The 57,204-nt window shown below is 49.6% G+C and carries 55 protein-coding genes and 2 tRNA genes (2 of these 57 running past the window's edge); 27 read left to right on the forward strand and 30 right to left on the reverse strand.

What is annotated here, in order from left to right; translation table 11 throughout:
• Positions 1-1,133, reverse strand: partial view of a cytochrome P450 gene (locus AC1S52_RS28225; RefSeq protein ID WP_482032379.1) — the 5' portion only. Its footprint begins 202 nt before the window's first position; 1,133 of the gene's 1,335 nt are visible here — the first part of the coding sequence; the start codon lies at positions 1,131-1,133; its stop codon lies off the left edge, out of view.
• 187 nt (positions 1,134-1,320) lie between these two features.
• Between AC1S52_RS28225 and AC1S52_RS28230 the strand changes: the two genes are divergently transcribed.
• Positions 1,321-2,652: a tetratricopeptide repeat protein gene (locus tag AC1S52_RS28230; RefSeq protein WP_482032380.1), complete on the forward strand. Its 1,332-nt coding sequence runs from the start codon at positions 1,321-1,323 to the stop codon at positions 2,650-2,652.
• A gap of 59 nt (positions 2,653-2,711) precedes the next feature.
• Positions 2,712-2,906, forward strand: a complete 195-nt coding sequence (locus tag AC1S52_RS28235; RefSeq protein ID WP_482032381.1) for a hypothetical protein — start codon at positions 2,712-2,714, stop codon at positions 2,904-2,906.
• Positions 2,907-3,146: 240 nt separating this feature from the next.
• On the opposite strand, the gene AC1S52_RS28240 is transcribed toward AC1S52_RS28235, so the two are convergent.
• Together AC1S52_RS28240 and AC1S52_RS28245 are read right to left on the reverse strand one after the other, a co-directional pair.
• Positions 3,147-5,099 (reverse strand): hypothetical protein, encoded by a 1,953-nt coding sequence (locus AC1S52_RS28240; RefSeq protein ID WP_482032382.1) that lies wholly within the window; start codon positions 5,097-5,099, stop codon positions 3,147-3,149.
• A 14-nt stretch (positions 5,100-5,113) separates the two neighbouring features.
• A complete protein-coding gene (locus AC1S52_RS28245) occupies positions 5,114-8,665 on the reverse strand; it encodes a hypothetical protein (protein ID WP_482032383.1) in 3,552 nt (1,183 codons plus the stop codon).
• A 625-nt stretch (positions 8,666-9,290) separates the two neighbouring features.
• Between AC1S52_RS28245 and AC1S52_RS28250 the strand changes: the two genes are divergently transcribed.
• The 3 genes from AC1S52_RS28250 (at position 9,291) to AC1S52_RS28260 (ending at position 10,932) form a co-directional block, all read left to right on the forward strand.
• Positions 9,291-10,229, forward strand: coding sequence for a branched-chain amino acid ABC transporter permease (locus tag AC1S52_RS28250; RefSeq protein ID WP_482032384.1), 939 nt, complete (start codon positions 9,291-9,293; stop codon positions 10,227-10,229).
• Between the two features lie 335 nt (positions 10,230-10,564).
• On the forward strand, positions 10,565-10,774 hold the full coding sequence (locus tag AC1S52_RS28255) for a hypothetical protein (RefSeq protein WP_482032385.1): 210 nt from the start codon (positions 10,565-10,567) through the stop codon (positions 10,772-10,774).
• Positions 10,771-10,932, forward strand: coding sequence for a hypothetical protein (locus tag AC1S52_RS28260; protein WP_482032386.1), 162 nt, complete (start codon positions 10,771-10,773; stop codon positions 10,930-10,932). Before AC1S52_RS28255 ends, AC1S52_RS28260 begins: the two co-directional genes overlap by 4 nt.
• Before the next feature lie 106 nt (positions 10,933-11,038).
• On the opposite strand, the gene AC1S52_RS28265 is transcribed toward AC1S52_RS28260, so the two are convergent.
• Positions 11,039-11,539, reverse strand: a complete 501-nt coding sequence (locus AC1S52_RS28265) for a hypothetical protein (RefSeq protein ID WP_482032387.1) — start codon at positions 11,537-11,539, stop codon at positions 11,039-11,041.
• 514 nt (positions 11,540-12,053) lie between these two features.
• On the opposite strand from AC1S52_RS28265, the gene AC1S52_RS28270 reads away from it, so the two are divergent.
• The 9 genes from AC1S52_RS28270 to AC1S52_RS28310 all read left to right on the forward strand — a co-directional run bounded on the left by AC1S52_RS28270 (position 12,054) and on the right by AC1S52_RS28310 (position 21,008).
• Positions 12,054-12,338 (forward strand): YiaA/YiaB family inner membrane protein, encoded by a 285-nt coding sequence (locus AC1S52_RS28270; protein ID WP_482032388.1) that lies wholly within the window; start codon positions 12,054-12,056, stop codon positions 12,336-12,338.
• Positions 12,339-12,372: 34 nt separating this feature from the next.
• A complete protein-coding gene (locus AC1S52_RS28275) occupies positions 12,373-13,833 on the forward strand; it encodes a DUF2157 domain-containing protein (RefSeq protein ID WP_482032389.1) in 1,461 nt (486 codons plus the stop codon).
• A complete protein-coding gene (locus AC1S52_RS28280; RefSeq protein ID WP_482032390.1) occupies positions 13,830-14,585 on the forward strand; it encodes a GDYXXLXY domain-containing protein in 756 nt (251 codons plus the stop codon). Before AC1S52_RS28275 ends, AC1S52_RS28280 begins: the two co-directional genes overlap by 4 nt.
• A gap of 281 nt (positions 14,586-14,866) precedes the next feature.
• Positions 14,867-16,804: a StlD/DarB family beta-ketosynthase gene (locus AC1S52_RS28285; RefSeq protein WP_482032391.1), complete on the forward strand. Its 1,938-nt coding sequence runs from the start codon at positions 14,867-14,869 to the stop codon at positions 16,802-16,804.
• A 3-nt stretch (positions 16,805-16,807) separates the two neighbouring features.
• Complete coding sequence (locus tag AC1S52_RS28290) at positions 16,808-17,440, forward strand: CDP-alcohol phosphatidyltransferase family protein (protein ID WP_482032392.1); 633 nt, start codon at positions 16,808-16,810, stop codon at positions 17,438-17,440.
• Positions 17,415-18,377, forward strand: a complete 963-nt coding sequence (locus AC1S52_RS28295; RefSeq protein ID WP_482032393.1) for a phosphatidate cytidylyltransferase — start codon at positions 17,415-17,417, stop codon at positions 18,375-18,377. The genes AC1S52_RS28290 and AC1S52_RS28295 overlap by 26 nt, the downstream gene beginning before the upstream one ends.
• Positions 18,374-19,015: a lysophospholipid acyltransferase family protein gene (locus AC1S52_RS28300; protein WP_482032394.1), complete on the forward strand. Its 642-nt coding sequence runs from the start codon at positions 18,374-18,376 to the stop codon at positions 19,013-19,015. The genes AC1S52_RS28295 and AC1S52_RS28300 overlap by 4 nt, the downstream gene beginning before the upstream one ends.
• A gap of 102 nt (positions 19,016-19,117) precedes the next feature.
• Entirely contained in the window at positions 19,118-19,975 is an 858-nt protein-coding gene (locus AC1S52_RS28305; protein ID WP_482032395.1) for a class I SAM-dependent methyltransferase family protein, read from the forward strand.
• Between the two features lie 67 nt (positions 19,976-20,042).
• Positions 20,043-21,008 carry a DUF6999 family protein gene (locus AC1S52_RS28310; RefSeq protein WP_482032396.1) on the forward strand — a complete coding sequence of 322 codons (966 nt, stop codon included), beginning with the start codon at positions 20,043-20,045 and terminating at the stop codon, positions 21,006-21,008.
• 184 nt (positions 21,009-21,192) lie between these two features.
• Here the strand turns inward: AC1S52_RS28310 and AC1S52_RS28315 are convergent.
• The 5 genes from AC1S52_RS28315 to AC1S52_RS28335 all read right to left on the reverse strand — a co-directional run bounded on the left by AC1S52_RS28315 (position 21,193) and on the right by AC1S52_RS28335 (position 23,885).
• Positions 21,193-21,281 (reverse strand) — tRNA-Ser (locus AC1S52_RS28315).
• A gap of 67 nt (positions 21,282-21,348) precedes the next feature.
• The gene (locus AC1S52_RS28320; protein ID WP_482032397.1) at positions 21,349-22,140 is read right to left on the reverse strand and encodes an MOSC domain-containing protein; all 792 of its coding nucleotides are present in this window, start codon (positions 22,138-22,140) and stop codon (positions 21,349-21,351) included.
• An 83-nt stretch (positions 22,141-22,223) separates the two neighbouring features.
• On the reverse strand, positions 22,224-22,517 hold the full coding sequence (locus tag AC1S52_RS28325; protein ID WP_482032398.1) for a TMEM165/GDT1 family protein: 294 nt from the start codon (positions 22,515-22,517) through the stop codon (positions 22,224-22,226).
• Positions 22,518-22,577: 60 nt separating this feature from the next.
• The gene (locus AC1S52_RS28330; protein ID WP_482032399.1) at positions 22,578-22,934 is read right to left on the reverse strand and encodes a TMEM165/GDT1 family protein; all 357 of its coding nucleotides are present in this window, start codon (positions 22,932-22,934) and stop codon (positions 22,578-22,580) included.
• A 297-nt stretch (positions 22,935-23,231) separates the two neighbouring features.
• Positions 23,232-23,885 carry an LON peptidase substrate-binding domain-containing protein gene (locus AC1S52_RS28335; protein ID WP_482032400.1) on the reverse strand — a complete coding sequence of 218 codons (654 nt, stop codon included), beginning with the start codon at positions 23,883-23,885 and terminating at the stop codon, positions 23,232-23,234.
• Between the two features lie 250 nt (positions 23,886-24,135).
• On the opposite strand from AC1S52_RS28335, the gene AC1S52_RS28340 reads away from it, so the two are divergent.
• The 3 genes from AC1S52_RS28340 to AC1S52_RS28350 all read left to right on the forward strand — a co-directional run bounded on the left by AC1S52_RS28340 (position 24,136) and on the right by AC1S52_RS28350 (position 26,809).
• A tRNA-Leu gene (locus tag AC1S52_RS28340) sits at positions 24,136-24,216 on the forward strand.
• Positions 24,217-24,313: 97 nt separating this feature from the next.
• Positions 24,314-25,897, forward strand: coding sequence for a glucose-6-phosphate isomerase (locus tag AC1S52_RS28345; RefSeq protein ID WP_482032401.1), 1,584 nt, complete (start codon positions 24,314-24,316; stop codon positions 25,895-25,897).
• 195 nt (positions 25,898-26,092) lie between these two features.
• Positions 26,093-26,809 (forward strand): response regulator transcription factor, encoded by a 717-nt coding sequence (locus AC1S52_RS28350; RefSeq protein WP_482032402.1) that lies wholly within the window; start codon positions 26,093-26,095, stop codon positions 26,807-26,809.
• A gap of 24 nt (positions 26,810-26,833) precedes the next feature.
• Here the strand turns inward: AC1S52_RS28350 and AC1S52_RS28355 are convergent, their stop codons facing one another.
• The 4 genes from AC1S52_RS28355 to murC all read right to left on the reverse strand — a co-directional run bounded on the left by AC1S52_RS28355 (position 26,834) and on the right by murC (position 30,412).
• Entirely contained in the window at positions 26,834-27,316 is a 483-nt protein-coding gene (locus AC1S52_RS28355) for a low molecular weight protein-tyrosine-phosphatase (RefSeq protein ID WP_482032403.1), read from the reverse strand.
• Positions 27,317-27,330: 14 nt separating this feature from the next.
• Entirely contained in the window at positions 27,331-27,675 is a 345-nt protein-coding gene (locus tag AC1S52_RS28360; RefSeq protein ID WP_482032404.1) for a YbaB/EbfC family nucleoid-associated protein, read from the reverse strand.
• A gap of 60 nt (positions 27,676-27,735) precedes the next feature.
• Positions 27,736-28,740, reverse strand: coding sequence for a UDP-N-acetylmuramate dehydrogenase (gene murB / locus AC1S52_RS28365; RefSeq protein ID WP_482032405.1), 1,005 nt, complete (start codon positions 28,738-28,740; stop codon positions 27,736-27,738).
• 76 nt (positions 28,741-28,816) lie between these two features.
• Positions 28,817-30,412 (reverse strand): UDP-N-acetylmuramate--L-alanine ligase, encoded by a 1,596-nt coding sequence (gene murC, locus AC1S52_RS28370; protein WP_482032406.1) that lies wholly within the window; start codon positions 30,410-30,412, stop codon positions 28,817-28,819.
• Positions 30,413-31,075: 663 nt separating this feature from the next.
• Between murC and nadD the strand changes: the two genes are divergently transcribed.
• Positions 31,076-31,687, forward strand: a complete 612-nt coding sequence (gene nadD / locus AC1S52_RS28375) for a nicotinate (nicotinamide) nucleotide adenylyltransferase (protein ID WP_482032407.1) — start codon at positions 31,076-31,078, stop codon at positions 31,685-31,687.
• Positions 31,688-31,917: 230 nt separating this feature from the next.
• A complete protein-coding gene (locus AC1S52_RS28380) occupies positions 31,918-32,931 on the forward strand; it encodes a type I glyceraldehyde-3-phosphate dehydrogenase (protein ID WP_482032408.1) in 1,014 nt (337 codons plus the stop codon).
• Between the two features lie 266 nt (positions 32,932-33,197).
• Here the strand turns inward: AC1S52_RS28380 and AC1S52_RS28385 are convergent, their stop codons facing one another.
• The 3 genes from AC1S52_RS28385 to AC1S52_RS28395 all read right to left on the reverse strand — a co-directional run bounded on the left by AC1S52_RS28385 (position 33,198) and on the right by AC1S52_RS28395 (position 36,334).
• A complete protein-coding gene (locus tag AC1S52_RS28385) occupies positions 33,198-34,199 on the reverse strand; it encodes a hypothetical protein (RefSeq protein ID WP_482032409.1) in 1,002 nt (333 codons plus the stop codon).
• A gap of 252 nt (positions 34,200-34,451) precedes the next feature.
• Complete coding sequence (locus tag AC1S52_RS28390; protein ID WP_482032410.1) at positions 34,452-35,843, reverse strand: amidohydrolase family protein; 1,392 nt, start codon at positions 35,841-35,843, stop codon at positions 34,452-34,454.
• Between the two features lie 299 nt (positions 35,844-36,142).
• Complete coding sequence (locus AC1S52_RS28395; protein WP_482032411.1) at positions 36,143-36,334, reverse strand: ChaB family protein; 192 nt, start codon at positions 36,332-36,334, stop codon at positions 36,143-36,145.
• Positions 36,335-36,455: 121 nt separating this feature from the next.
• Here AC1S52_RS28395 and hemL point away from each other — a divergent pair, with 121 nt between their 5' ends.
• The gene (gene hemL / locus AC1S52_RS28400) at positions 36,456-37,754 is read left to right on the forward strand and encodes a glutamate-1-semialdehyde 2,1-aminomutase (protein ID WP_482032412.1); all 1,299 of its coding nucleotides are present in this window, start codon (positions 36,456-36,458) and stop codon (positions 37,752-37,754) included.
• A gap of 70 nt (positions 37,755-37,824) precedes the next feature.
• Here hemL and AC1S52_RS28405 read toward each other — a convergent pair whose 3' ends face one another.
• From AC1S52_RS28405 to AC1S52_RS28425, 5 genes are all read right to left on the reverse strand, one after another.
• Entirely contained in the window at positions 37,825-38,169 is a 345-nt protein-coding gene (locus tag AC1S52_RS28405) for a type II toxin-antitoxin system PemK/MazF family toxin (protein ID WP_482032413.1), read from the reverse strand.
• Positions 38,162-38,392, reverse strand: a complete 231-nt coding sequence (locus AC1S52_RS28410; RefSeq protein ID WP_482032414.1) for a hypothetical protein — start codon at positions 38,390-38,392, stop codon at positions 38,162-38,164. The genes AC1S52_RS28405 and AC1S52_RS28410 overlap by 8 nt, the downstream gene beginning before the upstream one ends.
• A gap of 125 nt (positions 38,393-38,517) precedes the next feature.
• Positions 38,518-39,654, reverse strand: coding sequence for an AAA family ATPase (locus tag AC1S52_RS28415; RefSeq protein WP_482032415.1), 1,137 nt, complete (start codon positions 39,652-39,654; stop codon positions 38,518-38,520).
• 383 nt (positions 39,655-40,037) lie between these two features.
• The gene (locus AC1S52_RS28420) at positions 40,038-41,087 is read right to left on the reverse strand and encodes a bifunctional heptose 7-phosphate kinase/heptose 1-phosphate adenyltransferase (protein WP_482032416.1); all 1,050 of its coding nucleotides are present in this window, start codon (positions 41,085-41,087) and stop codon (positions 40,038-40,040) included.
• A 24-nt stretch (positions 41,088-41,111) separates the two neighbouring features.
• Positions 41,112-42,596: a GTP-binding protein gene (locus tag AC1S52_RS28425; RefSeq protein ID WP_482032417.1), complete on the reverse strand. Its 1,485-nt coding sequence runs from the start codon at positions 42,594-42,596 to the stop codon at positions 41,112-41,114.
• A 206-nt stretch (positions 42,597-42,802) separates the two neighbouring features.
• Here AC1S52_RS28425 and AC1S52_RS28430 point away from each other — a divergent pair, with 206 nt between their 5' ends.
• The 3 genes from AC1S52_RS28430 (at position 42,803) to AC1S52_RS28440 (ending at position 46,237) form a co-directional block, all read left to right on the forward strand.
• Entirely contained in the window at positions 42,803-44,014 is a 1,212-nt protein-coding gene (locus AC1S52_RS28430; protein WP_482032418.1) for a glutathione S-transferase family protein, read from the forward strand.
• A gap of 121 nt (positions 44,015-44,135) precedes the next feature.
• Positions 44,136-44,537: a hypothetical protein gene (locus AC1S52_RS28435; RefSeq protein WP_482032419.1), complete on the forward strand. Its 402-nt coding sequence runs from the start codon at positions 44,136-44,138 to the stop codon at positions 44,535-44,537.
• Complete coding sequence (locus tag AC1S52_RS28440) at positions 44,537-46,237, forward strand: caspase, EACC1-associated type (protein WP_482032420.1); 1,701 nt, start codon at positions 44,537-44,539, stop codon at positions 46,235-46,237. The genes AC1S52_RS28435 and AC1S52_RS28440 overlap by 1 nt, the downstream gene beginning before the upstream one ends.
• A gap of 240 nt (positions 46,238-46,477) precedes the next feature.
• Here the strand turns inward: AC1S52_RS28440 and AC1S52_RS28445 are convergent, their stop codons facing one another.
• The 7 genes from AC1S52_RS28445 to AC1S52_RS28475 form a co-directional block, all read right to left on the reverse strand.
• Positions 46,478-47,071 (reverse strand): transposase, encoded by a 594-nt coding sequence (locus AC1S52_RS28445; RefSeq protein ID WP_482032421.1) that lies wholly within the window; start codon positions 47,069-47,071, stop codon positions 46,478-46,480.
• Between the two features lie 118 nt (positions 47,072-47,189).
• Entirely contained in the window at positions 47,190-47,393 is a 204-nt protein-coding gene (locus tag AC1S52_RS28450) for a DUF4351 domain-containing protein (protein ID WP_482032422.1), read from the reverse strand.
• A gap of 27 nt (positions 47,394-47,420) precedes the next feature.
• The gene (locus AC1S52_RS28455; protein ID WP_482032423.1) at positions 47,421-47,570 is read right to left on the reverse strand and encodes a hypothetical protein; all 150 of its coding nucleotides are present in this window, start codon (positions 47,568-47,570) and stop codon (positions 47,421-47,423) included.
• A gap of 13 nt (positions 47,571-47,583) precedes the next feature.
• A complete protein-coding gene (locus tag AC1S52_RS28460; protein ID WP_482032424.1) occupies positions 47,584-48,225 on the reverse strand; it encodes a hypothetical protein in 642 nt (213 codons plus the stop codon).
• A 48-nt stretch (positions 48,226-48,273) separates the two neighbouring features.
• Entirely contained in the window at positions 48,274-48,627 is a 354-nt protein-coding gene (locus AC1S52_RS28465; protein ID WP_482032425.1) for a YtxH domain-containing protein, read from the reverse strand.
• 43 nt (positions 48,628-48,670) lie between these two features.
• Positions 48,671-48,805: a hypothetical protein gene (locus tag AC1S52_RS28470; RefSeq protein ID WP_482032426.1), complete on the reverse strand. Its 135-nt coding sequence runs from the start codon at positions 48,803-48,805 to the stop codon at positions 48,671-48,673.
• Entirely contained in the window at positions 48,802-49,143 is a 342-nt protein-coding gene (locus tag AC1S52_RS28475; protein WP_482032427.1) for a hypothetical protein, read from the reverse strand. The genes AC1S52_RS28470 and AC1S52_RS28475 overlap by 4 nt, the downstream gene beginning before the upstream one ends.
• A 380-nt stretch (positions 49,144-49,523) precedes the next feature.
• Here AC1S52_RS28475 and AC1S52_RS28480 point away from each other — a divergent pair, with 380 nt between their 5' ends.
• The 3 genes from AC1S52_RS28480 to AC1S52_RS28490 all read left to right on the forward strand — a co-directional run bounded on the left by AC1S52_RS28480 (position 49,524) and on the right by AC1S52_RS28490 (position 55,080).
• The gene (locus tag AC1S52_RS28480; RefSeq protein WP_482032428.1) at positions 49,524-51,659 is read left to right on the forward strand and encodes a DUF1565 domain-containing protein; all 2,136 of its coding nucleotides are present in this window, start codon (positions 49,524-49,526) and stop codon (positions 51,657-51,659) included.
• A gap of 813 nt (positions 51,660-52,472) precedes the next feature.
• Entirely contained in the window at positions 52,473-53,933 is a 1,461-nt protein-coding gene (locus AC1S52_RS28485; RefSeq protein ID WP_482032429.1) for an MBOAT family O-acyltransferase, read from the forward strand.
• Positions 53,934-53,946: 13 nt separating this feature from the next.
• Entirely contained in the window at positions 53,947-55,080 is a 1,134-nt protein-coding gene (locus AC1S52_RS28490; RefSeq protein ID WP_482032430.1) for a hypothetical protein, read from the forward strand.
• Between the two features lie 277 nt (positions 55,081-55,357).
• Here AC1S52_RS28490 and AC1S52_RS28495 read toward each other — a convergent pair whose 3' ends face one another.
• Complete coding sequence (locus tag AC1S52_RS28495; protein WP_482032431.1) at positions 55,358-55,855, reverse strand: TIGR00725 family protein; 498 nt, start codon at positions 55,853-55,855, stop codon at positions 55,358-55,360.
• A 278-nt stretch (positions 55,856-56,133) separates the two neighbouring features.
• On the opposite strand from AC1S52_RS28495, the gene AC1S52_RS28500 reads away from it, so the two are divergent.
• A complete protein-coding gene (locus AC1S52_RS28500) occupies positions 56,134-56,832 on the forward strand; it encodes a hypothetical protein (RefSeq protein ID WP_482032432.1) in 699 nt (232 codons plus the stop codon).
• A gap of 118 nt (positions 56,833-56,950) precedes the next feature.
• On the opposite strand, the gene AC1S52_RS28505 is transcribed toward AC1S52_RS28500, so the two are convergent.
• On the reverse strand, positions 56,951-57,204 hold the 3' end of the coding sequence (locus AC1S52_RS28505) for a C39 family peptidase (RefSeq protein WP_482032433.1). Its footprint extends 784 nt past the window's final position; the window shows 254 of its 1,038 coding nt (coding positions 785-1,038); its start codon lies off the right edge, out of view; its stop codon occupies positions 56,951-56,953.

A 57,204-nucleotide genomic window follows, 5' to 3' on the forward strand; every position in this document is an offset into this window, starting at 1 on the left:
GGCTTTTGTTTTGCCTCCTGCCGTTCTGGGCTGAAGCGATCGGGGTCGAACTGCTCCGGGTTTGTGTAGACTTCTGGCGATCGCTGAGTTTGCAAAATCGAGTATTGCACCAGCCAGCCAGCAGGCACCTGATAGCCCTGAAACTCAAATGGTTTAACTACCCCTCGAAACCCACCGGCTACGGGAGGATGAAGCCGCTCTATTTCATTCAAAACCTGCTCCAGATAGGGCATATTGCCAAACTGCTCCAGGGTAAGGGTAGGGGGAGGCAGGGAAGGGGAGAGGGGGTGCTGAGGGACAGAGGCAGTAGACAGGTCTAGAAGGCGGAACTGCTCAGTGCGAGCACGTTTCAGTATGTCAGGGTGGCGGGCAAGTTCCAGACAGGTCCAGGTCAGCATGGCAGTGGTGGTTTCGTGTCCGGCAAACAGGAGCAGCATCGCCTGAGCGCGGATTTCCTCAAGCGAGAGAGAATCGCCATTTTCGTCCCGTGCCTGAATTAGCAGACTGAGAGCATCATCCGTGGGGTTTTGCTGCCGATTCTGAATCACCTGGGTCAGGTAATCGAGGAGTTCGTTACGGGCAGCGATCGCCTTTTTTAACCCGGTGCCAAACAAGCCATTCGTCAGGGTCGTGAATAACTGGCTCAAGCGTGCCGTATCTTCCCCAGGGTCACTGCCCAGAAAAATGCGGCTGGCGATGTCAAAGGTCAATTGCTTGAACTCGTTGTACCAGATCAACTCCTGTTTGGCTTCCCACCGTTGCAGGTAGGTCTGGGTGATGGATGCGATCGCGGTCATGTAGCGCGCCAGAGCCGCACCATGAAAGGCAGGCATCATTAACTTCCGATTACGCCGATGTTCTTCTCCTTCCTGAACAAAAAGGGACTGCCCCAACAGAATCTTGAAACTTTGGGGCCACCCATCTCGCCAGGTAAAACAGTCCATCTGGCTGGAAAGGATTAATTCGGCGGCTTCTGGTCCTGCCATGAACACTGCCTGCCTGCCCAAAATGCGCGTTTTGAAAATCGAACCATACTTCTGGAAACGTTTGATCGCAAAGTCCGGATCAAGCAGCAGTTGTAAAGTCTCACCAACGAAGGGTAGACCGAAATTTCCGGGCGGAAGCGAAGCCATAGACAGACCACCAATCAAATAGGGTGCTTCCAAAATTATGAACAAAAGTTAAGCTTTTCTGCCACCGTTCAGTTGCCTGTTTCATGCGGAAGAAACCTGACAGGCGGTGTATTAACGGCTAGGGCGATCGCCATTAAAACATCCTCTGAGCGGGGAACACTCAGTTAAGTAACCTGAATTCTGAATTATGTTCCGACTGAACAAGCAGGCATTTGACATCCTAAAAGCTGAAGTTCTGAAATATGGCAAAGACGACTTTGCCGTTCAGGTGCAGCGGGAAATCGCGCTGAAACGCTGGGAGCGGCTACGAACGCAACCGGGGACTCCCCTCTCCTTTGAAGAACTGTGCGATACCGTAGACGATTTGTTTCCTGACTTCAACAAAAAAGTGTTGAAAGCCGCCGCCCGTGCCAATTGCCCACCCTCCCCCACCTGGAACCTGATCAAAGGGGGAACGATCGCCCTCGTTAGTACGGTGGGTGCAGTCTGGTTCTTGAATCTGCCCTACCCCATGATCCGCTATCCGGTCGCACGAACGATTCCTTTTGTGCTTTTACCCAGCTACATCAGTATGGATCACCACTATCGACAGGCAATTTCTCTGACTGAGCAAGCAGATCAGCTGATCAATCAGGCAACCAGTCCGGTTGATTTAGACCTGGGGGCAACCAAGCTGAAAGGAGCACAGAAAAGCCTGGATGCCTTACCTGTCTGGTTTTTGGGTTACTACCCCAGCTTGTACTGTAGCTGGTTCCGCTGTGGCTGGAGGTTTACGTTAGATGAGTTCCAGGGTGCCCGTAAGCAGGTTGGACGCATGGAAGCCCGACTGTTCCAGGAGCAAAATGCTCAAACTCAGCTAAGTCAAGCAGATCAAGCGGCGGCGAATGCAAAACAGCAGTATCAGCAGACGGCTGGGGATGCAGCCAAGCGAGGGGCTGCGATCGCCCAATGGCAACAGGCTGTAGACCAGATGCAGCAGATTCCCCCTGAAACCCTGGCAGGACGAATGGTGCAACCCAAGCTGGCAGCTTACGAACGAGATTTTCAAACCGCGTCTGGGCTGGCAACAGGAACTGCCCGCACGGGAAACCTGATCGAAGCATCCAAAGAATTTGCCAAAACCGCTCAGCAGGCGGAGACAGGATCTATCCCCAGTGCCGCCGAGTGGGAGGAAATTCAGAACCTCTGGAGAAAAGCCATTGACCGTCTCCAGCAGGTGCGCGAACAGGATCCCAACTATCTGGAAGCCCAAAAGCTGCTGGCAACTTACGAAAGAAGTTTAGGGAACGCCCGCATTCGTCAAAAAACTGAACAGTCCTCAGTTCAGGCGTATGAAGAAGCACTCAGCCGACGAGAGAGCTTATATGCATCGATTCCCGATCGGGCAACCTCACTCACGCCCTCCCAAGTGGGGCAACTCCAGCGAATTGTGGTTGTGCTAAAAAAAGTGCGACCGGGCACAACCGTCTATTCTGAGGCACAGACCATGCTCAAGTCCGCTGAATCAAGATTGAAGTAATCTTTGCCAAAGTTGTAAATTATTAGTTAGACCGCTGGGTTTATTTGTTGGATTGAGCGATGTGGCAGGATGAAATTTTAGATGAAATTCATAAGATCCGTGAAGAACACGCCAAATCCTTTAACTACGATTTGGATGCGATGTTCGCAGATTGGCGGAGAAAGCAAGCAGAAGGAGGAAGAGAAGTTGTCAGCTTATCTCCAAAGCACGGTTTAACAATTCAAACGCAGCGGACGGACGAAAGCCGCCAGTGAGGTGGCAAAGCTTTCTGCCGCCGCTGATTTGAGGCGTTAACTGGCTTCGTTCTTTGCTGTGGCGGTACAGCTTGACGGAGTTTAATATCAAGTTCTTGAATCAGGGCATCCATGTCAAGTTTTCGCGACAATACTACTTTTTAGTCTAATCTCCATAGATAGGGCGCTCGTCCTCCCATAACGGCATTGGTGCGGACGGAACAAAGTTTGTCGCACCGAGCCATTGTTTCACATTCATCCTCAAATTACAGCCTCAATCCCTAACTCAAGCGCCAGTGGCTCTTCCAAGGTTTGGTGGGTTTCATCCAGAATCATGGATAGATATTGCCAGAGAGCGTCGCCCAGGTCAGGATTGAGACGATATACCTGGTTCCTTTCCTGAAAAAAAGCAGGCGCAGCCATCAGCATCTGATACTTTGCATTCCGCTTGGAATCTGGAGTTAGTAACGCAGAGTCTGGTTTGGCAGGGACCAAACCGGTTGGAAGCTGCCCCTCTAAAAGTTTGAGAATCGCTGTCTGTGTGGTTTGAGTATTGATCCCCTGAGTTTCAAGCAGTTGGAGGATGCGTCCCAGCGGTAGCGGATCATCGGGTAACGTTCGCAGGAGTTCTCTTAAGAGGAAGTAGTCGTCATACTGGTGGCGGGTCGCGTCCAGCAGTTGGGGATAGAGGGGCAGTTTTGCCAGCCCTGTTGCAATGCGGCGGCTGGCTGCCTTTGAGTGACTGGCATCTTGCAGGAACTTAGCATTTGGAAACTTCTGCTTCAGCCAGTGGGCGATCGCCGGATTAGATGCTGTCCCCCCTGTGCAGAGAACCTGCTGGACTGATTGCACCGTAATGCCAGTCTCGGCTAACAGGGTATTAATCTCCCGATTAATAATTTGGATGTAGGGAGCCATCACCCGACTATAAAAGTCTTGCTGGGTTACGCTCCACTGGCGATCGCTAAGGTTGAAAGTAGCAGTGTCTTCGCGCTGCAAGGCGAGCTTTAGCTGTTTAGCAATTCTGACCAGACTTTGCCCCAACTCGTTGCTGCGTAACCGTTGCTGGAATAGGTGACGGGTGGGCAGATCTGGTTCACCGGGCAGAGGCAAATCCAGGCTGGGCGATCCCAGGTTTCGCCAACCCCAGGCAGAGGGATAGAGAAGCTGGCAAATAATGTCCTGATCAATCCCATTCCCCCCATAGGCGAGACTACGGAGGAAAAAGTCTTCCCGGTTCAGCGTCTGTGGATCGGGGGGCAGGTCTACCAGCAATAGTTCTGTAAAGGCTGCCCCAGCATTTAAAACGAAGAGATTGCCCTGAAGAGAAACTGGTTGTCTTTGACCAGAGGTGGGTTCGTTGTTGGCCGGCAGGTTGTAGAGGAGGGCGGAGATCGCATCTTCGATAAAGAAGATCTGTGCCGGGTTTGCCACCAACCCAGCCGATAACACTGCCTCCCGGAGATTAAATCGATAAGTATCAGACCAGCCTGTAGGACAACCCAGAATCACACCTGCCAGTTCAGCCAGGGCTGTTTGAAGTTGATCGGATGATAATCCCTCGGCAGTTACAGGGGATGGGCGATCGGGCGCGTTCGCTCGGAGTGTTGCCAATAGCGCCGTGACTGACTGCTGCACCCATATCAGGGGAATGGACTGAGTATCAGACCACTGCAAAACAGGTTCCCAAACTGGTTTCTGAGCAGATCGGTAGGGCACTGTAATGGTCAGGGAATGGCGCAGGTGACTGAGCAATAGTCCAGCACTGGGGTAGTCTGCCATCGCCGTTTTCGCTTTGAGGGCAAGATCACCGATCGCCATCGGTGGCTCCGGTGCCTGGTTCAGTTGGTCGGCAGAGAGATAGGCGATCGCGGGCAACCGCAGTAGGGGCATGGATGATCCATCCGGTTCCACCCCCTGCCACAAAATTTCGTGCAGTTGGCATGTGTCACTATCTAGCAAAGTAGCGGCAATCCCGACTGTCCCAAAATCAATTCCCAGGTACCAGCGCCTACGCCTGTGGGTAAGCCTGGGTGGAAGGGCAGGAATCTGCTCTTTTTCAAGTTCGCTGGTTTCAGAGGCGGGTAGTTCCGAGGAGACTATAGTTTCAGCCGTTGGATCAAAATCAAGAATTGTTTCCCCCTGGCTTTCTGGGCGATCTTCTTGAGGAACTGCCGGTTGAAGATCCGCCGGAGGATGAACCGAAGCCCCCACCGGAAGACTTTCGACTAGATCGTCTTCTTTTTTTTTTCGGGCACCTGGGGAGGAATCCCCGTAGGTGCCGCAGCCGAAGGCGCTGAAGGTGCCGCAGGAGAGTTTTCCGACAGAGGCACCTCCAGGAAAAGATCACCCACTTGCTCAAGGCTAAAGGCTTCAGGGGTCTCTACGATCGCATCAGCCATGAAAGATTCCGATGAAGCTGGAATTTCCATGAACAGGTCACCGACCTGCTCCAGACTAAAAGCGGCAGGGGATTCAATCTCAGCCACTGGGGCAGAAACGGGCGGTTCTGAAGCAGGAGGAGCGCTTTCTAGAGGGACTTCGACAAAAACATCACCCATTTGCTCCAGCGTAAAGCTGGTGGGCTGATTGGTTGGCATCGGGGGGGCGATCGCGGGTTCAGCCAGTCCGCCCGGGGGCACCTCCGTAAACACATCCCCCATCTGTTCCAGGGTAAAACTGGTCGGCTGATCGGAGGGAATCCCGGATGGGGTTGGTTCCGGAACAGCGGCAAACCCCACTGGCAGAGCATCTGTGAACAAATCGTCCATTCCTTCCAGGGTCAAGGCATCTAGGCGATCTGGAATAACCGTGGCGGCAGGAGCAGGCGACTCTGTGGCAGGCGATTCTGCGGCAGGCGTATCGGCAAATAGATCGTTCAATCCCTCCAGGGTGAAGGGGACTGGCTGATTCAGCCCAGTGGGAAGATCTAGAATTTCAGATCCAGCAGCAGGTATCGACCCAGGATCTACCACAGCGGGCACATCCTCAAACAAGTCATCCATTCCTTCTAGCGTGAAGGTAGCGGGCGCTTCAATGGGTGCTGAAACCTGCAATCGAGAGGGGGTTGCCATTGACAGTAAATCATCTATCAACAGCGATTCTGACTCAGAAGAGTCAGGCATTACCAACGCATCAACTTGAGGTGTAGAACCAGGTGGTGATACCGGATTGACGGTTGGTTCAGTGGATGTATCGGCAAACAAATCCCCCAATCCTTCCAGGGTAAACGAACCAGCTTCGTCAATCGAAAGTAAGGCTGGTGGGGGAACAGGCGTGACCGATGGAACCGGGGGCAAATCTCCAAACAGATCATCCATCCCTTCCAGGGTCGGTACGCTTGCGATCCGTTCAGACCGTGGGAAAGACTCCTCGGAATCAATCTCTAGAGTAGGAGTTTCCCCTGTCAGGGAGGCTACCAGATCTTGCAGAGAAATCTCCTCACCTGGGGTCTGAGCTGCTTCCATGCTCCAGTCAGCCAGACTTGGCTCGTCTACCGCAGAAATTCGCTCAACTTCTGGCAAAGGAGTAAACTGCCCCACTCCCTCTTCAAAACTGGAAAGGTCTTCGCTTAAGCCGCTTAAGGTAAGATCGTCGAGCCATAGTCCAACGTTGGACTGACCAGAAGACTCGTCCAGCCCTAATAAATCTTCATCAGGAGAGGCTGGTGGATAGGAATCTTCCGTTTCATGTAATTCCCCCTGGTCAAGCCCCAGGTTAAGGTCTAGCTGAGGATCCCCAATCCCTGGTATTTGACCTTCGACTAAAGCCGTACTGTCTAAACCAGCCACCTGTCCTGACTCTGGCAGCAAGCCTTCACTAGAGGTGACATCTTCAAACAAATCGGTCAGCCGACTGATCTGATCTCTACCCGCAGGCGGCGATAGGGTTTCCTCTGCTTCAAAGGCAGGGGTTGGTTCAGTCCAACCTTCGATCGCCCCCCTCTCCTCAAGTGCGATCGCTTCAGAGTAGTCTTCAGTACTGGCAGACGGGTCATCGGTAGATAGATCACTGAGAGATGAGTCATCAGGAAACAGATCCCAGCCCAGGGTAGGGTCTGGAGCTGCATCCGCCAAAGGCTCTTGGGTTTCTAATTGGGCGGGTGTTTGGGCGATCGCCAATTCATCCACTACGGGGGATTGATCCAATCCTGCCTCTGGACCAAACAAGCTTTCGTAGAATTCATCCAGTTCATCACGGGCATCGTCGGGAATTCTTTCAGAATCGATGGCATAGGCTGCATCTCCCCCCACTTCACCAGTAGCCGATGGGCTGTTTAGCATCCGGTCAATCTCAGCGTCTGCATCTTCTAGAGAGAGCACGGCTGAGTCATCTTGCAGTTCGGAGCTTAACTGTTCCAGGAGTTTGAGGGCAGCATCAATATCTTCAGTGCTTGCCTCCACATCCGGTGACGGTTCACTGAGCGGAAAGGTTTCAGCCAACGGCTCTGCTTCTGCTGCGAAATATCCGGTGTCTGAGCCAGTGTCCGTTTCCAGAAGGGCTTCAAGATCCTGGGTCTCAATTTGGTTTAGATCGATTTGATTCAGATCTAGTTCGGTCAAGTTCAAACCGGGCAAATTCGGATCCGAGGTGTCCTGGTCTTCCAGGCTAATGCCACTCGCAGCGTTGGCAGATTTTAACCAGGCATCGATCGCCGCATCGACAGACATCGTCGAGGGCGGTTCCAGGTCAAACTCAACCGGAACCGCCGCCTCAGAGGCTTCCGATCGAGGAATTTCTGCCCCTGGATAGGGCAACATGAAATTCTCGATCGCATCTTCTGAAACCGGCGGAGATACCCCCCGATCATGGTCTGCTAAGTCAGCAGGCGCAGGGGTTTGGATATTTTGACTGGGTGTACTCGCTGGCTGTCGGGTTGTGGCGTCCTGTCCAGTAGGGGATGCCGCATCCAACTCAACAAACTGTTTAGAAGACTGCAAGTAAGAAGAGGCTTCTCGCCCCAACTGCTGTGCCAGATGATTAATCAGTGCCGTAAACATCATCTCGCCCTGCTGCCCCAGCCCATGCATCCGATCTAATCCCTGAGTCAGAGATTCCTGGTATGCCTGCACATTCCGCTCTAGGGACTCAAAAATCAATTTCAGGGTCGAGTCCAGATTGAGGATGAGGCGATCGGTTGTTGGTTGAGTGGATTGCCCCTCTTGAGGTGGAAAGGAACCTGCCAGAGATGGATTCGCGTTATAGGGCAGGGATGGATTAGCCGCCCCTGCTAGAGCCTGGGCGATTTGTTGCGGTAGGGTTTCCTGAAGCCGCCCCATCAATGTCTGCAAAAAATCATTAATCGCTTGCTGTTGGTTGACCTGGGGTTGCAGCACGGCATACCCCTGCCGCTGTGCTTCTAGCTGCTGAATTTCCTGGACCAGAGACTCTCGCTGTTGCCGCAGCTTATCTAGATCGGACTGGAGCGGCTGCATCAAGTTCGTTCGCAGGTAGCTCATCTCCTGCACCACCGTTTGCAACATTTGCTGTGCCGTTACCGCAGGCTCTACATCCTGAGCCACCCCCCCTTGCGTCGGCTGGGCAGATTGATAGGAGATATCATGGGCAAGCAGATCGGCTCTAGCTTCTGGCTGCCCATAGTTATCTTGGATTGCCATCCGTCGCTGGAGGGCAACCAGATAGTTACGAACACGCTCTAACGTCTGGCGCTGTTGGGTGACCTCACCCGACATCACCCAGGGTAGACGGGGAGTTGTCTTTTGGAGAACTCCATCAATGTCTGCAATCAGTCCTTGAATCTGGTCCTTCTGAGAAGTCACAGCGTAACCTCTGACTAGTGCTTGGCGGAGGTGGGCTTAAACGGAGCCACTAATCCATCTTAATTAGAAGCGACTAACCCATCCTATATAAATCAGGTTTCCCAGGAAATAGCGCCCCCATCACTCAGAAAGCAAATCTAAAATCGTTTTGGTTCTTAAGCTTTAGCGATTTGGTTTTGCGGATAGGCTTTTAAGTGAAACAAACCCAAACGATTCAGGCTGGAACAAGCCTTACCTGAAGTTTTGGGATTTGGAAAAGCTGATGATTTTAATCTCAGAAATTTCCAGGGCACTCCATGATATCCTGTTGCACAAAGTTTACGTCAGGAATGTAAAAAAGTAACAAACTCTCCGAAGGAAGCTAGTTTTGTCGATCTTGTTTACAAGTTTTTACAAAACTATTACATTTTGCATCATCTTAATAATCTGGCGATGGGCAAAATTTCTCGTAGTCGTGTCTCGGTCGTCTCCCACATCTGCCATAAGTGCTGTGTAGATTTGCCAGCGCACCCCTCGCAGAGAAAGTTTCTATTGTAGGGGTGAAAATCCGGTGGTTCTGTTTGACGAGACTTCGACAAGCAAAAACAGGGTAATGTCTAAATAATCTACGTTGAGAACGGTTAGAGTGGCTGATTTTCTAAACACCTACGGGTTCCTGTTCGTCTCAATGTTGCTGGGGGCAATTCTGGGGTTGTCATTGTATTTGCCATTAATGGCAGGACAGCTTTCCCTGGCGAGTCCAGGTTTTTACGCGCTAGGCGGTTACATTGCGGCAATTCTTTCGACTCAGGTGTTCAAGATTCCAGCAGGTGATTTATTTCCGGTTCCTCTGGTTTTGCTAGAGATGTTAATTGCTGGAGTGCTTTCAGGGTTGTTAGGAATCGCGGTGGGTGTTCCAGCGCTGAGGTTACGGGGGATTTACCTGGCGATCGCTACCATTGCTTTCGTTGAAATTCTACGGATTCTGGCACTCAACCTGGAGATTACCGGAGGGGCTATTGGGATTTTTGGCATACCACAACCGTTTCAAACGGCGATCGGGTATTTGTGGATTGCCTTTCCCTTGCTAGCACTCAGTATGGTGTTCGTTTACCGTTTGGAAAATATTCGGGTTGGGCGTGCCTTCATCGCCATTCGGGAAGATGAACTGGCTGCTGATGCAATGGGGATTAATCCCACCTATTTCAAAGTGCTGGCATTTACGTTAGGTGCCATCCTGGCAGGTCTGGTGGGTGCCCTGAGTGCCCATTTCCTTAATACCTGGAATGCCCGACAGGGAACCTTTGATGCCAGCATTGTTTACCTGACTTTTGTTTTAATCGGGGGTTCTCGCACCTATCTGGGACCGGTGCTAGGCGGCATGGTGTTTACTGCCCTGCCAGAAGTGTTACGGGCACTAGCCGACATCCCAGGGCTGCCCCTCTGGCTTTCCCAATTTCTGCGAGATGGGCGGTTGATTATCTTCGGTTTGCTGATTGTGTTTGGTACGATTTTCTTTCCGCAAGGGTTGGTTACACCGGGACTGTTTAAGTGGTGGGGGAGGGGAGAAAGGAGGGGGGGCTGAGGAGCAGGGGGGGCTGAGGGCAACTTTGAACTCTCAATTTGCAACTTTCAACTTCTTCCTCAGTAACCCAACCTAAAAGGCGGGCGATCGCTGACTACAAGAGAGCTGGGCGATCGCTGACTACAAGAGAGCTGGGTGATCGCGCTGATTCTATTCAACGAAAAATTAGAACAAGGTTGAAGCGTTTCACCAAAAGCAGGAGCAGTCCAAACAACTGCTAGAGGTTGCTAAAACAGGAGTAGAACGGGCGATAGAAACTGATGAAGCGACGGCAACGGCTTGGATTAATCAGCAACTTGAAGTGTTAGGAATCAAACTATAAAACTGGAGGAACAATGTCTGATATTACTCTGAACCCAGATCAACTCAAGGAGATTTTGAAAAGCGCAATCATCGAGTTACTTCGGGACAACCGTGAAGAAGTTTCTGAATTTTTGGCAGAACTGATTGAAGATGTGGCAATGGAATGGGCGATCGCAGAGGGAGAAACAACCGAACTAACTAGCCGCGATTCTATCTTTCAACTGCTGGAGCCAAAAGCGTGAAAGTTGAGTTTAGAAAAAGCTTTGAAAAGGATCTTGGCAAAATTCGAGATGAAGAATTGCTTGTGAGAATCAAAGCCGTCATAGAAGAAATTGAAAATGCTGACAGCCCCCTTAGTTCTGGAACTAGAAAAACTTTTATTCTAACTTTTGTTACCTGATCATCTTCATTATTTGTGGACATTGCCTCAACTGCAAACTCCCAACTTTCAACTCTCAACTCCCCCTCCTAACTCTCAACTTTCAACTTTCAACTTTCAATTCTCCTCAATCCCACGCACCTGCATTCTGAATCCCATACTCTTCTCTTAGAGATTCCAGCTTCCTATCCAACACGGTTTCAGGGTCAATGTAAGCATTAATTTTCTTGCGAACGGTGAATCCCTGTCTCACTCCCCTGATGTACAGTTGGCAGACCTGCACAGGATTGAAATAACGGGTTCCCCAGGATTTGCCTCGGATAGATTGCCATAGGAGTTCTAAAAAGACAACGAAGCTTTGAGCGTAGTAGTACCAGGGTCGTCGCCAGGTGAGGGCAGTTAACAGGAAACCAATTAACTGAAGTTCTTGATCCAGTTTGGTGCTGTAGCCTGTGACAATGTGCATGATGTCGTGGCGTTGCATGTCGCACCAGGGAATTCGCATTCGCCCCACCCACAGGTCTTGATTCTGCACAAAGTCGGGGTTTGCCTGGTAGTAGCGATCGAGTCCTTCTCGCAGAGTAAGGGGTTGCCCTTCGACTACAAAAACGGAATTTGATCTGTCCATTGAATCTGTCCTCTAAATCCATCTCAAATCTCGCCTGGACGCTCCTTTCAGCAGTTTGTTCCGTACCACTTGTTAAAAGTGGCACAAGGATGACGGTGGACAGTTGGCAATTCCTGTTAGTCATTGTCTAGAAACAACGAGGTCTAACACTGAATTTATCAGTCACCAACCTTTCGTTATTTCAATTTGTTTTGGTGACTGAGTGGAAAGTTTAAGGCTTACCTTCAGACTCTTCGGTGTTACCTTGAGTGCTTCATTGATCGAAGATAAGTTATCAATTTCAGGCTGTAGGATCGGCTGGCGATCGCGTAACCTCTGCTAGATAAATACTATTTATTTCAGATCGCAACGTCTGAGAGAAATAGCAATGCTTCAGAGATTTCTGACTGTTTTTGATCGCGAATTTCTTCCACAATAGACTTTTTCAATGCACGGTGTGTTGATTACCAGATCGTCAGAGTTTAGTTTGCAATTCTTATTCGTTGCCCAAACATGACTTGCTTTGAGATGGACTATGACAAAGCTCAACCCAACCCAATTCCACAGTTCCGCCTGGATCTTTCAATCCTGGGCTTCGTTCACAATTTCAATATTTGCAACAGCGATCGGGATTCTTTACCTTCCGGCTGATAATTGGATAAAAGGCTACCTCAGTATGGGGCTGCTGTTTTCTGTTGGCTCTACCGTTAGCCTTTCTAAAACGTTACGAGATATTCATGAATCGAACAAAGTGCTGAACCGTGTAGATGAAGCAAAGCTAGAGAAACTGTTGGCAGAATATGATCCGTTTAAGAAGTAGCCAGCTATTAAGGAGCCAGCTATGAGGAGCCACTATGGTTACTGAAAATTTTCGTCGCCAGTTGCGCCAGGAGGCAGAGAAATGGTGGCAGGAAGGACTGATTGATGCCTCGTTCTACCAACGCTTATCAGACCGCTATCAACTGGATGAGATTGAAGCCTCTGCTAGCAATCGCTTTGTCACGATTTTGCTCAGCTTAGGGGGAATTCTCCTGGGCTTGGGGGTGATCACCTTTGTTGCCGCAAACTGGCAGGAATGGTCACGGGAGTTTCGAGTGTTTCTGTTGATCAGTTTGTTCGTTGGAGTGAATGTTGCCGGGTTTTACCTATGGCGAAAACCTTCTACTGGCAGGAGTTTGCAGCGTTTGGGACATGGTTTGCTACTAACGGGGGCATTGATTCTGGGTGCAAATATGGCACTGATGTCTCAAATGTTTCACCAGAGTGGAGCCGTATTTGAACTCTATTTCGTCTGGGGACTGGGTGTAGTGGCAATGGCGTATAGTCTGCGGCTCGTGTCTCTGGGTGTCCTGGCATGGATTCTGTTGTTTATTAGTTATTGGGTCTGGTGGTTCAGTAGCAGCTTTTCCCAGGAGGCATCGTGGCTAGGAGCAGTCATGCCCTACATGGCGTTAATTGCCAGTCTAATTTTTGTGCCTCTGGCGTACTGGTGTCGATCGCGCCTCATCTTCTGCCTGAGTGGCATTGCCTTTGCAACTTTCTTTGTGTTTGGTATTCGCCCCTCTTCTCTCTGGCAGTACCGGGAGGCGGGATGGTTGGTCGCGATCGCCTTTGCTCTACCTCCTGCCCTGCTGTGGGCTTATGACAGCAATCTCTGGCGATTTTCGAGACCGTCCGGCAGTCGTGTCGCTTCCCCTGTTTCCGCTTCCGTTGATCCCTTTTCCGCGATCGCCCGCAGTCTGTCTGTCTGGTTTCTCAGCATTGTGTTCTACGTCTTCTCGTTTCACTGGCTCTGGGGCAGAGAGGTCCTTTCCCCCTCCAGTGATGCCTGGGTCTGGCAACTCTGGCGTTACCTGGATGTGTTCCTGTTTCTGGCTCTGACCATACTCGGATGGTTGCGTCTGGGTTATCGGTTGCGATACCTGAGCTTGTTTCAGGAAAAGTCGGTGAATAACGGCGCGATCGCGGTCTTTACCATCCTCACGGCTGTGGTGTTCTTCTGGCATACCAGTGTGCAACCCTTGCCAATCATTGCGCCCTTTCTGGTCAACCTGATGCTGTTTCTGCTGGCGATCGCCCTGATTCGGGATGGGCTGGCGTTGGGCACACGGCGCACCTTCTGGGGAGGCATGTCGCTTCTGGTGCTGGGTATTCTGAGTCGAATGCTGGAATATGACACCGCTCTGTTGTTGAAAGCGTTTGTCTTTGTCTTGTGCGGTGTAGGTGTTATTGCTGCCGGTCTCTATTTTGAACGGAATCTCAAACCTGCTAAAACAGCACTTCCCGCGACTTCATCCCAGGAGGGCACACCATGACTTCCCATTCTCCCCTCGACCCTAATTCTGAACCAGAATCGCCGTCATCCTTGGTTCCAGCAACGGCTCCAGAAACCCTTCCAGAAAAAGGTCCAGAAGTGGAGCCGGATGTTCAGAACGTGAAACCATTACCTCGACGGACTCCGTCATGGCGATTTTGGGTGCCACTCGTGTTTCAGTCTGCCTTGATCGTGGCGATTCCGGCTCAGGATGCCTACACCTCCATCACAGGCACTCCAATTACCCTGCAAACCGTTCCAGTCGATCCCTATGATCTGTTGCGCGGCTATTCCCAAACCCTCAGCTACACCATCTCCAGACCGGATGATTTGAAAAAGCTCCCCGGTGGAAAGGAATTTTTTGACTCTCGCCTACCCTATGAACGCTCCAGCCTTTATGTGGTGCTGGAAGCTCCCCAGTCTGCCAACACCACCCCTCCCACTCCGTGGAAACCTGTTCGAGTCAGCGCCAAACGTCCCACTGATCTGGCAGATAACCAGGTGGCATTGAGGGGAGAGTTCGATCGCTGGCAGGTGATCTACGGCTTAGAAACGTATTACATGCCAGAAGATCAGCGAAATCAGTTAAACGCCGAAATTAGTCAGGTGCAACGGCAACCGGGACAGCCTCAACAACGCCCAGGTCAACCTCAACCGCAACGGCAAGCATTTGTTGTCGATGTCAAAGTTGATGCCCAGGGAAATAGTGTGCCGGTTAGTTTGTGGGTGCGCGATCGCAACTATCGCTTTTAAGAGGAGAGGAGTGAGGGGAGAGGAGTGAGGAGTTAGTTGTTAGTTGTTGGAGAGGAGTGTTTCTCGTTACCAAGATGGGGCTTACTAATCAGAGACTCTCAACTCTTGGGTATGTCCTGAGAACAGTGCCTCGATCCCCTTGAAACTTTGACTCCCTCGACTCCCTCTTCAGAATTGCCACAAACAATTTGACATTCCCCAACTCTCGACTCTCAACTCTCCAGCCGGTCCCATTCCGCTGTCCGAAATCAACCACTTATCACAATTCAAGAGGAACAATCATGCACGGTGTGTTTATTAACAGCATCGGTAAGTTTTTGCCTGGAAATCCGATCGCCAATGACCAGATGGAGGCGTATTTAGGTAAAGTCAACGATCGCCCTTCCAAGGTCAAAAACCGGATTCTCAAAAGCAATGGCATTCAGCAACGCTACTATGCATTGGATCAAAATCAACAAACCACCTATCTCAATAGCCAGATGGCAGCTAATGCGATTCGAGATGCACTCGCTCAAGTGAACTTAGAACCGTCTGCCATTGATCTACTCTGTGCCGGAACCAGTTGGGCAGATCTGCTCGTTCCTGGATTTGCCAGTATGGTGCATGGGGAACTGCCCGAACTGTCACCCCTAGAAGCCATCACCAATATGGGGGTTTGCTGTGCGGGAGTCGCATCGTTGAAGTATGCCTTTTCCCAAGTGAAGTTGGGGGAAAAGCGGACGGCGATCGCCGTTGCCTCCGAACAACCTTCTCGCCTATTCAAACACACCCACTTTGAAGCCGAAGCCAGCATCAGAGCCAGAAAACCCCTTAGTTTTGACACCGAATTTCTCCGCTGGATGCTCTCTGATGGTGCCGGTGCCTTCCTGATTCAGGACCATCCCAACTCAACTGGCATCAGCCTTAAAGTCGAGTGGATTGAACTGGTTTCCCACGCCAACGCCTACCCGGTCTGCATGTATGCCGGAACCGAAAATGAGTCTGCTCAAAAAAGCTGGATGGATTATCCCTCTTACTCCGCTGCTGCCGAAGCTGGAGTGATTAACCTGCGCCAAAACATTCGCTTACTGGACAATGTCATCAAACTGGGGGTAGAAGGCTGGCTCAAGCTAATCGAACTCGGTCGCGTTCGTCCCGATGAAATTGACTGGTTACTCTGCCACTACTCCTCCCACTTCTTCCGGGGACAAATCGTAGAACTGCTCGAAAAAGCAGGCTGCATGATTCCTGAAGAGAAATGGTTCACCAACCTCTATACCCGCGGAAACACCGGCTGCGCCGCCATTTATCTGATGCTGGAAGAACTCTTCCACTCCGGCAAGTTGCAACCCGGACAGAAGATTTTCTGCTTTGTTCCCGAAAGCGGACGGTTTACAACGGCGTATATGATGTTGACGGTTGTAGGGGAGGTGTCAGATGTCAGGTGTCAGGTGTCAGGTGTCGGATCTGAGGGATCTGAAGAGCAGAGGAACACGGGAGCAGAGGAGATAAGAGAAAACTCTTCACTCCCCAATTCTCAACTCTCAACTCTCAACTCTCAACTCTCAACTCCCCCCTCCCCCCTCCCCACTTCCTCTTCCTACCTCCTGCACCAACTCGCCCTCACCTGGCTGGAGTTTGAGCGTAAGATCCGCTCGGTGCCAATTGTGCGGAAACTGCATCGGGGTGAATTTACCGTGGAGGATTACCAGGCACTCCTGCGCAACCTGCGTCCTCAGGTGGTGGAAGGTGCCCGCTGGATTGCCCGGGCGGCTTCCAATATGACGGATTTTCGGTTGCGATCGCTGTTTATTGGTCATGCCCAGGATGAACACCGCGACTTTCAAATGCTGGAACGCAACTACGTTTCGGTTGGGGGAGCGCTGGAAGATATTGTCAATGCTGAGAAGAACATTGGCAGCGAAGCACTGTCGGCGTTCATCTTCCATCAAGCGTCACGGGAAAATCCAGTGGATTTGATTGGCAGTATGTTCATTATTGAAGGGTTGGGTAATAACCTGGCAGGTAAATGGGCAGAACAAATTAAGGAAACGCTGCATCTGCGAGATGATCAGGTCTCTTTTCTGGCTTATCACAGCGAAAATGATGAATCACACATTGGCAAACTGAATTCCTTAATCAATGCTGAGTGGATGACTCAGGAAATTGCTCAACGAATTGTCAAAACGGCTCAGGTAACGGCACGGCTATACCTATTGCAATTGGAAGAAATCCAATAGATTATGTCTGGACTATATCAACTTAAACCAGCTTTTCAACAACAGTTGCGACCCCTGGTGGCTCAGTTAGCCAACTGGGGAGTCACAGCCAATCAAGTCACGATCGCCACCGTTCTGCTTTCTGGTTTGGCAGGCACCGCGATCGTCGTTGGACATCAACAGCGCGAGGTTCTTCTGCTCATTCCCCTGGTATCGTTTATCCGCATGGCGCTGAATGCGATTGATGGTATGTTAGCCCGTGAATATGGCATGAAGTCTGCTTTGGGAGCCATGTTAAATGAGTTGGGCGATGTAATTTCGGATGTCGCTCTTTATCTCCCCTTTAGCTTGATTGCTGGTGTGAAGGGTTACCTTCTGGTTTTGATTGTAATTCTGTCCAGCATAAGTGAAATGGCAGGTGTTTTGGGTGTAGTCGTGGGTGGGCAAAGGCGCTACGACGGACACATGGGTAAAAGCGATCGCGCCTTTGTTTTTAGCTTGATTGCCCTCTTGCTCGGACTGGGAGTGGCACCCGGCATCTGGCTGAATTGGGTGTGGATCGGTGTCATTTTCTTGCTTGGGTGGACGATTGGCGATCGAGTTAGAAACGCTCTCTTAGAGGTAAAAAGCCATGATGGAGATGCTACCGCCCACTAATGTTATATGGGCTTTTGCAGGGGTATTTGGATTGCTCAGTTTTTCCAGCATCATTATTTATACGCGCTCGTTTGTGAATCCCGATCAGGACTATACCGAACTGAAACAGCGAGTAAAATCCTGGTGGTTGATCGTGTCAATGTTTGCGCTTGCACTACTCAATCAAACAGTCTCATTAGTCTTTTTTGCTTGCGTGAGTTTTCTGGCACTGAAAGAGTACTTATCGCTCATTCCCACCCGGCGGGTTGATCGGCAGGTTTTACTGTGGGCATATCTGGCGATCGTGCTTCAGTATTACTGGATTTCGATCAACTGGTACCTTATGTTTCTGATTTTTGTGCCAGTTTATGTGTTCCTGTTTCTGCCCATGTGGATGGTTCTCCTGGAAGAAACTCAGGGGTTTTTGAAAGCCATTGGAACGTTGCAATGGGGCTTAATGTTAACCGTTTTCAGTCTGGGTCATCTTGCCTATTTGCTGATGCTTCCTGTAGAAGGAAATCCGATCGCAGGCAGTGCGGGGCTGTTGTTCTATCTGGTGTTTCTTACGGAAAGTAATGACATTGCCCAATATCTGTTTGGGAAACGCTTTGGACATCACAAAGTTATCCCAAAAGTTAGCCCTAATAAAACCTGGGAAGGACTGCTGGGTGGCATTGTTACAACCACTTTAATGGCAGTCGTTCTGGCTCCCTGGCTAACTCCATTTCACTGGGTTCATGCTTTAGTGCTTGGATTGTTGATTGGTCTCACAGGTTTCATTGGAGATATCACCGTATCAGCACTCAAGCGTGACCTGGGCGTAAAAGATAGCAGTAGCCTCATACCAGGGCACGGCGGCATTCTGGATCGAATTGATAGCCTCACCTATACAGCCCCTCTATTTTTCCATTTCACCGTCTATTTCTATTTTCCTGGATGGGTGGGGTTAATCAGATGAACAAGCTGCTGCGATCGCTATTCTTTCTCACAATTGCCAAATTTGTTGTTTTTGTGATTCTGGGCTTACGGATCAGCCATCGGGAGCGGTTGCCCAGAGCCGGACCTGCCATCATCGTTGCAAACCACAACAGCCATCTGGATACGATAGTGCTGATGAGTCTTTTCCCAATACGATTGCTGGGAAAGATCCATCCCGTTGCCGCCGCAGATTACTTTTTGCAAAATCGATTCTTAGCCTGGTTTTCTCTCAACATCATTGGCATCATTCCTCTGGATCGGCAGTCGATCGTTCGTTGCCACGCCCCCCTGGAAGGTTGTTCAAAAGCCCTGGCTGAGGAAAACATTCTGATTCTCTATCCAGAGGGAACCAGAGGTGAACCTGAGTCTCTGGCAGAATTTCAGATCGGCATTGCCCACCTTGCAAAACGCCATCCCCATGTGCCCGTCTATCCTGTTTTTCTACATGGTTTAGGGAAAGCCCTACCAAAAGGTAACACCCTTTTAGTTCCTTTTTGCTGTGATGTTTTGATTGGTGAACCTATCTGGTGGACAGGAAATAAAAAGGGATTCATGCATTTGCTAAATCAGCAAATACAAAACCTGATCGCTCAAGAAAACTTTCTTGTTTGGGAGTAAGTAAATCATCTAAATTGCATCGATTACAACAATCGAAAAATGTATTGCTTCAGCTCACTGTCTTAAATTCACAATAACTACAAAATACAGGAGTTTTTTCCAATGGCTCAAACCTACCTGCCTTCTTATCAAGCATTAACTCGCCCATTACCCGCGTGGCATCCTAAGGAAATTTACTACAGCATTTTCAAACAGTTGCTTAACAGTGTTGGGCAACTATCCGATGGGATTGCGATCGGTTCAAAATACGGCTTTGATTCCGGTGTCATGCTGGAGTATGTTTATCGCAACCAGCCCTCTGGGAAGACTTTATTGGGTAAAGCCATTGATCGCGCCTACTTAAACTCCCAGGGCTGGCAGGGAATTCGTGAACGCGAGCAGATTCTCAAAAGAGTACTGCAACAAACGATTCAAACTCACATCTCTCAGGGCATTACTACCCATCTTTTAGATGTTGCCTGTGGTGGAGGACGGTACGATCTAGAAGTGTTGAGTCAATTTCCGGCAGGAACCGTAATGGCAACCCTGCGCGACTACATGCCAGAAAATGTGAAACAGGCACAGGAACTGGCAATCCAACTGGGAGTCACAGCAACGATTGAGCAAGCAGATGCGTTTAACGATGCAGCCCTTGATCGAGTTTCTCCCCAACCAAATTTGATTGTGGTGTCTGGTTTACACGAAATTCTGCCAGATGATGACCGCATCCGAAACCACTTTCACCAGTTACACCGAATTTTGGTACCCGGAGGAGTATTAATCTTTACGATTCAGCCCTATCACCCACAACTGGAATTAATTGCCAGAGTATTGAACTCCCACACTGGCAAACCCTGGACAATGCGATTGAGATCCTACGAACTGTCCCAAAAGTGGGCGATCGCAGCCGGATTCACTGGGTTTCAAACTCAGATGAACTCCTTTGGGATTTTTGGCGTTGTGCAAGCCTATAAAGAGTAGTGGATTGAATCTAATCCAGATTCCCCCCCTTACTAATCTCTACCCCCTCACTCCTCACTCCTGCAATATGAATCCAATTTCTGTTCAAGCCCAATCTGAGCAAGCCATGTCTGAAGTTGCGATCGCTCCCTACACTCCTCAACCCCACGATCGCCGCAACCCCAATGCCTGGGATGCCCTTTACCTGGATCAGGCAATTCCAGTGGATCCGGTAGCAAAAGCATACATGATCCGCGATTTGCAAAACTGGACCCGGTCTTTGTTACTGATTCCGATCAAAATCATTGCTAATATCCTGCTGGCGTTGATCATGACGGTAAAACGGCTGCTTCCTTTCCAGTTCAGCAACTACACACTGATGCACCGTTCTGCTGCCTGGTTTCTCAACACCTTTGTCACACCAGAAGCTTGCTATTTGATTGTGCGTCACATTTGTTTAGGTTCCAACATTGTCAACTTTCTAATTGATAACGGTCCTGACCCAACGATTGAGAAATCTACGCTTTACCCACGCACTGTTGCCGACCTGGCAGACAATGCTTTTCTGGAACACGATCTGATTCTCTATAACTTTGTGTTGGACTACAGCAAAGCTCAACACAAAAATCCAATCTGGGTACAGCAAGTGCAGCAACGTGGGTTGACTTACGACAGCATCAAACCTGTAGAAATTGATATGGAGATTTTTCAGCGTCACTTGTTGCGGATTTTAGATCTGGAATCGGCGATCGAGTTATTCAAAGTATTCTATTCCCTCTGCCTCACCAGTGAGGAGTTTGAACGCGCTGTGTTGTCTCTCGAATTTGATGAAAATTTCGGTTGCTATTTTAGCCAGATCACGGGTGACTACAACTGGAACCACATCATTACAAATCGCCACCCCTTAGCACCGGAAAGCCCTTTTGCCGCTGCCCATAACCTTCTCCTACACGGCATTATCACCGAGTACCTACACCGCTACCTGGAGATTCGCAGGCAAATGGAGCAGGTTCACATTCAGGACTTTTCTTCCCAAAAACGTCCCCCAAACTAACCCTACTACCAGCACCCAAATCAGCTTAAACTTCATCCAAGTTAAGAACTGGAGATTTCTCCCAGAAAAAACTACGAGTTTCTAAGTTGGTGAGGTTTCAACAAGCTGAGCTGAGGTAACTTAACTATGGAAATCGGATCACATCCAAGCTGTGGAGGTTGGGGTGAACCAAGCACAAGTTCAACGGAGAGGGAGGGATTCGAACCCTCGGATGGACCTAAACCCATCAACAGATTAGCAATCTGCCGCTTTCGACCACTCAGCCACCTCTCCAGGTGACAGTATCCAATCATAGCAGATATTGGATATTGTCAAAACGTTTGAAATAAACCATTGCAGCCTAGATGTGAACTTTTCCAGTCTGGTTGACTGTAACCGCCTCAACGGGATCCAAAAGACGATTCAGGCTATGGAAATACTCTGGTTGCCACCGATCGCGATCGTCCACCCGCTCAGACACGATTTCTACTCCTTCCTTGCTCAATCGCTCAGCCTGGTTCGGAATATGTTTGATCAACAACCGGCCATTGGTTGCCACAATTCGATGAACTGGGAGCTTCCCTGCGACATTTTTGATCAGAGTTGGAATCACCCGGTAATACGCATCTGAAACTCCCAATGCCAGTATCAGATCAGAGGTGGTCACCACTTTCCCGGATGGAATTCTGGCAACGAACTCTTGAAACCGACTCTTAACACTATCCGAAAGGGCAGGCAAAGTGTAGTCCGTGATGGCTATAGTATCCCCTACAGTGACAGTTCCACTCTTAACAACCATACCCAGAAACCCACGTCTGCCCTTGATTTGCTTTGCTAACCCTTTACTGATGGATTCCAGGCGAAAGCAGGGTTCGCAAAGAAAGGTGAGCCGTAGGAATGCAGTACCAAGCTTAAGAATTTGCCCGGAAGTCCAATCCTCAGGCATTTGATCGATGAGCATATTCTCAGACAGATCCCCGGGTTGTAAGCCAAACTGTTGCAAGCATGGCTGGTCAACGATTAAAACCTGACGAGGGCTACCCAAACGAGCATTTTTATCCCCTTCAATCCCATGCCCCTGCAACAGGGTAAAGCTGGAACATTCAGCCATTTCATGCTTAGGCTGCTTAATCCAGAGATTGAGTACTTTCATGTACAGGGGTCAGGGGGACGAAACTGAGCATCGGCGTGGTTGTTGGCTATAGTATCTCCCCCAAGTTGCTTGATCCACGATCCTTAGCTCATATCTGTGGTTGATTCAGACCGGGGCAACAATAACCTGACAGCCATGATTGCAAATCCAATCGCTGCAACCAGCTTAACAGTCCGAGCAGGCAACAGATGAGCCGTCCCCTCTCCCAGCAGCACACCCAACAGGCTCGCCAACAACAGGGCTGCGGTTGCTCCCAAGAACACCATCCGGGGCGATCGCGAATTGCCGCTAAGTGCGATCGCTGCCAACTGGCTTTTATCTCCCAGCTCGGAGATGAAGACAGTGATAAAGCTCAGTCCTAAAAGATGCCAGTCCATAGATTAAAAAATAGAAATGAAGCAAAAGCTGCCTTGTTTGACCCGCCCAACTCAAAACTCTCAACTCCTAAAAACATCCCACAACAGCCACGCCGAGATCAGAGCTAGCGTGATACCTGCTGCAATATCCAGTGTTCTGGGCGAGAGACAGGTTGAAAGCCAGCGACCAACCAGCACTCCCAGCAGGCTGGTTGTAATCAAGGCAGCGGCGGCTCCACTAAACACAATCCAGGGTGCATGAAATTCAGCACTCATGAGGAGGGTCGCCACCTGGGTTTTATCTCCCAGTTCCGCCAGGAAAATTGTGACAAATGTGGCTGCAAAAACCTTCCACCCCTGGTTGCTGCTATCTGGTGCGGTAACCGATTGGGAAGCGGCAGATGGTGCCGCCGGAATTTCCAGTTCTTCAATCACCATGCCCAACCTCAACTCTGGGTCTGATGGATGGAAGGTAGAAGAATCGCATTCTTCCGTGGACTCAAGTTCAAGAGTTGAACGCTCTGAAGCAGATGAATAAAATTCCACAAAGGTTAATGGGTTGTTCCTTTCATATTCCTTTCATTATCTGGAACATTCTCAGAAAAGGCAACCAAAAATCAGCATTTGGAGGTTTGTGGCTGTTCTCCACGCCCTGGTAGACGGTGGCATAAGTTTGGCAACTTTTGTAAAGGTGTGAGGAATAGTCAGGTAGATTTACGCCAAGCTCTACTTGTCCTACCTCAAAGTGTCTTCCAGGGTATCCTTTAAAACGGTGCGGGCTGCTAAATGATTGCGGGTTGAGACCAGAATCTCCGCTTCCCGCTCCAGCCTTGCAGCCGTGTCTTGCATTTCCAGGAGTGCCTGCTGCTCCTCTGCTACGCCATAAAGATTGCTGGCAATCCAATAGGAAAGCTCCGTTGGCAGGTCAGGCAGGGTATCTGGAAGTACAATTTCCTGCTCTGTCAGCTTAGAAGACAGTCGAACCACATCCTGAAGCAACTGGGCAACATCGTGGGCTAAGGGGTTTAGATTCTTTTGCGGTGGATGATCTTCAATCCATTCCACTAACCCAACTCGATAGGGCTTTTCACGCACATATTCCAGCACCCGAAATCGCTGCTGCCCCATAGTCAAGACTTTCATTCGATCATCCGGAAGCCGCTGAAATTGAATAATTTCAGCACAGCAGCCAACAGCGGCAGGTTTGCCCTCAGCCTGATCCCACATCAACACCCCAAACCGGCGATCGCTATCCAGAATCGTGTTCATCATAATTCGATAGCGAAACTCAAAAATATGGAGCGGCAGCGGTCTACCTGGAAATAGGACCACTTCGGGCAATGGAAACAGTGGAAGCTCTCGAACAGCAATTGAAGACGAAGATGCCATTATTTAGGTTAGGGAAAGACGACGCTTCTTCCTTTACTCTATCCGATCTAGCTTGGGGATCTGAGCTGAAAGGCAATTTTTGATCGCAAGTCAATCATTTCGATAGTCAGCCAAAGCCAGTTCGGTATTGGTAGGGGACTCACGGGCTAACTGCTTGATTGACAAACCCAGATCGTAAATTGGTGATATTTTGCTATGCTAGTAAGGCTTCTAGCGGATTGGTTTTAAATCAGTCGCTTGAATCAAATACGCGGATGTGGCGGAATTGGTATACGCGCACGTTTGAGGGGCGTGTGGCTTTGCCTTGCGAGTTCGAGTCTCGCCATCCGCATTTTTAATCAACTCTTATTTTTTTCCTAAGCTCTTCGCTTCTCACCAAGAGCATCGTTACACTATGGGCAAATCGTAAGAGGCTTGAACTTTAACTTATGGATGCAACTGCACTCTGGCAACGTTATCAAGACTGGCTTTATCTCCATCAAGGCTTAGGGCTATATGTTGATGTCAGCCGGATGCGGTTTGACGATGCGTTTGTTGCAGCGATGCAACCTAAATTTGAGCAGGCATTTAAACAGATGGCGGCACTGGAGGCAGGGGCGATCGCCAATCCCGATGAGGATCGGATGGTAGGGCACTACTGGCTGCGTGATCCCGACCTTGCCCCTGCCCCTGAAATCCGGCACGAAATCATTGATTCTCTAGACAATCTGGAAACCTTTGCCAGTAAAGTGCTCAAGGGAGAGATTCGTCCCCCTCAATCAGTGAAGTATACCGACATTCTCTCGATTGGGATTGGTGGTTCTGCCCTCGGTCCAGAGTTTGTTGCAGAAGCGCTGTCCCCTGACTTTCCTCCCCTGAACATTCACTTTCTCGACAATACAGACCCAGCAGGCATTGATCGGGTCTTTAATCGTCTGAAAGATCGGCTGGTCAGCACTCTGGTTGTCGTCATCTCTAAATCAGGCGGCACCCCAGAAACTCGTAACGGCATGGTGGAGGCGAAGAAGGCGTTTGCTAATCAGGGGTTAGAATTTGCCCGACAGGCGGTTGCAATCACTATGGAAGGCAGCAAGATGCACAATCTGGCAACCTCGGAGGGCTGGCTGGCAACCTTCCCAATGTTTGACTGGGTAGGTGGACGAACCTCCGAACTGTCAACCGTGGGTCTGCTGGATGCAGCTCTGCAAAGCATTGACATTCGCGACATGCTGGTGGGGGCAAAGGAAATGGATGCCGCCACCCGTGTGCCTAACATCCGGAAAAACCCTGCGGCTCTTCTAGCACTCTCCTGGTACTACGCAGGAAATGGCAGGGGCGAAAAAGATATGGTCATCCTGCCCTACAAAGACAGTTTGCTCCTCTTCAGTCGCTACCTTCAGCAGCTTGTGATGGAGTCTCTGGGCAAGGAAAAAGACCTGGATGGGAACACTGTCTATCAGGGAATCGCCGTTTATGGCAACAAAGGTAGCACTGACCAGCACGCCTACGTGCAGCAATTACGGGAAGGAGTACCCAACTTTTTCGTGACGTTCATTGAGGTGTTGCGCGATCGCGAAGGTAGCTCGATTGAGGTTGAACCGGGTGCCACTTCCGGTGATTTTCTCTCAGGCTTGCTTCAGGGAACCCGGCAGGCACTTTACGAAAACCAGCGGGATTCGATTACCATAACGATCCCAGACGTAACTCCTAAAATCGTAGGGGCGCTGATTGCCCTTTATGAAAGGGCAGTGGGCTTGTATGGATTTTTGATCAATGTCAATGCTTATCACCAACCGGGAGTTGAGGCAGGTAAAAAAGCGGCGGCTTCCATCCTAGAACTGCAAAAACAGATTATACAGACGCTTAGGCAAGAGACATCTCCCCTATCCATTCAAGCCCTGGCGGAAAAAATGGGTGCCTCGGATCAATCCGAAACCATTTATAAGATTTGTCGTCATCTCGCCTCAAATCAGCGTGGGGTTACCTTGCATGGTGATCCCGGTGAACCCGCTAGTCTAAAGGTTAGTGTTTAACACTGGTCATTTAACTTAGCAATGACCAATGACCAATGACCAATGACCCAAAAGCCCCATAGCTCATACCTTTCATCGGTTGTTTCATGGCTTGATGGTCATTCCATACCAGAACGGCTGACAATTCCTGGAATTTCGCAATTTTAGGTCGAGTTGACCTATTCTAGGGGTGAATGTCCCTGTATCTTTTGCTCTATGCCTCTGACGATCCTTGTTGCTGATGACGATCTTGGCACTCGCCTATCGATCAGCGATTATCTTGAGGCAACTGGGTATTTCGTTGTCTCGGCTGAAAATGGTCGTGAGGCAATTAAGCTCGTTGAAGATTACCAGCCTCACCTGATCGTAACTGACATCACCATGCCCCAGATGGATGGCTATGAGCTAGTCCGTCAGATTCGCCAGCGTCCTGCTCTAAGACTGTTACCCGTCGTGTTTCTGACGGCAAGAACCGAGACGCGAGAACGGGTGCGAGGTTATCAGATGGGGTGCGATGTTTATCTATCGAAGCCTTTTGAATTACAGGAACTGGGCGCAGTGATTCGAAATCTGCTAGAGCGGCAGCAGATGATTGAGTCAGAGTGGCGATTTGTGAGAGGGGAAGGGTCTCCCAGCGGTCAAGGAAGCCAGTCCCATGCCCCTTCTACGACTCAGCAGAACTTCCATCCGGAGTCGGTGGAGCCAATCAAAAGACCGCTACCAGCCATGGCGATCGCTGCCCTCAACCTGACACCCCGAGAACAAGAAGTCTTAAAAGTACTGGCAGATGGTTTTTCTAATGTTCAGATCGGCGAACACTTGCATCTCAGTCCGCGAACCATTGAAAAACATGTGAGTAGTCTGCTTAAAAAAACCGATACCAGCAATCGTGCGGAACTCGTTCGGTTCGCAATGGATCACCATTTGGTCTAAAAACAAAAGTTTGATGGGGAAGGGTTATTGACTCGCTAACTCTTGCTTAACGTGATCTAATAACCCCTCACAGGCATCTAGCAATAAATCAATCACCTGATTAAATCCTTCTGAACCACCATAGTAAGGATCAGGTACTTCTTTCAGAGTGTGAACCGTACAAAAATCACACATTAACCGAATCTTGTCTTGGTACTTCCCTTGCGGGTCAAGGTAGCCAATATTAGCAAAATTTTCCCAATCCATTGCCAGGATCAGATCAAATGCTTCAAAGTCTGCCCTGGTAAACTGGCGGGCACTTCCCCGCAGCACAATCCCTCGCTGTTTGGCAGCAACGGTCATGCGGCGATCGGGAGGGGTACCAATGTGATAACCAGACGTGCCCGCCGAGTCACAAACAATTTGCCCGTCTAACCCAGCTTTATGAATCAGATGATTCATAATATTTTCCGCCGAAGGAGAACGGCAAATGTTACCAAGGCAGACAAAGAGTAGCTTATAAGGCATCACTGAAGGGTGCTCTACATTCCTGGCAGGTTTAGCCCACCGGTCAACTCTTCCATCTTCTCCCGCATGGTCGCGGTCGATTTGTTGTAAGCATCCTTCATGGCAGTGGTAACCAGGTCAGACAGGACATCCGCCCCCTCACCTAAAGCGTCTGGTGAAATTGTCACTCGTATAGGCTCCTGATTGCCACTCAGCACAACCTTGACCAGTCCACCGCCGGACTCGCCTTCAATCTCCATCTGTTCCAGTTCTTCTTGAAGGCGCTTGGCTCCTTCCTGAACCTGTTGAGCTTTTTTAAAGGCTTCTGTCAGCTCTTTCATTTTGCCAAGCCCGAAGCCAAATCCCTGTCCTTGTGACATAGCGTATACGGATGATGAGTTAGTTTGAGCAATCAACTGTTTAATTATGACACTTTCTTCCTATGCCATCTGAAACTCTCCCAGGATCTTCACTTCGGGTTCCAGTTGAAGCGACCAGTGTTGCTCAACGGTTTGCTGAATGTGACGAATGAGCTGGAATATATCACTGGCAGTCGCCCCGCCGCAGTTAAGAATGAAGTTAGCATGGCGTTCTGCTATCTGGGCACCGCCAATCTGATAGCCTTTCAGTCCGGTTTGTTCGATTAGCCAGCCTGCTTTATATTGGCTGCTGGGATTACGGAAGACGCTACCACAACTGGGCAGATGGTAGGGTTGGGTGGTACGACGGTGATTTAAATGCTCGGTTGTGGCAGCCGTGACCACGGTTGGATCAAAACCCGGTTTCAGTTGAAAGGTTGCCTGGGTGACCAGCCAACCCTTACCTTGCAAGAAGGACGTGCGGTAACGATAGTGCAAATCCTGAGGCAGCAACATCTTTGAGGTGCCGTCTGGTAAAAGAACTTGAGCGCTGACCAGGTAGTCAGCAATGCAGCCTCCGTGGGCACCTGCGTTCATGACAACCGCGCCGCCTACCGTGCCAGGAATGCCAACAGACCATTCCAGCCCTTGCCAACCCCGTTCGGCAGCCTGCCATGCTAACCGGGGCAGGGGTTCGCCTGAACCAACCGTTACCAGTCCAGTTTCGAGGTCAAAGTGGGAGCGACGCAGGCGGCGAGTGCCGATGACTAAACCAGGTAGTCCGCGATCGCTAATCAGTAAATTAGAGCCTGCCCCCAGCATAGTCACGGGCAGTCCTTGGGTCTGCGCCCATTCAAAACTGGCTTGCAGTTCCTCTAGAGTTCGAGGAGCGACATACCATTCGGCAGGTCCGCCAACCCGGAAAGAGGTTAGAGTCGCCAGGGGAACCAGAGGTTTAATTAAATTATCAGTACCAGGAAGTCGAATCAATTGAACGTTGTCTACCTGAGAGTATTTGTAGGGTTCAAGGCTCAACCGGGTTACCCCAGAAACGTTCACTTTAGGAGGGTCGTATGAGAGAGTCATGATGAATTTTTTTGATGCCCCAGACTAAGCACCGCTAGTGGATTTTATTCTGGTAATCTCAACCGATGAGATTTGTTCAGGCCTGATTGCACAAGCCTTGAGATACACCCTGTTCAAGGTTCTGGCAAAGCGCCATTAACTCAGGAATTAGCTGATTCAAATTGCCTGCTCCCAGAAATAGCGCGATGTCTCCCGGCATCAAAACATCCGTCAGCAGTTGGTTGACTGCTTTAAGCGAAGGTTCATAATAAACCTTGGAGTGGTGGCTGGCTACCAGGTCAGCAAGTTGTTGACCTGTAATCCGCCCTGTACTGGATTCACCAGCACTGTAGATGTCGGTGAGGACAACGACATCTGCCTCTTCAAACGAAGCTGCAAACTCAGATAAAAATGCTTCAGTGCGGCTATAGCGATGGGGCTGAAAGATTGCGACTATTCGCCGCCGCAACGGATTTCGCCATGATTTTGCTTGCAGACGAGCAGCGGTCAGGGTTGCCCGGATCTCGCTGGGGTGGTGTGCATAGTCGTCCACAAACAGAATGCCATTGTACTCACCTCGATGCTCGAATCGACGGCGGGCACCCTCAAAGGTGGCGATCGCGGGGGCGATCGCGGCAAAGTCCAACTTTAACAAACGCCCAACTGCAACGGCAGCCAGCGCATTACTTAAATTATGCTGCCCCAACAGGCGAACATCCAGCCGACCCAGGATCACTCCCCGTTCCCAAACTCTGGCAGTGGTCCCATCGGGACGATAAGTAATACAGTCAACCGTATAATCAGCCCCAGAATTTACATCCAGGCTGTAGGTGATGGCAGGCTTGAGGGCATCTCGCACTGTAGCGCAGTCGATACAACCAATCAGGGTTTGACAGTGATTAGCAAAGGTCTTAAAAATGTCCACGACTTCACTCAGATCGTGGTAATGATCTGGGTGGTCAAGCTCAATGTTGGTCACGATGCCAATCTCGGCTGCCAGCTTAACCAGGGAGCCGTCTGACTCATCAGCCTCGGCAACCAGGAAATCTCCATCACCGGAGCGGGCGTTTCCTCCCCATGCGTTTACTTCGCCACCCACAACAATAGTAGGATCCAATCCTGCTTCCAGCAGCAAATAGCCAATCAGGCTGCTAGTTGTTGTTTTTCCATGGGTCCCAGCTACCGCAATACTACGATACTCTTGAATGAGTCCTGCTAGTACATCTGAACGATGGAAGATAGGACAGCCCAATTCACGGGCAGCCATATACTCAGCGTTAGCCGGATGAATTGCCGTTGAGCAAATCACTTGAGGCAAACCATTTGCTGGATGATTCTCCCGCACTGAATCATACGCTGGTCCTCTCTGATCCTGAGATTTTGTTTCTATATCACTTGTTTCTATCTCATTTGTTTCTATCTCAGAGGACCCATTACCGGACTTGCTGGCAGCTAGCGCTGGATTACCTGAGCCAGCATCCGATTTGAAAAATTCTAGATTATTTGGATCCTGGCTCCAAAAGACATGGATACCCTCTTCCTGTAAGCGTTGAGTAATATGACTCAATCGCAGATCCGATCCAGATACAGGTAACTTACGTTTGGCTAAAACGTAAGCGAGGGCTGACATTCCAATTCCACCAATACCGATAAAGTGAAATGGTCTGCCGGTGAAATCGACAGAGTTCAGCATTCTAGCTCCTTACACACCACACCACAGCAATATCACGCGCTATCATATCAAGGATTACCTTTTTGTCGATATAGGCTTTCAATAATTTGCCAGTCACAGCTAAATGCGACGCTATGAACAGCCTGGGTTTTGGTTGCCGTGAAAGTTATATCACCCCTTTCATCCTTTCTACAGATGCTCAGTGAAATTATTGAAAACTTTTTGATATTATTATGCCTACAAAATATTTGATCAGCTATTTCACCTGAGCTTCAATAAACTGTCCTGAGTAGGTTGTGCCTCAATCAACCGAGGCTGAATAGGCTACAAAAAGTTTTCTTGATATTTCCTTATTATTGTTAGCTCCTAAATATTAGTTCAGACTTTATACTCAAGTTTCCCAGTAAACATCTGTCAGACTACACAAAAGTTTGTTTCCTATCCACTGAATATTGGGTAGAAATTTAAGTACTAAGCGCTCCCAGGGCTAATGTGGCAATCCGATTGGATTGTGAGATTGGGTTGCCTTGAAATCCTTTTTCACACAGCCTCTCATTCTCAACCAATGATTGAGGACTGCCATGGTAAATTTCTACCTTTGTAGAGAAGGGAATAGGCTATGTGGATGAGTTTCCCGCCTCTTCCTCCACCCATGTGGTCATCACTTTCTACTGAGGATTCTCGATGCACAACATTGCAATCTTCGGTGGTACCTTCAACCCAGTTCACTGGGGTCATCTCCTGGTTGCCGAAACTGCCCTAGATCAGTTTGGGCTTGATCAGATTATTTGGGTGCCAACTTACCATCCTCCCCATAAGCGTCAGTTAATGCCTACGTTTAACCAACGGCTGGAAATGGTGCGGTTAGCGATCGCCGATCAGCCTGCATTCAGTTTATCCAGTCTAGAAGCTGAGCCATCGCACACTTCCTATGCGATCGCGACTCTGAAGGGGTTGCAAGCCCTTTACCCCAACACGCACTGGTACTGGATTCTTGGCACAGATGCGTTTCAGACTCTTCCTAAATGGCGCAATAGCTCAACCCTGGCGACACAATGCACCTGGCTTGTAGCACCTCGACAGATCAATGGGGAGGGGGAAGCATGGGAGGAAGAAGTCTGTCAGCAAGTTGCGGCTCAAATAGGCATCCCCAACTGGCATCTTTTGTCAATGCCCTTGCTGAAAATCTCATCTAGCCTAATTCGGCAATATTGCCTGGAATGCCGTTCAATTCGATACTTAGTGCCCGATGTGGTTAGAACCTACATTAAAAAGCTGAAATTGTACGCAAAATAAGTTAAAATACCTACTCAATAGACTTTAACAATTGGAAAATACAGTGCAAAGGCTGCCGATCCCTATCTCAGGCTTCTTGGAAGGAATAAGTTCTCATAGAGGCTGGGATGTCAGTGCGGCGGTGCTTACAGCGGTGGTACTCAACTGGGAAGTGATTGCGCTGGGATCCATAGAGTCTTATGATCGGTTTGATTGTGGGTATCTAATTAGCAGACAGAGGGTAAGACGCAGTGATTAGAGTAGCAATTAACGGTTTCGGACGTATTGGGCGTAATTTTATGCGCTGCTGGCTGACTAGAGAAAATAGCCAGTTGCAAGTGGTCGCTATCAACGATACTTCTGACCCCAAAACCAACGCCCATCTATTGAAATACGACTCGATGATTGGCAGGTTTGGTGGTGATGTCAGTGCGGATGAGAATACCATTACGGTTAATGGTCATACAGTCAAGTGTACGTCCGATCGCAACCCAGAGAATCTCCCCTGGAAGGAGTGGGACATTGACTTGATTATTGAGTCAACTGGGGTTTTTATCAGCAAAGAGGGTGCCTCTAAGCACATTACGGCTGGTGCCAAAAAAGTATTAATTACCGCCCCTGGTAAAGGCGATGACGGAACCTTTGTTGTGGGTGTTAACCATCAGGATTATGACCACCACAAACATAATGTCATTAGCAATGCAAGCTGCACCACAAACTGTCTTGCGCCGGTTGCCAAAGTTCTCCATGAAAATTTTGGCATCATCAAAGGCACGATGACTACCACCCACAGTTACACAGGTGATCAGCGGTTGCTGGATGCAAGCCACCGGGATCTGCGTCGGGCGCGGGCGGCTGCGATCAACATTGTACCCACCTCGACTGGGGCAGCAAAAGCCGTCGCCCTGGTATTGCCCGAACTGGCAGGCAAACTCAACGGGATTGCGCTGCGGGTACCCACTCCTAATGTTTCTATCGTAGACCTGGTGGTTCAAGTTGAAAAAAACACGATCGCCGAACAGGTGAATGATGTTTTAAGAAGTGCGGCGGAAGGTCCGATGAAAGGGATCCTCAAGTACTGCGATCTGCCCTTGGTTTCTGGTGACCATGCAGGCACAGATGAATCCTCAATTGTAGATGCAGCCCTGACTATGGTCATGGGTGGCGATATGGTTAAGGTGGTTGCCTGGTATGACAACGAGTGGGGTTATAGCCAGCGAGTTGTAGATTTGGCTGAAACGGTTGCCCAGAAGTGGGTTGCTTAGGGTGAGATAGTTTTTGGTTGTTAGTTTTTGGTTGTTGTTCTAAACCAACCAGCCTAAGACAAAACCTGACCCGCTATTTCTTATTTAGCCTTTAACCAAGAAAGCGGGGAGTTTTGGAAAACTTCCCGCTTTTTGCATGGGTTGAAGCAATGCTCTGGAAGGTGATAGCCCTAAGGATAGGACAAATTAGCAAGCACAAAATCTTGTCTCGTCCGTCTCCCTCGGACATCTGACACCTAACACCTAACACCTGCTAAATCACTACTTCACGCACCAACTACTTCTGCCGTAAATAATTCTTGTATGGCTTGCAAATAGGGGTGGAAATAACTAGCGAGAACAGTTGAAATTCGTTTGTTCACTGCCTGTTCCAGTAATTCTACCAGCAACCGCACTAGCCACCACTCTACCTTCAAGGGTGGGTAGAGCATGACACACAAGGGAAAGAGTTCCTCCTGAAAGGCGGCAATATTGTTTTCGAGGGCACAGACACAGAGGTAGATTTGAAACATTTCTACGTCTCGAATGCTGGAAATCAATAGTTGAGCGTCTCCCAGAGGTCCACTGTGGGATCGATAACTACTAAATTCCTGGATGACTCGATTGCAAATCGTTTGGGCGATCGTTCCGCTTTGGGGTAACAAGGACTGAACGGCTGCCAATTCAAAAGAGTTTTGATCCTGGTTCGCTGCCGCTTCATATGCTCGCTGGAGGGGCATGTAAAGATGATCATCCAGGACTTTGAAATAGTCTGTCATCAAAAGTTGCTCGGTATCGGAGAGCGGCTCCAGTAACATTTGCCCGGTGTAGTGGATTTGCATACTGGTGAAACCGATAATGCGCGGGTCTTGGGCAGAGACAACCCGACGTACCCGCCCGCATTCTGCGCCGATCGCCGTTGCCAGACTTTGGGGCGCTTTTCCCTGCTGATAAACCGCTAAAACCTTCTCAAACAGTTGATGGGACTCGCGGGCAATGAGCCAGGGGTCAATATACTGGGGATTAATCTGATGGCGTTGAACTTCTTCTGCCAACAAAGACTCTGTTTTGCTCCAGGCTTGGGCACTGGCAAAGTTTAGGGATTTGAGCAGTTTGGCGGCGGTTCGTGCCCGCCCTTCCAGGGAAGAGACTTCAGCGAATTGGTCACGATCGCGATCGCTCAAGGATTGCGAGTACCCCAGAAGACTTTGCACATATCGCTTACCCCACAGTTTCGCCAGGGAAGGCGAATGCTGCTGGTTGTCAGAATCAGATTCAACCATTGCCATTGGTTAATGTTTATCCCCAATTTGGAAAATTCTAAAAGCAGAATTCCCTAAAATGTCGTCAGCCAAACAATTAAGGGGCTTTTTGCGAGATCAGGTCGTCCGTAGGGGGCAGAGTGACGACAAAGTCTTCACTAAAACGACGATAAAGCTAAGTATAAACTGAGACCCCGATCAATTGAGACCTCGTTCAACTGTGATTTTACCGCTATACTCAGATACTAAAATGGGTGCTGAGTAGGAGCAGCAACCGATTTAGGTGATGGACGATCGCCAGGGGCGACGTTTGAAGCGATCGGTACCTGCCCGTTTTGCCAGGTTATCCGCTGCTTTTTGCGATTCCCGCATCACCTCTTCCTCAAAAACCGTTACCATCTGGCGATCGCTCATGACAACCTGACCATCTACCAGTACGGTTTCCGGTTCATTACCCAGGGCAGAATAGACAAGAGACGACACGGGTGCATGGACGGGGGTAACAAATACATTGTCCAGTTTCAGGATGACGAGATCGGCTTTTTTACCCGGTTCGATCGAGCCAATTTCATGCTCTAATCTCAATGCCCGCGCTCCGTCAATGGTTGCCATTTCCAACACCTTTTCTGCGGTGATGATGGTTGGATCGCGGTGGTAGCCTTTGTGAATCAACGCTCCGAACTTCAGGGTGTGGATCATATTACTGTTATTGTTGCTGGCAGGACCATCACAGGCAAGGCTAACCGTCACTCCCTGTAACAGCATTTCAGGAATGGGGGCAAAACCCGATGCCAGATACATATTGCTACAGGGATTATGGGAGACTTTGACCTGATGCCGTTTCAGAATGTCAATATCCCGGCTCTCGCAATAAACGCAGTGAACTGCCAACACATCCGGTCCTAGAAAGCCAATCTGTTGTAGGTATTGCAAATCGGGCATGCCAAACCGCTGCATGGAGTTTTCGATTTCAAAGGGTGTCTCGGCAACGTGAATCGTGATCAGTGCCTTCAGGTCGCTTGCCAACTTGCGAGTTTTATCTAACGTATCCTGATCAACGCTCCAGATCATGCAAGGAGCCAGCCCGACCTGAACCCTTGCCCCTGGCTGGTTATACTTTTCGATTAATTGGCAAGCATCAGAGAGGGCTTTGTCAAGCGGTTCAATCAACGATGGGGGAACGCCAAATTCTTCTCCCAGGGTCAAGTAGCCGCGTGCCACAATACCGCGAATTCCGATTTCCTGGAATGCCTGAATCACGGCTTCCGTCAATTGTCCCTGTGGATGGGCATACATAAAGTCCACCAGCGTCGTAGTCCCAGATTTAATTGCTTCTACGCAACCATGACGGGCAGCCGCATAACAGTCTTCGGCTGTAAGTTGGGTGGCGGATGGTCCCGTCATGCCGCAGAACCAATCCTTGAGTACCCGGTCGTCGCCCAAGCCTTTGAGGAGGGTTTGAAACAAGTGGGTGTGAGTGTTGATCATGCCAGGAATGATGACCCGATCGCCACAGTCCATCACTTCGGTATCGGGGTATCTGGATAACAATGCCTCAGTCGTGTCGATCGCTTGAATGCGATCGTCCTGAATGTAAATAGCCGCATCTTCCAGCACATCCCGGTTGGGGTTCATGGTTACCACGGTGGCATGGGTCAGGAGTTGGTTCATTAGTCAGGTGGTAGGAGGTGAAAGAAAAGGAGAGGGGAGAAAGAAGCTATGGACTGTCGCCTCGGACTCAGGGAAATCGCGGGCTTCCCCAACCTGCGACAGCAGGTTTTGTCTGCATATTCTCTACTAAGCCCCCCGGAATCTTCAAGACTTCGGGGGGCTGAAACTTGTGAATTCAGTACCATTCACCTCAACTTCGTGAGAGATTGGCTCCACTGAAATTAACTCCAGGGGAGGAAAGCAGTCATGTGACAAGCCCCTGGACTTTAATCAAACATCCTTTAGACTTGAATGAAGAATTAGCTGATGAGGGCGCTGTTAGGATTGACAACCTGATTTCTAACAGCACTACGGGCAATCTGGTGTGCTTTTGCCTCTTCGCCGTACCATTGAAGAGCGGAATTAAAGGCGACCCGATAGAGATTCTGCGCGGCTTCCGAGAGGCGATCGCGAATATTGGAAGGTAATTCCCGATTCGTTTTGTATAGCATGAAAGTCACCTCCAGCAGATGGGATAATCAATAGTAATTCGCTTCAGCAAAACACGCTCATCACCTAAGGCTGATCTTCTACCTGTAAACCCTTTCAGTCATAAAACTTAAGGAGACAACATTGATCATCGGTAGCTTAAAAACAACCAAATCAGAAGAAATTTTTGCCGCTGCTCAAAAATTGATGCCCGGAGGAGTCAGTTCTCCAGTACGCGCCTTTAAATCGGTTGGGGGACAGCCGATTGTGTTCGATCGAGTCAAGGGTGCTTATGTCTGGGACGTAGACGGGAACCAGTACATTGACTATGTTGGCACCTGGGGACCTGCTATCTGCGGACATGCCCATCCCGATGTGCTGAAGGCACTGCATGATGCCCTGGAAAAAGGCACCAGCTTTGGTGCGCCCTGTGCCCTGGAAAACACGCTGGCAGAAATGGTGATTGATGCCGTTCCCAGCATTGAAATGGTGCGCTTTGTCAACTCTGGAACAGAAGCCTGCATGTCTGTACTGCGATTGATGCGAGCATTTACCGGGCGGGAGAAAATTATCAAGTTTGAAGGTTGCTACCACGGTCATGCCGATATGTTCCTGGTGAAAGCAGGTTCTGGGGTGGCGACGTTGGGGCTACCCGACTCTCCTGGTGTACCCAAATCGACTACAGAAAATACCCTCACCGCTCCCTTCAACAACCTGGAAGCCGTCAAGGCTCTGTTTGAGGAAAATCCAGGTGAGATTGCTGGGGTGATTCTAGAGCCAGTTGTGGGCAATGCCGGTTTTATTCCGCCTGATGGCGGCTTCCTGGCAGGGCTACGGGAACTCACCCGTGAGTATGAGGCGTTGCTGATGTTTGACGAGGTGATGACCGGCTTTCGGATTGCCTATGGCGGTGCCCAGGAGAAGTTTGGCATTACGCCTGACCTGACGACTCTGGGCAAGGTGATCGGCGGTGGTTTGCCAGTGGGTGCCTACGGTGGTCGTAAGGACATCATGCAAATGGTTGCGCCTGCGGGGCCAATGTATCAGGCAGGTACCCTATCAGGGAATCCCCTGGCAATGACTGCCGGGATCAAAACCCTCGAAATTTTGCGGCAACCCGGTTCCTATGAGTACCTGGAGAAGGTGACCAAACGGTTAGCCGATGGGCTACTACAAATTGCTAAGGAAGCTGGACACCCTGCCTGTGGTGGCAACATCAGCGGCATGTTTGGGCTGTTCTTTACGGAAGGTCCAGTGCATAACTACGAAGATGCGAAGAAGTCTGACCTTCAAAAGTTCAGCCGCTTCCACCGGGGGATGCTGGAGCGCGGAATTTACCTGGCTCCCTCCCAGTTTGAGGCAGGGTTTACCTCCCTGGCTCATACGGATGAGGACATCGATCGCACCCTGCAAGCTGCCCGTGAAGTGATGGCAGGGCTGTAGAGCAGTTTCTTCAACTGTTTTGCGACCGGTAGGGTGGGTAACCTTCCTACCGGTCTATAGCTCGTCTAGCTCAACTGTTAATATTCAGAACAACTACCAAAGCCTGGCTGATTTCTCGCATCGTCTCAGTATCCAGAGTTCCCACTTGCTTAATCAGCCTTTGCTGTGAAACGGAACGCACTTGAAATGCATCAGCGGTTGACAACTTGCTCAACCCATTTTCCGGTGTGGGTTCAAGCCTGACCATCCAGGGAACTAGGGCAAATGCATCATTCCAGCCTGTAACGGGTACAACGACCTTTAACCGAAGAATCCCAATTTCGTCATTGCTGACGATCACACAAGGACGGGTCTTGCTGATTTCATCCCCAATAGTGGGATCGGCACTATAAAGCCAGATCTGACCTCTACGCATAGTCGTGGTGTTCGTAGAAGTCCTCACCACAAGTATCAACAAACCCAGTCAGATCGCTGCCTTCTGCATAGTAGGGGCGCATGGCTTCAGCCGCCTCCCTTAAGCTGAGTTTTTCGGGTTTCTCCATGTCTTTGCGTACCAATTGCAAGGCAAGTTCAATAACTTCCAATCGTTCCGCATTCGGCATCTGCCTGATTGCTTCTAGAATCTGAGCTTTTTTCATAATTTTTGTAACGGTAGAAGATATTCTGACAAATCTTATCAAAACCAGAAAATCTATAAATTTCTAAGTCAATTCAAGCGGTAGTGCTCACGGTCTATAAGATCTAAGCTGACTGGAATGTGGATTTAAAGAAGATATTGTTCTAGTTGCTCACGACTTGGAACATCACCAGGTAGAAAAGTTTTTAGATCTTCCTTTGATGGTTTAGTTAATGCCGCTAAGCGGTTACATTGAATAGCGACACAGCGATCAAAGATATTCCTCACAAATCTACCATTTCCAAGTTCTCCAATTTGATCCTCAAATTGCTTTAATAACTGTTGTACTGCATTCAAAGTTTTTTCCGAAATTAGATAACCATGCTGTTCACATCTGACCTTGAAAATTTCAGTTAACTCGTTAGCAGAATAATCTTCAAAATGAATTGACCTTGAAAATCTGGATTTTAGTCCGGGATTGGAGCCAACAAAACGAGACATTTCAGCTTTATATCCAGCAACAATAACGACTAAATCCTCCCGGTGATCCTCCATCATCTTCAAGAGGGTATTAATGGCTTCCTGCCCAAATATATCTCCACGTCCATCGGGAACAAGGGAGTAAGCTTCATCAATAAAAAGTACACCCCCTAGAGCAGATTCAACTACCTTTGCTGTTTTGGGTGCTGTTTGTCCTAAATATTCTCCAACTAAATTGGTTCGGTCGGCTTCAACAAAATGTCCTTGAGATAAGACTCCAAGATGATTATAAATTTCGCCTAAAATTCTAGCTACCGTTGTCTTGCCCGTTCCAGGATTTCCTGTGAACACTAAATGCCTGGTGATGGAAGGGGCTTTTATGCCTGCCTGTACCTGCATTTGAGCTACTTTTGTAACGTTAACTAGTTCTTCAACAGTCGATTTGACCGTACTCAATCCAGTAAAAGCATAAAGCCGATCAAGGCATTTCTGAAGCTCACCCGTGACCACCTCATGTTGATCTGCATCAATAGGAGAATCAATCTTTGACTGCTTTTCAAGTACTTTGCAAACTTCTGCTGCCCACTCACTACCAATCTGTGTAATGTGTGTACCTAACAATGAATGGGCTGTTTTAATTGCAGCTTCTTTTGATGGGGCTTCCGCAAAGAATAAGCAGTCAATGGATAACTGCTTTTCGGGTTTGTCTCGAAAGGCATGGGCATCATTAAGACTATTCCAGGCAGCCCAGAGCCAGGAATCACCGGACGCACAAACACTAAATACAGGGGAAACCCCAAACATGAATTTGCCCGAATAACCCAAAACTCTTCGATCACATGGTAATCACAAAACTGAAGGAGTGCCTACCGTCGTCCAGCAATCTACAAAGTTCCTGCCTGCTGGAAATAGATTTCATAGGGTAAATTCAACAATCTGATCCTTTGCCTCAATTCCAGGATGGCTATTAACATCGTCTGCGACAATCCCCAGATCCCTGGCATCTGCCGAATTTACTTTAACCAATTTATGGAGATCAACAAGGTGCCGGGGATCTGGGCTACCAGGTTACACATCGCGTCACCTTCTTTAGCAGGATGGATAAATGCCTTGGATTTTCGTACACCTGTTTTGCAATCTGCTGAGAATAGGCTATCCAGCATACCTGGTCAGGCTTCAGCCAGCACTCAAAGCTCATTCAGCAAGTCTTGAAGGGCGGCTTTCATCTCCGCTGGAGTGGTGGTGGTGGTGCCAAACTGGCGCACGACGATGCTAGCTGCCAGGTTGCCTAAGACCGCAGCTTCCCAGGGAGTAGCGCCTGCCGTCAGTCCCAGAGTCAATGCCGCAACTACCGTATCCCCGGCTCCGGTGACATCAAATACATCGGTGCGATTGAAGGCAGGGATGTGTTCCTCGCTGCCATCCTGGTCAAACAGGCTCATGCCGTTATTGCCAAGGGTAATCAGAATTTGTTTTGCCTGGGTCATTTTCAGCAGATCGTTCCCGGCTTGGCGGATGGTTACTTCATCCACAGCATCTTCGGAGAGCTTACTCAGGGGGTAACCGACTGCTAGTTCTGCTTCGGGCAGGTTGGGGGTAAAAATGGTTGCCCCGACGTAACGCTTAATCGACTTCTGGCTGTCTACGATCGCGCAGGGGTGGGCGAGAGCAGCCTCAATCACAGGGGGAGTAAGGGTGCCATCTCCATAGTCAGAACAGACGATCGCATCGACCTGTTCCCGGTGTTGAGTAATGTACTCTGCCAGTTGGGTTTGCAGTTCCAGGCTGGGCAGGTCATCCGATTTGCGGTCTATGCGGACAATCTGTTGGGTGACAGACTGGCGGGAGTGTCCGGAGATGCGGGTTTTAGTGACGGTGGGGCGATCGCCATCCTCCAAAATTCCAGCCGTATCAACCCCCGCTGCCATGAAAATATGGCGCAGTGCCCGTCCCTGTTCATCCTTGCCCACCAGACCCACCGCTTTGACCTGTGCCCCCAGGCAAGCAAAGTTGTAAACGGCATTGGCACCGCCCCCCGGCACCTGCTCCGTTTTGTCGTGGCGAATGATCAGGACGGGAGCCTCCCGCGAAATCCGCTCGACCTGCCCGGTGAGAAACTCATCCAGCCCCAGATCGCCCACTACCAGGACGTGCCCTTGATGGAAACGATCGAGCAGTTCAAACAGGTGAGCCGCTGAAGCGAGCAATTTTTCAGCAAAGGAATTAGTAAACCCCATAGTACTTTATTGATTTAAAGCACTTTATTTTACTGAACGGCGATTCAGATCGACCTTTGCCCGTAATTCGTCTTTGATTCGGTTCAGGATCGAGGCTTCATCCAGAGATGCCAGGATGCGGGTCACGATCGCTTTGGGTCCATCCGGTCCCCAGGATGCGCCATTTGCCAGGTAGGCTTTGGTCACCTGTCCAATCCCGTAGGAGGAAACCCCTGCCACGCCTGCCTGGGTCAGGGCAACCGAGGCATAGGCAGCGAGGGAAACCCCTCCCGTAGCGGGGGCAGAGAGTCCTAATAGTGTTTTCAGCGAACTTAAGCCCAGATTTGCCACCAGTTCGCTGGCAGTGATACCACCCATCGAAATGGCAATTTTTTGCAGCAGACTAACGGCTCCCTGCTGGTTCATGGGAATTCCATAGAGTTTTGACAGGGAGAGGATCATGGCAATATCAATCACTGCGCTACTGAGGATATCGACCACCGTAACGGGATTGAGGGCGATCGCCACTGCCTTCGTCATCACCCCATTCCAGATGATACGGTTGGCGCTCTGGTCGCGGATTTCCATCTTGCGCTCGACTAACCGCTCATTGGCTTCATCGGCATACAGCATGGAGTTGAGCGCCACCAGGGATTTCCCTTCCCGATGTAGAATCTCCAGAATCTTCAGTTTCAAGTCAGTGATTTGGGGTTTTCCCACGCTCAACTGAGCCGCCATTGTGCCATCAGCACGGCGCACTGCCCTTGCCACCAGGGGAGAAGCCGCTGCCATGACAATTTCCTCCGGTGACAGCAGTTCCCGCACCCGCTGGTCCCGAATCTGTTCATAAATGGCGATGCGATCGGCATCGGGGTACTGGTCAATTTTGTTAAACACCAGCAGGATGGGCTTACTGGCTTCTCGCAGTTCAGACAATGCCTGATATTCCACCTTGGTCATGTCACCCGCGACCAGGAACAGGATCAGGTCTGCCTGTTTGGCAATCTGGCGTGCCAGTGCTTCCCGCGCCTCTCCATCGACTTCATCAATACCGGGAGTATCAATCAGTTCAATATGGGAATTGCCAATGCTGGGCAAAACCACCCGCAACAGAGGGCGATCGCTCCCCTCCACCGTTTCCTGGGTAATGTTCCAATTCGCACTCTGGCAAACGCGGGTGACACCGTGAATCGGTCCCGTCTCAAATACTTGATCACCCAGGAGCGCATTCAGCAGGGATGACTTACCCCGCCCTACCATCCCAAACACCGCAATGTGAACCACTTGGCGATCAAGCTTGTCCAGCATCGACTCCAGCCCACCAATTTCTGGCTCCAAGCCCCGGCGCTCCTGGGGAGACAGATCCAAATTCTCTACCAGATCTCGTAGGGCGCTCTGTGCCTGACGATAATTCAGTTCCGCCTGAATATTTTCAAACCCGGAAATTGTCTCATCTAGCTCCTGATCTAATTCACCATTTAATTCACCGGAGTGGGAAGTATTTTTCAGGTTGAAGGGCAGTTCAGACATGGATTCGGCTCGAAGGTACAGGAACAGAGTCGTTTTCCTCCCCCGATCCTAGACGATTCTTCCAGTCCTGTGCCTGGGGGGTGGGTAGAGTAAGTTAACTTTAAAGCCTATCCGAAAACTTCCTGGGTCTAGTACCAGGTCTAGCAGTTTACGGCTTTTCGGATAGGCTTTTAGAGACGTTGAGATCATTCAGGACCCATGCCCGCATGACCATTGCCCCCCTAAGCTGGACAGAACTCGAAGCTCTTACGGATTTTCAGATTGATCCGGTCAATGGACCGACTAACGCTCAAGCTCGGTTACGGTTATTTGGGCAGAGTGAGTCTGAAGTGCGCGTTACGCTGTACCGAGACAACCATGCCTGGTGCCCTTACTGCCAGAAGATCTGGCTCTGGCTTGAGGAAAAACAAATTCCTTACCGCATCGAGAAAGTAACGATGTTTTGTTATGGGGAGAAGGAAAGCTGGTACAAACGCAAGGTGCCATCGGGGATGTTACCGGCGATCGAACTGGACGGACGGCTGATTACAGAAAGTGATGATATTTTGATCGCTCTAGAGCAGGTTTTTGGTCCGTTGGCACAGGGAATGACCGATCCGCTGGTCATTCCCCTGCGACGATTGGAGCGGCTTCTATTTAGAGCCTGGTGTAGCTGGCTTTGCTATCCACCCACGTTACCCCGGCAAGAACAACGTAACCGACAGCAATTTATCGAAGTGGTGAATCAGGTCGAGGCTGCCCTGGCGAGTACCCCTGGTCCCTATTTCCTGGAGGAATTTGGCACGACTGATGTGATTTTTACGCCCTATGTGGAGCGCATGAATGCCAGTCTGTACTACTACAAAGGCTACTCCTTGCGGGAGGATAATCCTCGTTTCGCTGCCTGGTTTGAGGCAATGGAAAGCCGACCGACCTATCGCGGTACTCAGAGCGACTTCCATACCCATGTGCATGATTTGCCACCTCAGATGGGAGGCTGCTGGGAAAATGGTGAGCCGCAAATGCTCTTAAATAAGCATCGAGTGGATAACGGACCCTGGTTTGGTTTGCCCGATGCGACTTACCCGGAGCCGGAAAATTCTCGGCAGGAAGCCCTCTACCGGGTGATACAGCACCGTACCAATATTATTCGAGTCAATCCTGCGGATGCCCCGTTGTTTGATCAGGCGTTGCGGTGTGCCCTCACTTTGATGATGACGGGTGAAGCGTGTACACCCCCAACTGGCTCAGACCCAGCCCTGCGGTATCTGCGCGATCGCATCAGTGTCCCCCGCGACATGTCGATCTATGCTGCCAAGCGGCTGAGAGAAGCTTTGGAGAAAACGGCAGCTTTAGTGGGTGAGGGACAGGGTTCTCCGATTCCGATTAAGCACCGACGCGATCAAGACCCGGCTAACTTTGCCAGCAAGCTTCGTTAAATCCGGTTGAAGCGGGGTTCCCAGACCTCGGAGGTTTTGGAAAACCTCCGAGGTCTAAGCCTAGGAGATCGCCCAATCGGGATTAGAATTTTGGAGAACTTTCCTTTGAAGAAATATTCCAATGGCAGCAACCCTTGATCTCTTTATTGACCTGAACGAAGCCGGACTGGATCTGGAACCGGAAGAACTGGAGGCATACTCTCAACACCTGGTAACTGACCTGAAAGATGGACTGGCAGAGGAGGCATCCCTGGCGCGATCGACCGATGTACCAGAGGGGAGTAAGGCGGGAGAAGCGGGCGTTGATCTGGGTATTCTGAAGGCGGAGGTGAATGTAAAAAATCTCCTGGCAGTGCTGGGCTGGCTCAAAACCCGGATTGTAGGGGCAACCCTGAGAATTGAATATGGGGATGTGAAGCTGGAATATCGCACTTCAGAGGAACTAGAACAGCAATTGCAGGCGTTAGAGAAAATTTCGCATCTGACGGTTAGAGTAGTAAAAAGTGAAACCAGTAAGGGTTGATGGCAAAGATTGCACTGCTGATTGGGGTGAGTGATTACGGAGAGGGGTTGTCTGGTTTACCTGGAACCCAGGAAGACATCCAGAGAATGCAGTGTGTCTTGCAAAGCTCTGGTATTGGGGGATTTGATCAGGTTCAGGTGTTACCCAATCCCGATCGCACCCAGATGGAATCGGCGATCGAAATCCTTTTCACTGAGAACCGGAGCCGCGATGACCTGATTTTGCTTTACTTTTCCGGGCATGGAGTCAGAGATGACAATGGCACCCTTTACTTCGCTACCTGCATTACCGAAAAGAATTCCCAGGGACAGATTCGTACCAGTACAGCGGTTCCTGCCACTGCTCTGCAAGGGTACATGAGTCGCAGTCGGTCTAAACGGCAGGTGTTGATTCTCGACTGCTGCTTTAGTGGGGCATTTGCCAACGACATGAGGGCAAAAGTCGCAGATGAAGCGATCGATGTAAAAACTCAACTTGGCGGCGAAGGGCGGGCAGTGTTGACCTCTTCCACAGCAACCCAGGTGTCCTACGAAAAAGAAGGCAGCAGCATTTACACCCGCTATCTGGTGCAGGGATTAGAAACGGGAGCCGCCGATCGCGACAATGATGGGCAGATCACCGTAGACGAATTACACGAATACGCCAGGGAGAAGGTGCAGGAAGCCGCACCCACCATGCAGCCCGAAATCTATGCGGTGAAGGAAGGCTACAAGATTTTGATTGCCCGCGCTCCCCAGGGCGACCCCAAACTGGTCTATCGCAAGGAACTGGATGAACGCGCCAAACAGAAGCGGGGCAAACTCTCACCGATTGACCAGCGGGCGCTGAAATTCCGCTGGCAGGAGTTGGGATTGTCTCCCCAGATGGCTGAAACCATTGCAAACGAGGTGTTGCAGCCCTACCGGGTGTTTTGGGATAAGTTGAATGAGTTTGAACAGGCGGTCAAGGAAACCCTGGAGGATGACTCCCAATTAAGTGGAACCAGTCAGGATGATTTGCAGTATTTTCAGCGGGTCTTGAAACTGCGGGATGAAGACATTGCCCCCGTTTTGGCAACCTATCGGGTAAACCTGACATCACCCGCCCAACCCGAAGAGAGGAAACCTTCTGAACCCAAGGCTATGGCTCCCTCTCCACCTCCCCAGCACCCATCCACCCCCTCACCCATCCACCCCTCTCCTCCCCCCACCCAGGACGACCTCAAATCCGAAAAGGGAATTGACTATACCCGCCTGCGCGACCTGCTGAAGGCACAGGACTGGAAGGGGGCAGATCAGGAAACCTACCTGCGAATACTGGAAGCTGTTGGCAGAAAGCAGGGTGACTGGATTCGTCCAGAGGAGTTGAAAACGCTTCCCTGTGCGGATTTAAGGACGATTGATGCTCTGTGGGTCAGGTACAGCAACAGCAAATGGGGCTTCAGTGTGCAGAAGCGCATCTGGCAGGAATGCGGTAGCCCAATGGAATACAATGACCAGTGGGAGAAATTTGGCGATCGCGTCGGCTGGCACAAGGACGGCTCATGGTTGGTCTACGATGACCTCACTTTCAACCTTGATTTATCTCCTCCCGGAGAGTTTCCGGCGCTCAGCCGTGGGCTGAGGCGCCACCGCCGCCACGGGATAGGAGGTGGAGGGAAAGTGGTGCGGTTCTCTTCTCTCACGCAGAGACTTGTGAACTGTAACATACCGCAGTTCTAGACGTTTCCAAAGATTTGTAATAACCCTGTTCTTACACGATTTTCCACCCTTTCAGCCATTCGTTACCTGGCACCACGCCCCTGTGGCTTCCACCCCAGACCTCCGAGGTTTACAAAAACCTCGGAGGTCTAAGCCTGGCAGTCTAACCCCAAATCGCACACCAGCAAATTGAGGGTCAAACCAGTTCACTCAACAGACCTCGGAGGTTTTCAAAAACCTCCGAGGTCTAAACCCCACAGTTTACTCATCCAGCATGAGCGCAGTCAGAGTCGTCGCAAAATCCTTCCTGATTCGAACCAGATCACCAGCCTCAGGACTCAAAAACGCCTGATACTCTGCTTCCGACCCAAATTGCTGCTGTAAAACATCCAGTCTGGGCAAAGTGCCCGATCGCAATCCAGCGTATTCCAAATAACTGGAAAATTCCCATTCCTTAGGATGAGTCACCATGCCAGCTTTCACCGGGTTGAGGTGAATATACCTTGCCAGATGGTACAGATACTCGTCTCCAGCCACCGCGATCGCCTGAAATTGCCCTTGAAATAGACACCCTACCCGGTTGTATCGGCGATTCATTGCTTTTGTATAAGCCATTGATAACCGCTGCATCGCTTCAGATACGGCATCTGTTTTGCAACGCACTAACAAATGGTAATGATTTGGCATCAGGCAATAGGTCAGCACATCAAGGGCTTGTTCAATTAAATGTCGTCGTACCAGGCGCAGAAAATGCAGGTAGTTTTCCCGTTCAAGGAAGATGGGCTTGCGGTCATTACCACGATTGTAGAGATGGTAGTAATGCTCTGGCTGGAAGGTGAGATCTCGACGTGGCATGGAAACAGCTTGGCGGCAATGGTTCTCTTAAGATTCCCAAACTCGCCACGACAGACCTCGGAGGTTTCCAAAACCTCCGAGGTCTAAACCCGGAAGCCTCAATTTTGGAGAGCTTTACCTACTGTCCCTGCCCTGCTAACCAACCCCCTAAATCAGACAGATCAGAGAAATCCAGCAACGCTTCTCCTAACGCTTCCAATGGAACAATAGATAGTGCATCCATTTGCGATCGCACGGACTCAGGCAATTCCCCGACTCGTCGGGTTAGGGACTCGCAAATTAATAAAGTCCCAACGTCATTCCCGCGCAGGCGGGAATCCATCGTGGAGCAGCTTGTCTAGCGGGTGCTTTATTTTGGGGCACATCCCTTAGCAGCATTCTCCTGGTTGCTAAGCTCCGGCTTAGTAACCCCTCGATAGAGAGCCAGGGCTTCCCGGATGCCATCGGAAGCTGGAGCTTCCAGTCCAACATTACCAAGCTGGAGCTTGGTAACGAGCATCTATCTATCTATCTTATGAATTAAAGGATCGACTCTGGGAACGGTTGCTGGTCGGGAATTCTTCGGTAGTAAACTCTTCGTCACCAAACTCTTCATCATCAAACCCTTCACCGTCAAATTCTTCATCGGGAAAATGCTGAAGATTTGGATGGGTTTCGGTAGACACAGGAAAGTTTTCTGGCTGAGTTGGGGTTGAAAAATTGTCTGCAATGGGAGGATTATTACCCAGGTCAAATTCTGGTCGGGGGGGCGGCAGTCGGTCCATCGATCGCCGCTGCCGCTCAGGTTTTTGCGATCGCATAAACGTCCGCCATGCCACCTTGACTCCCAGCATCACACTGCGAGTTCCCGATTGCACTTTTTGAGCCTGCTTCCGCACACTGCTGAGACTGTCATCGACCTGCTTCACCACGTTGCCAGCACTCTGCACCCCTTCACTGACATCATCCGTTAGCTCACTGATTTCCAATCCAGTCAGCCGGATTGCCTCCAGCGTAGGAGGAAACTCCCGTCGCAAAGTATCAAACAGTTTTTCGGCACTGCGAGCAGCGCGGGACAGTTCCCTCAACGTTGGAATTGCCACTGCCAGCACAATGGTCAAACTGGCAGTGACAAACAAAAGTGACAAAACTAGCCAGAAGAGGGGATCGGTCACAGCAGATGTCTAAAATTTCAATAAATTCAAGCGCTAAATCTTGAATGCCTACACCAAATTATCGTGAACAGGCTGATCAACCTGAGCAGTCACTTGCACTTCCGTTGACTCTAGCACCTCACGTTCTCGCTGAGTGGCTTCAATGCCAGCGGCGATCGCTTCCCGTAACCGAATCAACGTGCTATCCCAATTGCGGAGTGCGGATTCGGAAAACCGATCAGCCTGAAGCTGAACACTGCTTGATAGGTCTTCTGCCAGTTCCGGCAGGGCATCGGCAGACTTCCTCAGCAACTGCCGGGTTTCTCGACCGGCACGGGGAGCCGCCAAAATACCAGCCACCGCGCCAAATGCAGCCCCTACAATCAAACCCCCAATAAATGCTCCAGAACGATTGTTCGACATCTTCCGGTCTTATCCTTTACAAACAACGTCAAGCCTGCTCAATTTAAAATCCTAACCCCGGAGTTATGCTGTCCTGGACATTTACACCATCTAACTCTACCTCACCATTCTGCCGCAATGTTCTATTCAGCAACACCACCAATTTTTCAATTTCCAGTAGAATCTGTGCCCATCTCATCGTTTCTTGAAGCGTCTTCTACCAGGTTTAGGGCGTGGAGCAAATGGCAAGTATTGCTGCCAAACGAGCCGCCCCAGACTCAAAAGGCTCATTAACTGCTGAATCCGCTGGATCTGAGGTTCCAAGCCTGCGAGATTCTGCCGCAGATGCGACGTACCCAATTGTCCCATCACAATATAACGAGGAGCGGGATGCAGTACCCGATGAACATTGTGTTCAGCAGAAATTAACGTGTCCGCAGCGTGAGCCAGATAACATTTGAGCTTCCAAAGCTTCCATGCGATAAACAAACAAACCAGCCCGATCATTCCGTTCGCCACCAGGACAAGATTCAGCATTGTTTTTCTGAAGCTTTACATTTACACCATTGTAGGGGAGAGGGGCGGAGGGGCGGAGTGAGTTGGAAGTTTTGAGTTAAGAATTGAGAGTTAAGAGTTAAGGAGAGTAATGGTTAATGAAAACGATGAGAGATTCTAACCCCTGCCCCTATCCCCTGACATCTGAATTGTCAACGAATGCAACAGGCGATCGCTATTTTCCCAATTGGAGGCAATAATCAACATCGGGATTTTACGTTATTGGTCGGTGGTCGGTGGTCAGTAGCAATGAGTTAGCAACCCAAAACTCTCACCTTTCAACTTTCAATTCTCAACTCTCAACTCCCAACTTTCAACTTTCAACTCTCAACTCTCAACCCCTCTCTCTTCCTCAACTCATCATGGTGCAATCAACTTCGACTATCCTCTATGTCAATCCCGCCTCTGGTAATGATAGTGGCAGCGGAACTCAGGCGGCTCCGTTCAAGACGATCGCCCGTGCCCTTCAGCAAGCCAGGGCTGGGACAACGATTCAGCTTTCTCTGGGAACCTACAACGCAGCTACGGGAGAGAAATTTCCCCTGGTGGTTGCCAGTGGAGTAACCGTCCTGGGTAATGAAGCCAGTAAGGGTAGTGGCATTGTGGTGACGGGTAGTGGTGCTTTTCTCAGTCCCACTTTTGCCAGCCAGAATGTGACGTTTCGGATGGAAAACAATTCCCAACTGCGAGGGGTCACGGTCACTAATCCAGAGATTCGCGGAACCGCCGTGTGGGTCGAATCGACCAATCCAGCGATCGCCAACAATACCTTTATCAACAACAAACGGGAAGGGGTTTTTGCGACAGGTAGTGCCAGTCCTGCCGTACTGGATAATGTTGCCATTCAAAATGCTTCCACTGGATTTACCATTGTCCGAAATGCCAAAGGGGAATGGCGACGGAATGTTTGCCAAAAGACGGGGTTTGGATTTGCTATCAGCGATCATTCTGCACCGTTGCTGGTCGAAAATCGGATTGTTGAAAACCGCTCTGGGATAGTTCTGAACCGGGACTGTAGACCAGTTTTAAGGGCAAATTTGATTGAGAAAAATGCCGAGGTTGGGCTGGTAGTGGCTGAAAGAGCATTCCCCGACCTGGGTAAGAGTCAGGATCCCGGTGGCAATATCTTACGGGATAACACTGAGTTTGACTTGCAAAACGCCACCTCTTCTACCCTTCTGTCCGTGGGCAATCAACTCAATCCCCTGCGGGTGCAGGGTGCCGTCGATTTTGTTGCCAGCGAGGTGCCACCACCAATTCCCACCCCGGTTCCGACGCCGACGCCGACCCCAGTTCCTACCCCTACCCCTACTCCCAGCCCAACGCCGCCTTCTGGGTTTACCGATACTCAAGGGCACTGGGCATCTGGATTCATCCAGGGGTTAGTCAGTCGAGGATACATTCGCGGGTTTGAAGACAACACCTTCCGACCGGAAGAGCCACTCACCCGTGCCCAGTATGCCGCCATTCTTGCGCAGGCTTTTGACCTACCGGCAAAGCAGCCTGCCACTAATTTTTCCGATGTTGCCAGTAATTTTTGGGCGGCTGGGGCAATTCAGAAGGCAACCCAGATGGGCTTTCTTGCAGGATTTCCAGATGGCACCTTTCGCCCCAACCAAAATTTGACCAAAGTGCAGTCAATGGTGGCATTAGTGAACGGTCTGGGTTTAACGGGTGGCGTGTTGGATGCCCTGACCTTCTACGGCGATCGCGCCCAGATTCCCAGCTATGCCACCGATAAAATTGCAACGGCAACCCAGCGGCGGATGGTGGTCAATCATCCCAATGTGCGGCTGTTGGAACCGATGCGCGACATTAAGCGGGGTGAGGTCGTTGCGTTGATTTATCAAGCTCTGGTGGTGCAAAACCGGGCACCCGCCATCGCCTCCCCCTACATTGTGTCTGTGGATACGTCCGCCCCTACCTTTACGGACATTCAGGGGCACTGGGCAGCCAACTTTATTTTGGGGCTTGCCAACCAAAATCTGATTCGCGGGTTTGAGGATGGCACCTTCCGACCGGATGCCAGCATCAACCGGGCACAGTATGCCGCCATCATTGCTAAAGCCTTCGACCCACCCGCTAAACGGGCAGCCATCACCTTTTCAGATGTTCCGGCTAACTTCTGGGCAAAGGCGGCGATCGACCAGGCGTACCGGGGGGGCTTCATTTCGGGCTTTCCAGATGGCACCTTCCAGCCCAATCAAAATGTTCTGAAGCTGCATACCTTACTCTCGCTAGTCAGTGGACTCGCCCTACCTGCCGCCGATCTCGCTGTGTTGAATGTTTTTACAGATCGGGACAATATCCCTCAGAACACCCGTAATTCAGTTGCAACCGCAACTCAGCAGCGACTGGTCGTGAGTTACCCCGATGTGCGTCAGATTAACCCTATACGAGATGCGACCCGGGGAGAGGTGTCTGCCATGATTTACCAGGCATTGGTTCGAGCGGGGAAAGCATCCGCGATTAATTCGCCCTACATTGTCATAGTCTGAGGCGTTGCTGATTTTGGGTATGAATTGAGCGTTGTATGAATTGAAGACTTTCAATTCATACTGCTATTCAGCACCACCTAAGCAATCTATAGAATGACATCCCTGGGAAGCTCTCATCACGACACCCAACTAGCTGAATGAACTCGTTTTTTAGATTGCCCCTTCGCTGGAAGTTAGGGAAGTCTTTTTGTTAAGCGAGTGTAAACTTACTGAATGTTCTGCAAAGCTTTGGGTAAGCCGATTTTTATGACTGGCTTTTTATGGTCCAAACGTGATACTGACAGTTAAGAACGTTTGAGCGGTAAGTAATTATCTTGAGTATTAACTGCCAGCCGATGGCGTGATAGCCCTACTAGATCTCAGGGATTTACCACCATGTTCAGGTTAAACCTTTCGATTTCGCCTCCCCTGACAGGCATTCAGCGATCGCGGTTGAAGAAGATAATTTTCATTGCAATAAAATCTGTTCCTCAAAACATTTTCGCTTCAAATGTTTTTGAGGAACAGACTCCACCCTGAGTAGAAGCCATCCCGCATTTTTTGTCCAAGAGAATAGCTGAGTTAGTGGACTGCGGCATCAGTTCGGCAACCCTTTTTTCCAAACGGACGAGAGTAGCAGTGCGGAGTAGGTCAGGATATCTAAATTTCCGCCTGTAAGTAGTTTTTCCATTTTGGGATTGACTGCTTGCAAAGTTGATATTAGCGGCTAGTCAATCTACCTGCGGTATGGTGATCGTTTCCACCATGCTCACTCATCATCATTGAATCATTTTGATTCCGTTCATTCTATTAGATGAAAGGAGTAAAATCCCTTTGCTGTTCAACTCTTATGAATTTATCTTTTGTTTTTTACCCATTACGGCACTTATCTTCTTTGGGTTAGTACGATTTCGACTGCTTAAACTTGCCACCTATTGGTTAACCCTTAGTTCGCTCATTTTTTATGGGTACTGGAATCCTGCCTATGTACCGTTGCTGGTCATTTCAATTATTGGAAATTTCTGCTTTGGTGGCTATTTAAGCGCTGCAAAATCTGGTAGTAAAAGCTCTCAGGTAATGTTGTGGCTAGGGATTAGTTTTAATTTAGCTATTTTAGGCTATTACAAATACTTCGAATTTGTCATTGATTCTCTCAACCAAATTTTTCAAACAACTTTGTCAACTCCCGAAATTATTTTACCTCTTGGTATCTCCTTTTATAGTTTTACTCAAATTGCCTATCTAGTTGATGCCTATCGCAGCTCCACTGAAAGTAATTATAATTTTCTGACTTATACATTATTCATTGTCTTTTTCCCCCAACTAATCGCAGGTCCTATCCTACGCCACAACGAAGTAATTCCAGAGTTCCAAAAACTAAAGAATTTTGTTTTTTCTCACCGAAATGTTGCCTTTGGTCTGACCCTATTTATCTTAGGTTTAGCTAAAAAAGTTTTACTGGCTGATCCCCTCGCTCCCTGGGTGGCAGAGGTATTTAATCATGCGAATGATGTCAATTTAGTAGAAGCATGGTTTGGTGCGATCGCCTATACTCTTCAACTCTACTTTGACTTTTCTGGTTATTCAGATATGGCGATCGGCTTAGGTTTGATTTTCAATATTCGCCTGCCCGTTAACTTTGATTCTCCCTATAAAGCTACGTCAATTGTCGATTTCTGGCGACGCTGGCACATCACCCTATCGAACTTTTTGCGGGATTATTTGTACATTCCTTTGGGTGGAAATCGGAAGGGAGCCTTGCGCCGATATATGAACTTAATTATTACTATGCTTCTGGGGGGATTGTGGCATGGTGCAGGCTGGACTTACGTGATTTGGGGTGGCTTACATGGATGTTTTTTGGCAGTAAACCACGGCTGGGAAAAAATGGGATTGAAGCTACCGATTGCTATCGCCTGGTTGCTGACTTTTATTGCAGTTATTTTTAGCTGGGTTGTGTTTAGAGCCACCAATTGGATCGAGGCTTTGGCGTTGTACAAAGCAATGTTGGGAATGAATGGTGTTACTTTACTTGGCGGTTTTCAAAGGATTTTTCCAGCATTTAGTCAATGGGGAGTAGGGTTTACTGAGTTTCCTCATTTACCGCTCAATTACCAGCAAGCTATCGTCAAATTAGCATTACTTTTGGCGATCGTTGTTGCATTACCTAACACTCAGCAAATCATGCAGCGCTTTCAACCATCCTGGCAGTGGGCGATCGCTCTTGGTAGTGTCACCATTCTGTGTCTAATTTCGCTAAACCGTGTTTCCGAATTTTTATACTTCCAGTTTTAGGGACAAAAGTACGATGAAAAAGTATCAGCGCTATAACCTTTTATTACTGACGGTTGCTCTGGTGGGAGTATCAGGATTTGGGCTGGTAAATGCAGCCATTGATCCCTATGGCGTTATGAATGCTCCTAAAGTTAAGCGCTTGAACGATTTAAAGCCCAGAAAGTTTGCGAATGTTCGTCTATTCAAAGCCATTGATGTGATTGAGCAACAGCCTAAAACTATTCTGTTAGGCTCATCAAGAACGGATTGGGGGCTTGATCCGGAACATCCTGCTTTTGCCAATACTCAACCCGCCTATAACCTGGGATTAGTCGGACCAAATATGTATGAGGTCAAGCGCTATTTTGAACATGCGTTGGCAAATCAACCTGACTTGAAACAGGTAGTGTTGGGCCTCGATTTTTTTATGTTCAATCAATACAAAACTAACTCGGTCGATTTTGATGAAAGCCGATTAGAACAGCGCTTCATGCGACCAGAGGATTTACTGAAAATGCTACTTTCAACCGATGCTCTGAACGCAAGTTTAGAAACCGTTGAATCAAGCTTTCAATCCAATGCTTCCTATCTCTATACCTCTGATGGAATGCGTTTTGTTTACGGTGGCGAGGTCAAAGAGCCAATGCGGGTTCGGTTTGAGACTAGCATTTCTGAATATTTGAATACGGAAGGATACTATAAACGGTTTCAGCTTTCTCAAGCCTTTTTAGCCGATCTACGAGCGCTGGTTGAAATGTGCCAAGCTAGAAATATTGACTTAAAAGTGTTTATTTCCCCAGCCCATGCGATGCAGTGGGAAGCATTACGCAAGGCTGGTTTTTGGTCAGAGTTTGAAGCCTGGAAGCGGGAAGTGGTGAAAATCACCCCTGTGTGGGATTTTTCTGGTTATAACTGCATTACAACGGAGCCAGTCAGCGATCGCATGACCCATTTTTGGGATAGCTCCCACTACCGAAAAGAAGTTGGGGATTTAGTGTTGAATCGGCTTTTTATCTATGAAGGTGAACCAGTACCCGACGATTTTGGCGTTTTGCTAACTGGGGAGACCATTGAATCCCATCTCGCCCAAATCGTTACTGATCGCCAAACATGGGCGACTGAACACTCGGAAGAAATCGCGGGTCAGGTGGTAGGTGGCAAGCCGTGAAGGATGTTCCCCGTTAGCATTCCCACAGGGTGGGGGCGTGGTTGGTTGTTAGGTGCCGGATGTTTGTCATTCTGACGGTTGACCTTCCCCAGTACAGTTTGTGGTGCGGGCAGGTTGGAGCGGTCGCTGAGACACTAGCGGAGGGTGCTGGATTGAGTTTGAGGTTATCTGCTGCCACTATTTGAGTCGTTATTTTGGGCGTTGCTGAAAAGCTGGATGAATTGAAACGAAGTTTCAAGCATCCAGCACCTTTTTCATTTCCAGATTCAACAACGCCTTATTTTGAGATTGAGAGAAATTGATGGGTAAGGGCGATCGCCGCTGCCACTTCTTCCACCTCATATACCTGTCCCTTTCCCAAACTTTGAAAAAATGCCTGGGTTTCTGCACTGGGACTTAGTAAAATCACAGGCTTGTCCGCTTTCAGCGCCAACGCCACTTCTGAAGCGGTTCCGGCACCCATACCACAGGCAATCATGACCTGACTGGACAGCACGTTGATGTGATTGCGGGCACTGCCCATACCCGTCAGGATGGGGATGTCTACGGCTTCCGAGAGATAGCGGCGATCGCTCGATGGCAAAATTCCCACTGTCAACCCACCAGCACTTTTGGCTCCCCGACTAGCGGCATCCATAACTCCGCTGTTGCGTCCCCCGGTCAGCAAAATCCAACCAGCTTCAGCAATCAGCCTACCAAGCTGGTAAGCTGCCTGCATCTCTTGATTAGTTGCGCCTTCACCGGGTCCCATGACTCCGATAATAGGTTGGCTCATGATCAGGGTGGGGGGTATAAGTAGTTTTGAGTTGAGAGTTTTGAGTTGAGAGTTTGAGTTGAGAGTTTGAGTTGAGAGTTTTGAGTTCTGAGGGTTGAGTGGGAGGTATTTATGGTTTCAATCTTCACTCTAAACGGATCTTCTGTCCCCCACATCTCATAACCTGTCCTCCCCATACCCATACCCTGAAAAAAAATCTGGTTTTCGGGAAAGATTTCCACGAAATTTCGTCACGTCAAAGGTGGATGAATCGCAAGATTCGGTGAGAGGAGTTTAAGATGAGACGCGAAATAGCCTTACTGACTCTGGGTGCCTGTTTAGGCATAATAGGTCTCAGCGACTATGGCATCAGTTATGCCGAGCCATCTTCAGCGGTTGAAACCGTGCTTGAGGTGATTGCCCAAACATCATCCTCAACGCTGACGAAACCCTGGTATAACTGCACCGCTTTTTCAGGGTGGAGTCCCGGCAAGCAATCCTGGTGTCAGAAAACCAAGAAATTGAAAAATACCCGTTACCAGTTGCCTCACTTTGCCACCTTTCAGCTTGAGAATGGTGTTTATGAACATGCCAGTAAAAAGCTGAGGGTTGCCTTAGTGAACAAATCCGGTGCGATCGCCTTTGGAGATTTAAACCGGGATGGCAAAGAAGACGCAGCGACCTTGCTCACGGTGAACGCAGGTGGAGATGGGACGTTTGTTTACCTATCTACCGTTGAGAATGTGGGCGAGAACCCTCAGAATCAGACATCCCTGTTGCTGGGCGATCGGGTCGAAGTTCAGTCGATTACCATCAACCGCACCCGCGTCCGGGTCGATATGGTCACCCATGCTCCCGATGATCCGCTCTGCTGCCCGACCCAACCAACCACCCAACTCTATGCCCTCAGTGGCAACCATCTCCAACCTTTAGCTAAACCCACTGCAAAAACCCCTCGTTTCTACACCTCTTTAGCACCGACGGGATTCTGTAGCTAATGAGCAGAGCGAAGATGAACGTCAGGGAGGATTGAAGAGTTAAGCATTGGCAGTGAAAAGCGAAGAAACAAATATCTTCAACTCAAAACTCCTAACTCTCAACTCTTCGCTCCTTCCCCTACCTTCTAGCCAACCGATGCAGCCAGATGTAATCGTCGCCTTCAGGTGAACATTTTGACTGGATTAGCCAGTTGGAGTAGTGGAGATTCGCTCCAGAAAGGTCATTGCGGTAACCAGAGGAAGTCCACTCGCCATAGGGGTCGTTGACAAAGAACCCATACTGGTCATAACCACGCACAACGACAATGTGGCCGAAGTCAGTAAAGTAGCCATGAATGACGCAGGGGCGACCTTCTGCGATCGCCTTCCGAA

This window comes from Kovacikia sp. CALU 1929, assembly GCF_056784235.1.

Excerpts from the sequence above, each read along its gene's own strand:
- AC1S52_RS28390 (WP_482032410.1), bottom strand. The coding sequence starts at position 35,843 with ATGAACCAACTCCTGACCCATGCCACCGTGGTAACCATGAACCCCAAC.
- AC1S52_RS28420 (WP_482032416.1), bottom strand. The coding sequence starts at position 41,087 with ATGGGGTTTACTAATTCCTTTGCTGAAAAATTGCTCGCTTCAGCGGCT.
- AC1S52_RS28385 (WP_482032409.1), bottom strand. The coding sequence starts at position 34,199 with ATGGCAATGGTTGAATCTGATTCTGACAACCAGCAGCATTCGCCTTCC.
- AC1S52_RS28275 (WP_482032389.1), top strand. The coding sequence starts at position 12,373 with ATGGTTACTGAAAATTTTCGTCGCCAGTTGCGCCAGGAGGCAGAGAAA.
- AC1S52_RS28470 (WP_482032426.1), bottom strand. The coding sequence starts at position 48,805 with ATGAGATGGGCACAGATTCTACTGGAAATTGAAAAATTGGTGGTGTTG.
- murB (WP_482032405.1), bottom strand. The coding sequence starts at position 28,740 with ATGACTCTCTCATACGACCCTCCTAAAGTGAACGTTTCTGGGGTAACC.
- AC1S52_RS28320 (WP_482032397.1), bottom strand. The coding sequence starts at position 22,140 with ATGAAAGTACTCAATCTCTGGATTAAGCAGCCTAAGCATGAAATGGCT.
- AC1S52_RS28450 (WP_482032422.1), bottom strand. The coding sequence starts at position 47,393 with ATGGATTCCCGCCTGCGCGGGAATGACGTTGGGACTTTATTAATTTGC.
- AC1S52_RS28355 (WP_482032403.1), bottom strand. The coding sequence starts at position 27,316 with ATGCCTTATAAGCTACTCTTTGTCTGCCTTGGTAACATTTGCCGTTCT.
- AC1S52_RS28415 (WP_482032415.1), bottom strand. The coding sequence starts at position 39,654 with ATGTTTGGGGTTTCCCCTGTATTTAGTGTTTGTGCGTCCGGTGATTCC.
- AC1S52_RS28500 (WP_482032432.1), top strand. The coding sequence starts at position 56,134 with ATGAGACGCGAAATAGCCTTACTGACTCTGGGTGCCTGTTTAGGCATA.
- AC1S52_RS28490 (WP_482032430.1), top strand. The coding sequence starts at position 53,947 with ATGAAAAAGTATCAGCGCTATAACCTTTTATTACTGACGGTTGCTCTG.
- AC1S52_RS28265 (WP_482032387.1), bottom strand. The coding sequence starts at position 11,539 with ATGGACAGATCAAATTCCGTTTTTGTAGTCGAAGGGCAACCCCTTACT.
- AC1S52_RS28325 (WP_482032398.1), bottom strand. The coding sequence starts at position 22,517 with ATGGACTGGCATCTTTTAGGACTGAGCTTTATCACTGTCTTCATCTCC.
- AC1S52_RS28345 (WP_482032401.1), top strand. The coding sequence starts at position 24,314 with ATGGATGCAACTGCACTCTGGCAACGTTATCAAGACTGGCTTTATCTC.
- AC1S52_RS28425 (WP_482032417.1), bottom strand. The coding sequence starts at position 42,596 with ATGTCTGAACTGCCCTTCAACCTGAAAAATACTTCCCACTCCGGTGAA.
- AC1S52_RS28305 (WP_482032395.1), top strand. The coding sequence starts at position 19,118 with ATGGCTCAAACCTACCTGCCTTCTTATCAAGCATTAACTCGCCCATTA.
- AC1S52_RS28335 (WP_482032400.1), bottom strand. The coding sequence starts at position 23,885 with ATGGCATCTTCGTCTTCAATTGCTGTTCGAGAGCTTCCACTGTTTCCA.
- AC1S52_RS28310 (WP_482032396.1), top strand. The coding sequence starts at position 20,043 with ATGAATCCAATTTCTGTTCAAGCCCAATCTGAGCAAGCCATGTCTGAA.
- AC1S52_RS28300 (WP_482032394.1), top strand. The coding sequence starts at position 18,374 with ATGAACAAGCTGCTGCGATCGCTATTCTTTCTCACAATTGCCAAATTT.
- AC1S52_RS28445 (WP_482032421.1), bottom strand. The coding sequence starts at position 47,071 with ATGCCACGTCGAGATCTCACCTTCCAGCCAGAGCATTACTACCATCTC.
- AC1S52_RS28475 (WP_482032427.1), bottom strand. The coding sequence starts at position 49,143 with ATGCTGAATCTTGTCCTGGTGGCGAACGGAATGATCGGGCTGGTTTGT.
- AC1S52_RS28435 (WP_482032419.1), top strand. The coding sequence starts at position 44,136 with ATGGCAGCAACCCTTGATCTCTTTATTGACCTGAACGAAGCCGGACTG.
- AC1S52_RS28455 (WP_482032423.1), bottom strand. The coding sequence starts at position 47,570 with ATGCTCGTTACCAAGCTCCAGCTTGGTAATGTTGGACTGGAAGCTCCA.
- AC1S52_RS28330 (WP_482032399.1), bottom strand. The coding sequence starts at position 22,934 with ATGGTGATTGAAGAACTGGAAATTCCGGCGGCACCATCTGCCGCTTCC.
- AC1S52_RS28405 (WP_482032413.1), bottom strand. The coding sequence starts at position 38,169 with ATGCGTAGAGGTCAGATCTGGCTTTATAGTGCCGATCCCACTATTGGG.
- AC1S52_RS28295 (WP_482032393.1), top strand. The coding sequence starts at position 17,415 with ATGATGGAGATGCTACCGCCCACTAATGTTATATGGGCTTTTGCAGGG.
- AC1S52_RS28350 (WP_482032402.1), top strand. The coding sequence starts at position 26,093 with ATGCCTCTGACGATCCTTGTTGCTGATGACGATCTTGGCACTCGCCTA.
- AC1S52_RS28395 (WP_482032411.1), bottom strand. The coding sequence starts at position 36,334 with ATGCTATACAAAACGAATCGGGAATTACCTTCCAATATTCGCGATCGC.
- AC1S52_RS28235 (WP_482032381.1), top strand. The coding sequence starts at position 2,712 with ATGTGGCAGGATGAAATTTTAGATGAAATTCATAAGATCCGTGAAGAA.
- AC1S52_RS28410 (WP_482032414.1), bottom strand. The coding sequence starts at position 38,392 with ATGAAAAAAGCTCAGATTCTAGAAGCAATCAGGCAGATGCCGAATGCG.
- AC1S52_RS28360 (WP_482032404.1), bottom strand. The coding sequence starts at position 27,675 with ATGTCACAAGGACAGGGATTTGGCTTCGGGCTTGGCAAAATGAAAGAG.
- AC1S52_RS28270 (WP_482032388.1), top strand. The coding sequence starts at position 12,054 with ATGACAAAGCTCAACCCAACCCAATTCCACAGTTCCGCCTGGATCTTT.
- AC1S52_RS28280 (WP_482032390.1), top strand. The coding sequence starts at position 13,830 with ATGACTTCCCATTCTCCCCTCGACCCTAATTCTGAACCAGAATCGCCG.
- AC1S52_RS28290 (WP_482032392.1), top strand. The coding sequence starts at position 16,808 with ATGTCTGGACTATATCAACTTAAACCAGCTTTTCAACAACAGTTGCGA.
- nadD (WP_482032407.1), top strand. The coding sequence starts at position 31,076 with ATGCACAACATTGCAATCTTCGGTGGTACCTTCAACCCAGTTCACTGG.
- AC1S52_RS28430 (WP_482032418.1), top strand. The coding sequence starts at position 42,803 with ATGACCATTGCCCCCCTAAGCTGGACAGAACTCGAAGCTCTTACGGAT.
- AC1S52_RS28495 (WP_482032431.1), bottom strand. The coding sequence starts at position 55,855 with ATGAGCCAACCTATTATCGGAGTCATGGGACCCGGTGAAGGCGCAACT.
- AC1S52_RS28480 (WP_482032428.1), top strand. The coding sequence starts at position 49,524 with ATGGTGCAATCAACTTCGACTATCCTCTATGTCAATCCCGCCTCTGGT.
- murC (WP_482032406.1), bottom strand. The coding sequence starts at position 30,412 with ATGCTGAACTCTGTCGATTTCACCGGCAGACCATTTCACTTTATCGGT.
- AC1S52_RS28465 (WP_482032425.1), bottom strand. The coding sequence starts at position 48,627 with ATGTCGAACAATCGTTCTGGAGCATTTATTGGGGGTTTGATTGTAGGG.
- AC1S52_RS28255 (WP_482032385.1), top strand. The coding sequence starts at position 10,565 with ATGTCTGATATTACTCTGAACCCAGATCAACTCAAGGAGATTTTGAAA.
- AC1S52_RS28440 (WP_482032420.1), top strand. The coding sequence starts at position 44,537 with ATGGCAAAGATTGCACTGCTGATTGGGGTGAGTGATTACGGAGAGGGG.
- AC1S52_RS28230 (WP_482032380.1), top strand. The coding sequence starts at position 1,321 with ATGTTCCGACTGAACAAGCAGGCATTTGACATCCTAAAAGCTGAAGTT.
- AC1S52_RS28285 (WP_482032391.1), top strand. The coding sequence starts at position 14,867 with ATGCACGGTGTGTTTATTAACAGCATCGGTAAGTTTTTGCCTGGAAAT.